This is a genomic window from Demequina sp. B12, assembly GCF_028823635.1.
Classification (GTDB): Bacteria; Actinomycetota; Actinomycetes; order Actinomycetales; family Demequinaceae; genus Demequina.
Window position 1 is genome coordinate 1 of sequence record NZ_JAPEHU010000001.1, and the last position, 56,235, is coordinate 56,235.

55 protein-coding genes and 1 tRNA gene (1 of these 56 only partly in view) are annotated in these 56,235 nt (G+C 64.3%); 25 read left to right on the forward strand and 31 right to left on the reverse strand.

Annotated elements, in window-relative coordinates; all coding sequences use genetic code 11:
• The 3 genes from ON058_RS00005 to ON058_RS00015 all read left to right on the forward strand — a co-directional run.
• A partial coding sequence (locus tag ON058_RS00005; RefSeq protein WP_274666984.1) for a site-specific integrase occupies positions 1-620 on the forward strand: 620 nt, incomplete at its 5' end.
• Between the two features lie 222 nt (positions 621-842).
• Positions 843-1,898 carry a replication initiator gene (locus ON058_RS00010; RefSeq protein WP_274666985.1) on the forward strand — a complete coding sequence of 352 codons (1,056 nt, stop codon included), beginning with the start codon at positions 843-845 and terminating at the stop codon, positions 1,896-1,898.
• Positions 1,899-2,023: 125 nt separating this feature from the next.
• Entirely contained in the window at positions 2,024-2,893 is an 870-nt protein-coding gene (locus ON058_RS00015) for a hypothetical protein (RefSeq protein WP_274666986.1), read from the forward strand.
• Positions 2,894-3,054: 161 nt separating this feature from the next.
• Here the strand turns inward: ON058_RS00015 and ON058_RS00020 are convergent, their stop codons facing one another.
• Positions 3,055-3,444, reverse strand: a complete 390-nt coding sequence (locus ON058_RS00020; protein ID WP_274666987.1) for a hypothetical protein — start codon at positions 3,442-3,444, stop codon at positions 3,055-3,057.
• 168 nt (positions 3,445-3,612) lie between these two features.
• Between ON058_RS00020 and ON058_RS00025 the strand changes: the two genes are divergently transcribed.
• The 3 genes from ON058_RS00025 (at position 3,613) to ON058_RS00035 (ending at position 6,554) form a co-directional block, all read left to right on the forward strand.
• Complete coding sequence (locus ON058_RS00025) at positions 3,613-3,960, forward strand: hypothetical protein (RefSeq protein ID WP_274666988.1); 348 nt, start codon at positions 3,613-3,615, stop codon at positions 3,958-3,960.
• An 80-nt stretch (positions 3,961-4,040) separates the two neighbouring features.
• The gene (locus ON058_RS00030) at positions 4,041-5,375 is read left to right on the forward strand and encodes a hypothetical protein (RefSeq protein ID WP_274666989.1); all 1,335 of its coding nucleotides are present in this window, start codon (positions 4,041-4,043) and stop codon (positions 5,373-5,375) included.
• A gap of 105 nt (positions 5,376-5,480) precedes the next feature.
• On the forward strand, positions 5,481-6,554 hold the full coding sequence (locus ON058_RS00035; RefSeq protein WP_274666990.1) for a tyrosine-type recombinase/integrase: 1,074 nt from the start codon (positions 5,481-5,483) through the stop codon (positions 6,552-6,554).
• Positions 6,555-6,795: 241 nt separating this feature from the next.
• Here ON058_RS00035 and ON058_RS00040 read toward each other — a convergent pair whose 3' ends face one another.
• The 3 genes from ON058_RS00040 to ON058_RS00050 form a co-directional block, all read right to left on the reverse strand.
• Positions 6,796-7,671: an ATP-dependent Clp protease proteolytic subunit gene (locus ON058_RS00040; protein ID WP_274666991.1), complete on the reverse strand. Its 876-nt coding sequence runs from the start codon at positions 7,669-7,671 to the stop codon at positions 6,796-6,798.
• Between the two features lie 323 nt (positions 7,672-7,994).
• The gene (locus ON058_RS00045) at positions 7,995-9,161 is read right to left on the reverse strand and encodes a DUF262 domain-containing protein (protein WP_274666992.1); all 1,167 of its coding nucleotides are present in this window, start codon (positions 9,159-9,161) and stop codon (positions 7,995-7,997) included.
• Entirely contained in the window at positions 9,158-10,333 is a 1,176-nt protein-coding gene (locus ON058_RS00050; RefSeq protein ID WP_274666993.1) for an adenine-specific methyltransferase EcoRI family protein, read from the reverse strand. The genes ON058_RS00045 and ON058_RS00050 overlap by 4 nt, the downstream gene beginning before the upstream one ends.
• A 439-nt stretch (positions 10,334-10,772) precedes the next feature.
• Between ON058_RS00050 and ON058_RS00055 the strand changes: the two genes are divergently transcribed.
• The 5 genes from ON058_RS00055 to ON058_RS00075 all read left to right on the forward strand — a co-directional run bounded on the left by ON058_RS00055 (position 10,773) and on the right by ON058_RS00075 (position 14,445).
• The gene (locus tag ON058_RS00055) at positions 10,773-11,072 is read left to right on the forward strand and encodes a hypothetical protein (protein ID WP_274666994.1); all 300 of its coding nucleotides are present in this window, start codon (positions 10,773-10,775) and stop codon (positions 11,070-11,072) included.
• Between the two features lie 72 nt (positions 11,073-11,144).
• Positions 11,145-12,209: a DUF932 domain-containing protein gene (locus tag ON058_RS00060; protein WP_274666995.1), complete on the forward strand. Its 1,065-nt coding sequence runs from the start codon at positions 11,145-11,147 to the stop codon at positions 12,207-12,209.
• Positions 12,210-12,289: 80 nt separating this feature from the next.
• Positions 12,290-12,832, forward strand: a complete 543-nt coding sequence (locus tag ON058_RS00065) for a DUF4192 family protein (RefSeq protein WP_274666996.1) — start codon at positions 12,290-12,292, stop codon at positions 12,830-12,832.
• Positions 12,833-12,844: 12 nt separating this feature from the next.
• Entirely contained in the window at positions 12,845-13,732 is an 888-nt protein-coding gene (locus ON058_RS00070) for a site-specific integrase (RefSeq protein ID WP_274666997.1), read from the forward strand.
• A 152-nt stretch (positions 13,733-13,884) separates the two neighbouring features.
• Entirely contained in the window at positions 13,885-14,445 is a 561-nt protein-coding gene (locus ON058_RS00075) for a hypothetical protein (protein WP_274666998.1), read from the forward strand.
• A gap of 208 nt (positions 14,446-14,653) precedes the next feature.
• On the opposite strand, the gene ON058_RS00080 is transcribed toward ON058_RS00075, so the two are convergent.
• The 3 genes from ON058_RS00080 to ON058_RS00090 form a co-directional block, all read right to left on the reverse strand.
• A complete protein-coding gene (locus ON058_RS00080) occupies positions 14,654-15,529 on the reverse strand; it encodes a hypothetical protein (protein ID WP_274666999.1) in 876 nt (291 codons plus the stop codon).
• Positions 15,530-16,179: 650 nt separating this feature from the next.
• A complete protein-coding gene (locus tag ON058_RS00085; protein WP_274667000.1) occupies positions 16,180-16,410 on the reverse strand; it encodes a hypothetical protein in 231 nt (76 codons plus the stop codon).
• Entirely contained in the window at positions 16,407-16,631 is a 225-nt protein-coding gene (locus ON058_RS00090; RefSeq protein ID WP_342452926.1) for a helix-turn-helix domain-containing protein, read from the reverse strand. The genes ON058_RS00085 and ON058_RS00090 overlap by 4 nt, the downstream gene beginning before the upstream one ends.
• A 108-nt stretch (positions 16,632-16,739) precedes the next feature.
• On the opposite strand from ON058_RS00090, the gene ON058_RS00095 reads away from it, so the two are divergent.
• Together ON058_RS00095 and ON058_RS00100 are read left to right on the forward strand one after the other, a co-directional pair.
• A complete protein-coding gene (locus ON058_RS00095) occupies positions 16,740-17,339 on the forward strand; it encodes a helix-turn-helix transcriptional regulator (protein ID WP_274667001.1) in 600 nt (199 codons plus the stop codon).
• Positions 17,340-17,448: 109 nt separating this feature from the next.
• Positions 17,449-18,489 carry a site-specific integrase gene (locus ON058_RS00100; RefSeq protein WP_274667002.1) on the forward strand — a complete coding sequence of 347 codons (1,041 nt, stop codon included), beginning with the start codon at positions 17,449-17,451 and terminating at the stop codon, positions 18,487-18,489.
• A 64-nt stretch (positions 18,490-18,553) separates the two neighbouring features.
• Here the strand turns inward: ON058_RS00100 and ON058_RS00105 are convergent.
• From ON058_RS00105 to tmk, 4 genes are all read right to left on the reverse strand, one after another.
• Positions 18,554-18,629: transfer RNA gene (locus ON058_RS00105), tRNA-Thr, on the reverse strand.
• A gap of 40 nt (positions 18,630-18,669) precedes the next feature.
• On the reverse strand, positions 18,670-20,211 hold the full coding sequence (locus ON058_RS00110; protein ID WP_274667003.1) for an alpha/beta hydrolase: 1,542 nt from the start codon (positions 20,209-20,211) through the stop codon (positions 18,670-18,672).
• Positions 20,212-20,221: 10 nt separating this feature from the next.
• Entirely contained in the window at positions 20,222-21,364 is a 1,143-nt protein-coding gene (locus tag ON058_RS00115; protein ID WP_274667004.1) for a DNA polymerase III subunit delta', read from the reverse strand.
• Positions 21,361-22,020 (reverse strand): dTMP kinase, encoded by a 660-nt coding sequence (tmk, locus tag ON058_RS00120; protein WP_274667005.1) that lies wholly within the window; start codon positions 22,018-22,020, stop codon positions 21,361-21,363. Before tmk ends, ON058_RS00115 begins: the two co-directional genes overlap by 4 nt.
• Before the next feature lie 116 nt (positions 22,021-22,136).
• Between tmk and ON058_RS00125 the strand changes: the two genes are divergently transcribed.
• A complete protein-coding gene (locus ON058_RS00125; RefSeq protein WP_274667006.1) occupies positions 22,137-22,796 on the forward strand; it encodes a hypothetical protein in 660 nt (219 codons plus the stop codon).
• 69 nt (positions 22,797-22,865) lie between these two features.
• Complete coding sequence (locus ON058_RS00130) at positions 22,866-23,498, forward strand: SGNH/GDSL hydrolase family protein (RefSeq protein WP_274667007.1); 633 nt, start codon at positions 22,866-22,868, stop codon at positions 23,496-23,498.
• Here the strand turns inward: ON058_RS00130 and ON058_RS00135 are convergent.
• The 6 genes from ON058_RS00135 to topA are packed head-to-tail and all read right to left on the reverse strand — an operon-like array spanning position 23,495 to position 31,502.
• On the reverse strand, positions 23,495-24,520 hold the full coding sequence (locus ON058_RS00135; protein WP_274667008.1) for a Gfo/Idh/MocA family protein: 1,026 nt from the start codon (positions 24,518-24,520) through the stop codon (positions 23,495-23,497). The two genes, ON058_RS00130 and ON058_RS00135, sit on opposite strands and share 4 nt — an antisense overlap.
• A 26-nt stretch (positions 24,521-24,546) precedes the next feature.
• Complete coding sequence (locus ON058_RS00140; RefSeq protein ID WP_274667009.1) at positions 24,547-26,064, reverse strand: hypothetical protein; 1,518 nt, start codon at positions 26,062-26,064, stop codon at positions 24,547-24,549.
• Positions 26,061-26,678 (reverse strand): sigma factor-like helix-turn-helix DNA-binding protein, encoded by a 618-nt coding sequence (locus tag ON058_RS00145; RefSeq protein ID WP_274667010.1) that lies wholly within the window; start codon positions 26,676-26,678, stop codon positions 26,061-26,063. The genes ON058_RS00140 and ON058_RS00145 overlap by 4 nt, the downstream gene beginning before the upstream one ends.
• Before the next feature lie 58 nt (positions 26,679-26,736).
• Positions 26,737-28,236, reverse strand: coding sequence for a hypothetical protein (locus tag ON058_RS00150; protein WP_274667011.1), 1,500 nt, complete (start codon positions 28,234-28,236; stop codon positions 26,737-26,739).
• Positions 28,233-28,793: a sigma-70 family RNA polymerase sigma factor gene (locus ON058_RS00155; RefSeq protein ID WP_274667012.1), complete on the reverse strand. Its 561-nt coding sequence runs from the start codon at positions 28,791-28,793 to the stop codon at positions 28,233-28,235. The genes ON058_RS00150 and ON058_RS00155 overlap by 4 nt, the downstream gene beginning before the upstream one ends.
• A gap of 42 nt (positions 28,794-28,835) precedes the next feature.
• Positions 28,836-31,502, reverse strand: coding sequence for a type I DNA topoisomerase (topA, locus tag ON058_RS00160; protein ID WP_274667013.1), 2,667 nt, complete (start codon positions 31,500-31,502; stop codon positions 28,836-28,838).
• A gap of 159 nt (positions 31,503-31,661) precedes the next feature.
• Between topA and ON058_RS00165 the strand changes: the two genes are divergently transcribed.
• Positions 31,662-32,474 (forward strand): inositol monophosphatase family protein, encoded by an 813-nt coding sequence (locus ON058_RS00165; RefSeq protein WP_274667014.1) that lies wholly within the window; start codon positions 31,662-31,664, stop codon positions 32,472-32,474.
• Between the two features lie 31 nt (positions 32,475-32,505).
• Here the strand turns inward: ON058_RS00165 and ON058_RS00170 are convergent, their stop codons facing one another.
• The 8 genes from ON058_RS00170 to ON058_RS00205 all read right to left on the reverse strand — a co-directional run bounded on the left by ON058_RS00170 (position 32,506) and on the right by ON058_RS00205 (position 42,754).
• On the reverse strand, positions 32,506-33,294 hold the full coding sequence (locus ON058_RS00170) for an anaerobic ribonucleoside-triphosphate reductase activating protein (RefSeq protein ID WP_274667015.1): 789 nt from the start codon (positions 33,292-33,294) through the stop codon (positions 32,506-32,508).
• Between the two features lie 247 nt (positions 33,295-33,541).
• Positions 33,542-34,156 carry a hypothetical protein gene (locus tag ON058_RS00175; RefSeq protein WP_274667016.1) on the reverse strand — a complete coding sequence of 205 codons (615 nt, stop codon included), beginning with the start codon at positions 34,154-34,156 and terminating at the stop codon, positions 33,542-33,544.
• A gap of 315 nt (positions 34,157-34,471) precedes the next feature.
• Entirely contained in the window at positions 34,472-36,007 is a 1,536-nt protein-coding gene (locus ON058_RS00180; RefSeq protein ID WP_274667017.1) for a methyltransferase, read from the reverse strand.
• A gap of 132 nt (positions 36,008-36,139) precedes the next feature.
• The gene (locus ON058_RS00185; protein WP_274667018.1) at positions 36,140-37,582 is read right to left on the reverse strand and encodes a M20/M25/M40 family metallo-hydrolase; all 1,443 of its coding nucleotides are present in this window, start codon (positions 37,580-37,582) and stop codon (positions 36,140-36,142) included.
• Positions 37,579-39,051 carry an MFS transporter gene (locus tag ON058_RS00190; protein ID WP_274667019.1) on the reverse strand — a complete coding sequence of 491 codons (1,473 nt, stop codon included), beginning with the start codon at positions 39,049-39,051 and terminating at the stop codon, positions 37,579-37,581. The genes ON058_RS00185 and ON058_RS00190 overlap by 4 nt, the downstream gene beginning before the upstream one ends.
• Before the next feature lie 140 nt (positions 39,052-39,191).
• A complete protein-coding gene (gene aroD, locus ON058_RS00195; protein WP_274667020.1) occupies positions 39,192-39,944 on the reverse strand; it encodes a type I 3-dehydroquinate dehydratase in 753 nt (250 codons plus the stop codon).
• Positions 39,941-40,414 (reverse strand): hypothetical protein, encoded by a 474-nt coding sequence (locus ON058_RS00200; protein WP_274667021.1) that lies wholly within the window; start codon positions 40,412-40,414, stop codon positions 39,941-39,943. The genes aroD and ON058_RS00200 overlap by 4 nt, the downstream gene beginning before the upstream one ends.
• A gap of 42 nt (positions 40,415-40,456) precedes the next feature.
• Positions 40,457-42,754 carry a sodium-translocating pyrophosphatase gene (locus ON058_RS00205; RefSeq protein ID WP_274667022.1) on the reverse strand — a complete coding sequence of 766 codons (2,298 nt, stop codon included), beginning with the start codon at positions 42,752-42,754 and terminating at the stop codon, positions 40,457-40,459.
• A 176-nt stretch (positions 42,755-42,930) separates the two neighbouring features.
• On the opposite strand from ON058_RS00205, the gene ON058_RS00210 reads away from it, so the two are divergent.
• Entirely contained in the window at positions 42,931-43,491 is a 561-nt protein-coding gene (locus tag ON058_RS00210) for a sigma-70 family RNA polymerase sigma factor (RefSeq protein WP_274667023.1), read from the forward strand.
• Complete coding sequence (locus tag ON058_RS00215; RefSeq protein WP_274667024.1) at positions 43,488-45,308, forward strand: hypothetical protein; 1,821 nt, start codon at positions 43,488-43,490, stop codon at positions 45,306-45,308. The genes ON058_RS00210 and ON058_RS00215 overlap by 4 nt, the downstream gene beginning before the upstream one ends.
• Here the strand turns inward: ON058_RS00215 and ON058_RS00220 are convergent.
• The 3 genes from ON058_RS00220 to ON058_RS00230 are packed head-to-tail and all read right to left on the reverse strand — an operon-like array spanning position 45,298 to position 46,188.
• Entirely contained in the window at positions 45,298-45,687 is a 390-nt protein-coding gene (locus tag ON058_RS00220) for a hypothetical protein (protein ID WP_274667025.1), read from the reverse strand. The two genes, ON058_RS00215 and ON058_RS00220, sit on opposite strands and share 11 nt — an antisense overlap.
• 10 nt (positions 45,688-45,697) lie before the next feature.
• Entirely contained in the window at positions 45,698-46,018 is a 321-nt protein-coding gene (locus tag ON058_RS00225) for a hypothetical protein (protein WP_274667026.1), read from the reverse strand.
• Positions 46,015-46,188: a DUF4244 domain-containing protein gene (locus ON058_RS00230; protein ID WP_274667027.1), complete on the reverse strand. Its 174-nt coding sequence runs from the start codon at positions 46,186-46,188 to the stop codon at positions 46,015-46,017. Before ON058_RS00230 ends, ON058_RS00225 begins: the two co-directional genes overlap by 4 nt.
• Positions 46,189-46,442: 254 nt before the next feature.
• On the opposite strand from ON058_RS00230, the gene ON058_RS00235 reads away from it, so the two are divergent.
• The 4 genes from ON058_RS00235 to ON058_RS00250 are packed head-to-tail and all read left to right on the forward strand — an operon-like array spanning position 46,443 to position 50,469.
• Complete coding sequence (locus ON058_RS00235; protein WP_274667028.1) at positions 46,443-48,041, forward strand: amidohydrolase family protein; 1,599 nt, start codon at positions 46,443-46,445, stop codon at positions 48,039-48,041.
• Entirely contained in the window at positions 48,038-48,769 is a 732-nt protein-coding gene (locus tag ON058_RS00240; RefSeq protein ID WP_274667029.1) for an IclR family transcriptional regulator, read from the forward strand. The genes ON058_RS00235 and ON058_RS00240 overlap by 4 nt, the downstream gene beginning before the upstream one ends.
• A 37-nt stretch (positions 48,770-48,806) precedes the next feature.
• Positions 48,807-49,193, forward strand: a complete 387-nt coding sequence (locus ON058_RS00245) for a RidA family protein (protein ID WP_274667030.1) — start codon at positions 48,807-48,809, stop codon at positions 49,191-49,193.
• 16 nt (positions 49,194-49,209) lie between these two features.
• Positions 49,210-50,469: an alanine racemase gene (locus tag ON058_RS00250; RefSeq protein ID WP_274667031.1), complete on the forward strand. Its 1,260-nt coding sequence runs from the start codon at positions 49,210-49,212 to the stop codon at positions 50,467-50,469.
• 25 nt (positions 50,470-50,494) lie between these two features.
• Here the strand turns inward: ON058_RS00250 and ON058_RS00255 are convergent, their stop codons facing one another.
• Both ON058_RS00255 and ON058_RS00260 read right to left on the reverse strand, forming a co-directional pair.
• Positions 50,495-51,460 (reverse strand): type II secretion system F family protein, encoded by a 966-nt coding sequence (locus tag ON058_RS00255; RefSeq protein ID WP_274667032.1) that lies wholly within the window; start codon positions 51,458-51,460, stop codon positions 50,495-50,497.
• Positions 51,450-52,469: a TadA family conjugal transfer-associated ATPase gene (locus tag ON058_RS00260; protein WP_274667033.1), complete on the reverse strand. Its 1,020-nt coding sequence runs from the start codon at positions 52,467-52,469 to the stop codon at positions 51,450-51,452. Before ON058_RS00260 ends, ON058_RS00255 begins: the two co-directional genes overlap by 11 nt.
• Positions 52,470-52,641: 172 nt before the next feature.
• Between ON058_RS00260 and ON058_RS00265 the strand changes: the two genes are divergently transcribed.
• Entirely contained in the window at positions 52,642-53,445 is an 804-nt protein-coding gene (locus tag ON058_RS00265; protein ID WP_274667034.1) for an HAD family phosphatase, read from the forward strand.
• 222 nt (positions 53,446-53,667) lie between these two features.
• Positions 53,668-54,591: a hypothetical protein gene (locus tag ON058_RS00270; RefSeq protein ID WP_274667035.1), complete on the forward strand. Its 924-nt coding sequence runs from the start codon at positions 53,668-53,670 to the stop codon at positions 54,589-54,591.
• 21 nt (positions 54,592-54,612) lie between these two features.
• Here the strand turns inward: ON058_RS00270 and ON058_RS00275 are convergent, their stop codons facing one another.
• Entirely contained in the window at positions 54,613-54,891 is a 279-nt protein-coding gene (locus tag ON058_RS00275) for a hypothetical protein (RefSeq protein ID WP_274667036.1), read from the reverse strand.
• A gap of 428 nt (positions 54,892-55,319) precedes the next feature.
• Between ON058_RS00275 and acs the strand changes: the two genes are divergently transcribed.
• A protein-coding gene (gene acs / locus ON058_RS00280) for an acetate--CoA ligase (protein WP_274667037.1) crosses the window boundary here: on the forward strand, positions 55,320-56,235 show its beginning. Its footprint extends 1,082 nt past the window's final position; only the first 916 of its 1,998 coding nucleotides appear in the window; the start codon lies at positions 55,320-55,322; the stop codon falls past the right edge of the window.

A 56,235-nucleotide genomic window follows, 5' to 3' on the forward strand; every position in this document is an offset into this window, starting at 1 on the left:
TGCGCGTGCCCGAGGCCCCCGGGCCGAGGGAAGGACAACCCCTCACCCCCGAAGAGGTCCAGCAGATCCATGCACAGTGGCGCACCCGCGACCCCGAGACAGCCGACGCGGCACTGCTACTGATCCTCACCGGACTGCGATGGAGCGAACTACGCGCACTACGCGCCAGAAACATCCGCACCACACCCGGCATCACCTGGCTCCACATCACCCACTCCCGAAAAGAGGGCCAAGATGACAAAGGCACCAAGAACACGAAGCCCCGTGACGTGCCACTGACCGATCAAGCCCTGACGATCGCCCTCAATGCCGCCCAAGGCAAGGAAGCCGACGACCTCCTCTTTCCCCACCTCTGGGCCAGCGGATTCAAGAAGAAACTCGAATGGGACGAGACCGCAACCGGACACACCCTGCACGACCTACGACACACCGCGATCAGCACATGGCTCGCCCACGGCATCGACCCCGTCACCGCACGCGACTGGGCAGGCCACTCCAGCATCGACGTCACCAACCGGTACGCCCACCACCTCGGCGTCAACCGCGACATCGCCGCCCTCGCCGTGCTCAACCATGCAGGCACACCACAGGCACCCTCACCAGACGGGAGCACCCAATGACACCCCACGAAAACACAAAAACCCCCGGAAAGCAGGGGTTTTGCTTGGAGCCGCCTAGGAGAATCGAACTCCTGACCTATTCATTACGAGTTGTTCGGACTGTAGCGCCACCGACCCTGCTGTCGCGAAATACTCAAAAAACTGGCTCCGGATCCGTGGTTCTCGGGCTTTCTTTCAACATCGCCGCGTCAGAGCACAGGCATTTCACAGGCACGGTGCGCCATGGCTGAGACACTCCCGCGCGGTTGTGGACGTCCGGTCTTCGTGAGCCGCGATGGCGGCAGGGTCAAGGTCAACTGTGGTTCCCGTGTCAACGCGCTGTGCCCCTATTGCGCGTCTATCTTCCGCAACGACTGGAAGGCTATTGGACGCGACGGAATCATCAACGCGCCCGAGGGGTCGGTGCTGTACTTCGTCACGCTCACTGCACCGGCCTTCGGACGAGTACACAAGGTTCCTGACAAGGGAGCACCACCGCGCCGTTGCCCGTGCGGCCTCACCCACACCGCTATTGCAGACGTGCACCTTCGTGGCGTTGCGCTCAACCCAAGCCGCTACGACTACACCGGGCAAGTGGCTTGGAACTACCACTGCGGCCCTCTGTGGTCCAACACCATGCGAGCACTACGTCGCGGCATGCCCACCGCAGAGTACTTCGGCGGCTGGGAGTTTCAAGAACGAGGAGCGCGCCATCTTCACGTGATGCTCAGAGTGCACCACAGCGACGTGATCCCGGACAGCGACATCCTCGACACGGCCCGCCGCGTCACCACTCGAGACAAGCACGGCAACATCTACCGATGGGGACACGATCTCGACATCAAACGCCTCACACGCCGCGACGGACTGCCCTCGGGAGCATTCGCCGACAACCGGCGCGCCCGGATCTTGGACTACCTCCTCAAAGCCGTCGGATACACAGTCAAAGACTCCGGCCACGATCCCACCTGGACCAGCCCCGCAAACGACGTCTCGATCCACTTTCGACTCCTCGACGCTGCAGCTGAAGACTTCCCGTGCGGCGCCTGCCCGCCGAGCAAGAAATGCCGCAACCTCATCCATAGCCGCTGGGGAGCACGTTCACGCATCGTCGTCACCTCACGAGCCTCGGCCGCCACATCACGTCCAGGCTGGTCACCACGAGGCATCACCCGCACGTCACAAACCGAGCACCGACGCAACTACCGCCGCCTCCAAGAGATGCGGAACATCAACCTCTACAAACCCCACTTCACTCTAGAGAGCCAAAGACGTCACATCCGTCCGTTACGATCCTGACCAACGCCGCTTGCGGTGCCACCAAGACCACTGTCCGCTCTGCCCCACTGCTGTCGGCTTCCCCGCCGAATCAGAAGGCAGACCCGAACTGCCCGATCCACGGCATCGAGCCCGAAGGAGAACTGATGGACGCGAACGCTGCGCTGGGTTTCAACCGTCAGAAGGTTGCTGCCGGAGCCATCGCTGCCACTGCCATGCTTGGCCTGTGCTCCTGCACCACCAGCCCCACCCCAGACCCGACTGTCTCACCCACCACGAGCGTCGAGCAGACGGTGGAGCCGACTCCGGACGTGTCTCCGACTGGCGAGCCGTGGGAGGAGCCTTCGGCGGACCCGGACACGCCTGAGGCCTCCAAGTACCCGGCGCTCGACGCCGAGGGCTACGAGTTCTCGGACGAGCCGCAGAACGCCGCTGAGGAGAAGTTGCAGGCCGACTATCCGGAGATGTGGGACGCGGGTGTTCGAGCCTTGTCAGACAAGATGGTTGATGGCTACAACTGGGGCGACGAGTCCTACCCGGCCCCCACCGTCATCTACATCGACGGCAAGCGCTACGAGGGCACGGAAACGGTGCCGCTGGGCTTCCGTGGCAAGTATGACTCGCCCGACGCTTACCCGACTGATACGTATGACGGCATGGTTGCGGGAACCCATGACCCATCTACCACTGTCGACAAACTCGGAAATGTTGGCCAGGGCGGCTACGTCATCAATATCATCGAGAACAACCCTGGTAAGGGCGGCGCGGTCATGACCATCGGTCTGGGTCGCTACTCGGGTATGCCGGAGACGGTGTCGGAGATGGAGTTCTCCTCATGGAGCGAGGCATGGGACTACCTCCAGGACAACAACTTCCAAGCCGAGGGTATGGACAGGCCACTAAACAAGGGCGAGTTGGGCAACATCACCGCCGTGGACAAGGGCAAGGGTCAGAAAACCAAGTTCATGGTCTTCAACGGCGCGACCGGCGAGTGGGACATCATCCTCGAAAACTAACCGAAGTCGCCGCTCAACCACAGCCCAGGTCTTCATCGGCCTGGGCTGTGGCGTCTCTAGGGTAATTCTTGGTCTAGTAACAGATTTCTCGGCGTAGCCGCCAAGGATCCCCGCCCATGACGTGGGCTGGCGACATGCCACCCGCGTTGACTCCAGCTCTTCTAAGGGCCGACTTGGGGTACGTCGGGACCGAAGTCGTTGGCAAACGCCTGGAGCGGCTCCTTCTTCCATCGCTGGACCGTTGTAAAAGAGACGCCTGCCAGTTCTGCGGTCGTGCGTTGGGGAATGAGGTTTCGGCCGTTGACTTCGTCGATCAGCACTCGGCGCAGCCATTCGGCGTCGTGGATGAGATGAGCGACCTGGCGTAGGGCTTCCTCGACGTACTTGCGGTCGCTGGAGTCGTTGCTCCGATAGTTCTCTGCAGGCAACGCCTTCAGGTACTTCAGCCGCTTCTCCATGTCTTCCGTCACCGCCTCCACAAGGTGTGGCGCTCCTTCAGCCTTGCTCCATTGGGCGTTCTCGGCGCTTTCGGTGCTGTCGCCCGTTGTCATGTGCTGCCTCCACTGCGGGTCGTTGTCCTCGTGACGCCTCAGGAGATTCCTGGCATCAGAAAATAGACTAGCACACTCTGACTTCACGTAATGTCATCCCGCGCGCTTGACAATGACATCTTCTAGAGCGACATTGGTGTCGAACACTTGAGCGAATGGAGGTCGATCATGGCCGCTTTTGAAGTCCTGACAGAGTCTGTACCGATGTGCATGGGAATGGGGGCGGAGTTTCAGCCCCGTCTTAAGGATGGACAGGCGAAGTTGTCTCCTCACGGGAAGGCGACCTACACCACCGGGGTCGTGGTGGCACGGGCTGATGGGGGTGCAGATCGTGGGCTCACCATTGCGGTCACTGAGCCTGCAGCCAAGCCCTTCGACATGGGTCAGCGGCTGCGGGCGGATGGTCGGTGCTGGATGACGCCGTATGTCGACGGTGCTGGACGCCAGGCGATCTCCTTCACCGTTGAACGACTCGTACCGCTCGAGGCGGGTGCGAAGAAGAGCAGCGACCAGTGACGCGGCCCGCGCCTGAGCATGGCTCCCACGCTCGCGCTCGCGATGGCCGTGCGAGTGTTGTGGCGCATCTCCTTGTCGCCATGGCTGCACTGATTCTGGCCGCGATTGCGCTGCGCTCGGGCTGGGGTGGGTGGCTGGCACTCGCGCCACTGGGCGTCGGTGTGGCACTGGTGGAGATCCATGTGGCCGCGATGATCCTGGGGTGGCGCTTCCCACTCGATTCATGGACTGCGTACCGGGCTTCATGGGCCACACCGGCTTCGGTGCGTCGAGTGGTGCGCCAGTGGGACCACGCCGTCGTATCTGCTGGCCTCCTCGGGCAAGGCCGTCGTGCCGTGCCGGTGTCGCTGGCCGTGCGAGTTCCCCGTGGAGTAGTGCTCCATGTGGTCACCCCTCAGCACTCCGCACTTGATCGACAACTCCATGATGCCGCACCGGAGTTGACCCGCGCCTTCGGATGCCCTGTCGAGGTTGGCAATGCTGAAGGCTCCACCACCGTCACGGTGGTGCACTTCGATCCCAACGCTGTGGCGCGCCGCCCTCACACACACTCCACCGAGCAGTCTCACGCCTCGGCCCCTGCACCCATGCCTTCGCGGATGATCCGGCTTGGACGTGATGGCACCGGAGCAGACCAGGAGTGGAACTTGACTGACCTTGTGCACATCGCGATTCAAGGCATCACTAGAGCGGGAAAGTCCTCAGCGCTGTACGTGATTCTCACCGCGCTGGCTAAGCGTCGCGACACCATCATCACCGGAGTTGACCCCACCGGAGTTCTCCTCGGACCGCTCTCACACACTCCAGGCAGCACCCACGACGCACTGCCTGGTGTGTTCCCTTCTCAGTTCCTCACTGGCACCGACGTCACAGGAGAGACCACCGCCAGATGGCTAGAAGCAGCATGCGCGGCAATGGACGCACGCATCTCGCAACTCATGCGCACCCGGGCAGACAAGTTCACCCCGGACAACCCTGACGCTCCAGTGCTGCTGGTGGTCATCGATGAACTCCCCGCCGTGCTCGCTCGGTCTCAAGGGCAAGACCGCGTTGATGGCTCACGCTCACGCACCCACGCCCGCATCATCGCCGCCCTAGGCCGGCTCCTCCGTGAAGGAGCGAAAGCCAACATCCAAGTGATGGTGACCGCTCAACGATTCGACGCCTCACTCCTCGGCGGCGACGTGCGCGCAAACTTCACGACCAGAATCTCTTTCCGAGTCGACAACGCCGACGCGGTACGCATGCTCCACCCCGACGCCGACGAGACCGTCATACGCGCTGTCACGTCCCTCCCGCCAGGACGCGCATTCATAGAGACCTCGGGCCACCCGCGCACTTTTACGCAGATCGACTACATGACCTATGAGGAGTACCGCGATGCAATAGCCACCGCACCACACCCGACCACCTAGCCGCTTCACCCACGGACCGCTCCACGCCAATGAATCAGTCCGTGGCCTTCTGTCGAATCATCCACGTCCGCATCAAGTGGACCCGAGGCCCCTTCAAGGATACGCATGGCCATCGAAAGCACCAGGGACGGCCGCTACCGCGCCAAGCCCTACTACCGCTCCGTCGCACTGCCCACGAAAATCTGCGTCACCCGCACTGAAGCCGAAGCCTGGTGCGCCACGCAGATCGCACTGGTCAAGTCAGGCGTAGAAACAGCAGCGGGACGGCGTCCACTACGCGAATACATCGCACCCTGGCTCACACACGTGCGCGCATCAAAATCGCTATCAACCGTGCAGACGTGTGAATCCCACGCCAAGCGCTTCCCTCAATGGCTCCTGGCGCTCCACGCCGACGAAATCACACCAGCCCACCTGCAACGCGTCCTGAACGAATGGACTCGAACCGATGGCACACCATCCACACGATCCACGCTCACCCGGCTACGAGCCGACCTCTCCAGCCTCTTCACCTACATCGTCAGCACACGCGCCATCAGCGCAAGCCCCGCCAAGGGCTTGCGCGTGCCCGAGGCCCGTGGGCCGAGGGTAGGAAACCCCCTCACACCTGAAGACGTCTCCGACCTCTATGCCCAATGGCACACCCGCAACCCGCAGGCTGCCAACGCCGCACTCCTGCTCATCCTCACCGGCCTGCGCTGGAGCGAACTGCGAGCACTGCGAGCCAAGAGCATCCGCACATCCCCAGACATCACGTGGCTACACATCACCCATTCCCATCAGGAATGCAAAGGCGAAAGGGAAACCAAAAACTCCAAGCCCCGCACCGTGCCGCTGACCGCTCAAGCCCTCGAGATCGTCCAGGAAGCGGCGGCAGACAAGCAGCCAGAAGACCTACTCTTCCCCCGCCTATGGGCCAGCGCATTCAAGAGAAAACTCGCGTGGGAGGACAACGCAGCAGGCCACACCCTGCACGACCTACGCCACACCGCAATCTCCACCTGGCTCGCGCGCGGCATCGACCCCGTCACAGTGCGGGACTGGGCAGGACACTCCAGCATCGACGTCACCAACCGCTACGCCCACCACCTGGGCGTCAATCGTGACATCGCCGCGCTCGCCGTGCTCAACTCCGCAGGCACACCACAGGCACCCACACCAGACAGGAGCACCCCGTGACACCCCACCAAAACACAAAGACCCCTGAATACCAGGGGTCTTGCGTGGAGCCGCCTAAGGGAATCGAACCCTTGACCTATTCATTAGGGGACGACGGCTTTCAGTGGTTTTCGATGGCTTCGCGCAACCCACGGAAACACGGATCTACCGGGCCGTTAGCAGTCCGATGGCACTCGGCAGTACTCAACCTGTTGCACTGAATACGCGGAGTTTACGCGGGCTAGCTGCGCCGCGACTGTGCCTACGCGGGCCCATCGGACGGCCCTGGCCCAAACACCTGCGATGCAATGGCACTCTCGTACACAGACATTGGGCCAGCTGGCCACGCACCGAGCTGAAAGTACCTAGTCCACAGCGCCCAGATGAGCTGCCACTCAGCCGACGAAGTTTCGGCAACCGTGACCGGCAGCCCGAGATTCCGAGCGGCCTGTGGCCCGATGGTTGCCCCGTGATAGTGGGCCTCATCGATCAGTGGCCCGCGAAGCTTGCCGACCACGGCAGTTCGGTCGTCGGCTGACATCTCGGAGCACTCAAGCGCTTCCTCGATGAGCGTGTAACTGCGTGCCATCGCGGAACGTGCTTGCTCGATCATCAACATGTTCACATCCGCGAGCAAGCCCGCATAGAGAGGGAACGTCTCGGGTGCGGCGGCAACACGCTTCTCAGCGTCCTCGAGAGCCTGCTCGATGTCCTTAGCGCCAACGAGCCGCCCCCCAATGGGAAACTGCGGATCGACGGGCCCAAGATCGCTCGAGGGGCTCATCAGGATCTCGTTCGCCCCCAGGCACATGATCGTGGCAGCAGACTTCGCCATGTCAGGGATGATGATCGTGAGTTTGCTACAGCGCGATTGCATGGCGCGAACCAGACGCACTGCGACCTCGCCGTCGCCTCCCGGGCTGGACAACATGAGGTGGAGTTCCTGCTCTGGGTCACTGCCCACCAACAGTTCCTCGAGAAGAGTCACGCCATGGTTGAAAACCTGGTCAATCATGACTATGAGTTGCGCGCCAGTGGCCTCCTGATAATCACGAATGATCTTCTGCCGGTCGTACCGCCCCGCGTGCTGAGCTGCGAATAGGTGCGTCTTGCTTGCGCCCCCTAGAACTTCACTCATGCCCCGAACCGACTAACCTTGCCGCCAAAGCTCGAAGGCTTGCCCGCACGCTGCTGCGCGGAGTACCTACGTGCGTCCTTTGCCGCAGCGATCTTCTCGCGCCACCGAGGATCGGTCCCAACTGGCGGCCTTAGCGCAGCCCTGTTGCTTTTGCGCGTCGACCCCATCACGCCACCTCCTTGTACTGGTGCGACACATCGCCGTCGGACCAGCCTAGTTCCTGGCACCACTAATACTGCGAAGGTGTGACATCGGATCGCCGACGGCGCGGTCGCCAGTTACCCTCGACCACCAACACAGCGCGCTGGAGGAGACCCCCATGTTCAGCGGTTGCCCTTCGCACGGTTGTGAGTCTTGCAGAGCATCTCGCAGTTCTCGAGTGTCGTCTCGCCACCCGTAGACCAGGCCGCGACGTGGTCAGCTTCCATCTCGGCAAGCTTGTAGAGCTTGGTCCTGTTCGCATTCACCCCAACCGCGCACAAGGGACAGTTGGAGGTCCCTTGAGAAACCGCAGCGTCCGTTTGTCGAGCAAACGCCTTCTGCTTAATTGCCCTATCGAATAGTCGGATGTTCAGAAGCCTTGGCTCGGTTTTGCCGCCAAGGACAAACTCATAGACCCCCCTCTTGTCACCAACCGATTCATCAGACAGCAGCGCTTGAACATCAGCGTCAACGTCCGAAGGACTGTACGAGACTCCGTGGTATCGCTCGTACAGTCGGCCCCAATCAAGTCCGCGCATCATCGGGTCAGGCGGCGCGGTGAAGACGGCGTCGACCCAATCGATGACCGTGCGGAAGTAGCGCTTCAGCTCAGCGATTTCTGGATCGGGGCGGTGTGCCGCCATGTAACCATCGATTGTCAGACCTTGCGCCTCTGCCACCCACGACAGTGCAACCTCAAGGACCTCCTGCCTTACCGGGGATCCCTTCACATACGCGGACCATTTCTGGTGCAGGGCGTTGCTTGAGTTTGAGAACTCGGCCTTTGCCGCTGACACGAATGGTCCCGAGTAGATTGCGTTGCGCAGCTCCTGGTCGTTTAGTGGGATACCAACAATGTTGATGGTCTTGAACCACTCCTTGATCTCAGTCTCGGTGCCACTACAGACATACACGAGCAGCTCGCTGTCAAGGAGGAGTTGGCGCTGGTCTACGGGAAGTGAAGAGAATGTCTGTTCCTTTCCATCACGCGAGATGGCAAACTTTCCCGTTACGAACCGCCCGATACTGGTTATTCGCTGCTGCCCATCCAACACCTCAAGCGCATTTCCCGTTTCCACGAAGTAGATCAGGCCAAGCGGGTACCCCTTGAGCAGCGACTCGACGACTGCGACATCCCGCTTTCCGTCGTTGTAGATGTAGTTTCTCTGGTACTCAGGCTGAATCACCAACTCGCCGTTCAGCCCATACAGACCTTTGCCTTCGAGCTCGCTGTAGAAGAACCCGTCGGTGATCTCAGCGACTGTGTAAGTTGTCCTGCGAGTCTTCACTGTGCGCGCCTCTGCTTAATGAACAGGCGCTTGTAGACCCCTCTAACGGGGTAACCCACGTCGAAGAACGTCCCGGGACCAAACGAGTCGACACGTATCGCGCCGCTGAGAGTCCCCGAGTTCGACTTCTTACGTACGCCATCCACGACCCGCTCCTTCTTGCCATACTTCTTCGTCCTCGGATAGTCACCTTCGCTACTACCGACGATCTCGAACTGCTCGGGGTTGTACTTGTCCAGGAAGGTAATCGGCACCCCCATCAACCCGTCATAGTCACCAGGAATGGCATCCGTGAAAGGAACCTCGATTGCGTCGAAGTTGTCGTACCGTTCGTAGCCTGCATCTCGGACCTCACGGTGCTTGCTGTACTTAAGGTTGTCGGCCATCGACATGAGCTGCAACGGCTCGTGGCGACGCCCGTGCTCGATGCTGGTGAACCACCTGACACCCTTCACGCGGATGTATCGGCTTCCGTCTTCGCCAATGCGCGTCCCCGCCGCGTTAAGCGGATAGCTCTCTGGCACCCTGAACTCGCGGTCGCCGCTCGAGATAGTTGGACCGAGCCACATCCTGTTGTCCCGAATAAGGGGGAACACTTCCTTGTACGTGATGGCATTCATGTTCCCAATCACCGAGAACTGAACATTACCTTCCGCAAGCCAAGAAACAAAGGCGCGGAAAAGCGAAAATGGCGGATTCGTGATGACGATGTCCGCTTCATCCCGAAGCGCAGTGACCTCCTCACTACGGAAGTCGCCATCGCCATCGAGATAATCCCATTCCAGATCATCGATGTCGACGCGACCGTCACCAGAGATGTCGTGCGGCAGGAGCGTGAAGACACGCCCTCGCTCCATCGACTTGTCGGGGTCATAGTCAGGGTCGTCGAGCTCGAACAGAGTAGGCGTGTAGAAAGATGCGCCAGCGTTGCTGTTGGGCGCATAGCTGGTCGAAATCAGTTTCTTGATGCCAAGGTCGGCGAAATGGAGCGCGAAGAACTTGGTGAAGTTTGACCACTCTGGGTCATCACATGGCAACAATACGGTCTTGTCGCGGAACACGTCTGGGTCGTACTCAAGGTAGGCATTTACCTCCCTCTCGATGTCGACCCACTGGGTGTAGAACTCGTTCTTCTGGGCCACCCTCGCGGCAGAAAGGTCGGTGTTCGCCATGTCGGGACTCTACCGAAGCGAGCCCTCGAGGTAACGGCACCACGCTCGCCGACAGCTACTCCCTGCACCAATGAACGCAACGTCCCCGCACGCGACCCTCGCAAGTCAGACCCACACTCCCGTCGTTCGCTGTGGTCCACGCGTCTGGTCGCGGGCAACTGTCCACATGGAACCACTAGACCTACCCAGACCAGTTCTGGGAGATCCGTCGATCCCGGTCGCGTTCGCCAAATCAACCTGGGCGTTTACTGATCCCACGGACCATTCTGGGCGCTAATTAGGCAAGAAAGGTAAAGGCGCTTTCGGTACAATAGAAGTGTCACTACGTAGGTGTGCCCGAAGCGCCGCCGTTGCCGTGAAGGCCGTAGGATGCCAATCGCATTCAAGCCCGGTTCGCCCTTTGGTGGCCGGGCTTTTTGCATGCCTGAAGGAGCAACACATGTCTTTGTCATGGAACGACGTAGCCGCCGTAGTCGCTCGGTGGACAGTCACCATGAGGTCCGAGCTCGAGTCGCTGGCTATCGACGCAGGTCAAGTTGTCGCCGCCGTGCGCCGCCGGTGGGACACCGACCCTGAGTTCAAAGCTGCGCTGATCCGTGAAGGCCTCAAGGGCCTGACGTTCGTGATTGTGCGTGGTCCGAGAGCCACGATCTTGTATGTGGCAAGCGCCGCCATCGGGTTGGTCGCGCTGCTGATTTCGACCCTGTCCGACGACGAGGGGTTCGTCCCCGCGTTCTAACCCGCTCCCTGGAAATCTGCCCCGTCTTCCCTGGTTGGGGGCGGGGCTTTGTCATGTCCGAAGGAGGACAGCATGTCCAATGAAACTCTTGCCGATCTGAACACCAACACGTTGATCGGTCACACCGATACGCGGGGCACCGCGTGGCACTACCGCGCCGAACTTCAAGGCGAGACCTCGAACCACTACCCCAACGAGATCCCCGTCGACGACGTCGCACGTCGCCTGTTCGACTGGGATGCCCAATCGCGTCCTGTCGCAGTTGAGAGGCCCGCTGACGTCTCCACGATGACGCACTTAAACGAGGGCGGTCGTCCGGTGCGATGGGAGACCGTTCCCGACCGCCAAGCCATCGTCCGCTCCGACAGGTCCGATGGCAACGTCATGGGGATCTTCACCAACTCGTACACCCCACACCCCTACCGGGAGTGGCTGTTGGAGACGGTGGCGAACCTGCTCGACGATGACCTATCCATCAGCTCTGCAGGCCTGCTACGTGACGGGGCCATCGCATGGGTCGAGGTTTCCGTGCCACGCACGTTCACGACCCTCGAAGGCGTGCAGTTCAGACCCAACTTACTGGCGACGACGACCTTCGACGGATCGCTAGCGACCACATACAAGCGCACGGTCACAGATGTCGTGTGCGACAACACCAGGGCAACTGCGCTGGGCGAGAAGAGCGAGCAGATCAAGGTGCGCCACTCCAAGCACTCCCGCCTGCGCCTGAGCACCGCGCGCGAGGCACTGAACTTAGTGTTCGCCACCGCAGAAGACTTCACCGCCGACATACGTGCCCTGTGCTCGACCCAGGTGTCTGACCGTCAGTGGGCGGACTTCCTCGACCTGTGGGCTCCCGTCTCCAACCCCGCAGGCGAGCGGATGAGTGGCAAGGCGCTCACGTTGGCTGAGCGCAAGCGCGACGCCATGGCCACCATGTGGGCCACGGATCCTCGTGTGGCTCCGTGGCGTGGCACCGCCCACGGAGTCCTCCAAGCCGCCAACACCTACGAACACCACGCCAGGCCTGTACGGGGAGCTTCCCGTGCCGAGCGCAACATGCTGCGCACTGTCACCGGCGACTTCGCCGCCGCCGACCATCACGCACGCGAACTCCTCAACCGAGTCCTCGCGTAACCCCACCCCAACGCATCGCCCCGTCGCATCGGCCCTCCGCTGTTGCGGCGGGGCTTTTCGTGCCGCTGAAAGGAACCATCATGACCACCACCCACACCTCGACCACGCATGCCCAGCAACGCGCATCGGCGGCATACGAGAACGCCCGCCCCGACCTCGCGGACTATCTACGCGCGTTGGAGCACGTCAAACGTGACGGCGAACCGTGCTCCGACCTCATCGGCAAAGCCGCCAAAGCCCTCACCGACATCAAGATCCGCGACTGCGTGGTCATACTCATGGGCTACGCCCCCGCCACCATCAACCCCGACGACCTCTCCGACGGCCCCACCGAAACCCAAGCCGAAGCCGCAATGTCACGCATCGTGTCACCAGATGCGGGGGTGAGGCCCGGCACGTCCGTGGCTCGCCACCGGGCGCTCATTGAGCTCATCGCGTCGCACGTACCCGCACATGCTCCAGCGGCGACACTGCTGGCCTTGATCGCGTGGTGGGACGACGACCTTGCGTCAGCCATTCACCACCTAGAGAACGCGTTCGAGGCCGACCCCGTGTACAACCTGGCACACCTCATCGCCGCCACCATCACCATCCAGCCCCGCCCGGGCTGGACCATGCGCTGAAAGGACTCGCCGATGTTCAACCGACCAACACGCACCGGCTCACTGTCGTTCTGGGACTACTTCACCGCGTACGCCGACCGCCAAGTGTGGGCACCACACACCGCACGCGCCGTCCATCTCGCCGCCCGCACCTTCCCGCACAAGCAGGCACCCCTTAGGTCAATCACGCCAGCCAACATCGAGACATGGATCAAAACCATGCACGATGACGGTCTCGCAGGATCAACGATCCGTACGCGGGTCGCCAACGTTCGGCCAGTGTTCGCCGCCGCCGTCCGCGACGGCCACGTCACCGACAACCCCTGTAGTGGTGTGCGACTACCGCGAATCACCAGGCGCGCCACGCGCGTCGCGCTGCCCAGTGAAGAGGTCGTGCAACGGCTCGTGCGGGGTGCACCCCAGCCCTACGACCTGCTGTTCGCTCTCGCCGCATACGCGGGGCTGAGACTTGGCGAAGCACGTGCCCTGACGTGGGGCGATGTCGACATCAACGCGCGCCAGGTTCACGTCCGCCACCAGCTCCAGCAAAAGCCCGGCGGCGGGTGGGAGACACTTCCACCCAAGTACGGCTCCTACCGCACCATCCCCCTCGCACCCGAACTCATCGGACCACTATTGGAGGCCGAACGGGAAGAAGCCAGGCTCGTCGTGGAAGGCCCCGCAGGAGGCCCAGTGCACCCGGGCAGCATCCAACGCGTCTGGAGCCGCCACAGGCGCTCAGGCGGCCTCCCAGAGGCCTTCCACATACATGACCTGCGCCACTGGTTCGCTTCACGCCTCATCGCCAAAGGCACCGATGTCCTCACCGTCCAGCGGCAGCTCGGTCACGCCAAGGCCTCCACCAGCCTCGACGTCTACGGGCACCTCTGGACCACCCCATTCACCACCACCAGGCAGTAACCCCACACCACCCGGCCCCGAACCTGATCGCTCAGGTTCGGGGCCGGTGCGATCTTTCGTGCGTTGACCTACAGTCCGTCACCGCCGACTCGGGCAGGTTGCCCACCACGCCTTGTAAAGTTACGCGCAAAGACAATGCTGAGGGGACCCCAGTGAGCGACGGAGCCGCACCGAATCAGGAGACGCCAACATCCGAGGAACCGAGCCCGTGGGCTCCGATCCTCTACTTCGCCGTTGCTGGACTCGTCAGTCTGGGACTTTGGTTTGCGCTCGGCTGGATCGTTGACCGCTTCACCAACAGTGCGTTCCCTTGGCACTGGGGTATCGCGATTCCTATCGTCGCAGCAGCCGCTGGCGTCTTGTCGACGGCTATCAAACTATCGCGCAAGGACAAGGACGATGCGGTCATGGGCTTTCTCCTGACGCTGGCGGTCCCAGTCTTCGGGGTCGCCCTCTTCGCCACCGGATTGCTCGACGCGATTCTCACTAACACAGATGTCGAGATCGGCCCCGTTGGGGTCTACTCCACGACTGACGCTGCACTTGATCTGGCACCGCCTATCTGCGAAGCCGTTGCGGAAGGCCGAAGTGACAGATTCATAGTTGAAACGCTTATTGAACTTGAAATCGATGGAGCCCCGGACTGGTTCATCGAGGAGGCAGCCACTAAAGCCATTGATTACCACTGTTGGTACCGCAATATTCTTCGCTAGCGCCGCAGCAGAGCCCGATGCGGGTGTGCTGCGTTTACCCAGCACACATCGCAACGTGGGCGACGTCGCGTAAAGGCAGGCACCGCACCTCCCGGCGGCGAGGAATCGTAAGTCGTACGCGTGCAAGAACAACACCCCCGCGTACCAATAGAGCCATAGTGCGTATGTATGTGTACGAGTTTCGGCGCACCCCGCAATGGTTGAATCCTCATGAGCCCTGAGGTGTCCTCCGAAGCCGCACCGCTCTTGCATCGCGCACACCCTCGCGCAGGCGCTCCGCCGCCCCAGCCGCTGCCTGAATCTGACCTGCGTAGGGCACGGTCCTCGTGATGATAAGACCAGAACCCTGATCTCTCACCAAGGAGTGCTCGAAGAGGGTCGCGAGGTGCTTCTGGACCGTGGGCTCAGCAAGTCCGAGCGCACTCGAGATGTCAGCCCTGGACGTCGCGGGGTGGTCCGTCACGAACTGGTAGACAACTCCAGCCCAACGACCGAGGCCCCAACGGTTCATGAAGGTTTCATGCACATAGAACGGAGACGCCAACGCACTGCCCTCAAACTCACTCGGCACACGGTCGAGGGCCAGCTCGAACCGCCGTGCGAGTCGCATTGGCCCCCGGTCCAACCCCGGGATACCCGGCGGCGTCACATCCCGCACAAGGCCCATGTCTTGCAGGACGACGAGGGCCCTCGACACGGAGTCCAGGCTCCCGAGCAGACCTCCAATGAGCAGATCACGAACTGATGCGTTGACGACAGATCGACCCGCCCGCTCCGCAGTCAGAATGAGTGCTTCCAGGACCGCCAGCAGCGTGGCCCGCCCCTTCGAACGTGACCTTTGCAACACCTCCGCCTGCGCCCACGCACGGAAGCGCCTGAGTTCCACCATGACAGGCCCGTCGGCTTGCTGGAACCGCTGGACGTACCCCCAAAGGTATTCCCAGAAGTAAGTGTGGTCGGACCAGGACCGGTCGCCCTGAGCGTCGAGGTAGACCCTTCCTATCCCAAAGGCCGGGCAGGTCAGTAGCGCGAGCACATCGTCGGCTGCCCAACCGGCTGCATGCGCAGCCGCAACTACGGTCACCAGACGGCTACTGCGAGTAGAGTCGCCGCGTACCTCTTGGCCTGACATCTCGCCTGTCTTCACGATGTGCCGTATTCGCCCACTGAGACCACGGCGCGGAAGGCCGTCCGTAGCAAGTCTGCCTTCGACTTCTTGGAGCGACGCGGGCCGCACGGGGGTCGAACGTGCCGACCTCCTCCGGTGAAGGACGCCTGGAGGGCGAATCGATCTGCCCCCCGTGGTCCGAGGATCGCCGCCAAGGTGTCGCCCTCTTTCTTCCCAAGCCTTGCGGCGCGAGAGACCTGCCACCACACAGAACACGTGGCTCCGACGTTGTCCATCTGCGGATCGGCCTCCGCTATGACACAGGACCGGCGAGTAGCCCGCAACCAGCAGTTCGAGATACAGCACCATCGCAGAGGCTTCGCACTGATCGTTGTCAAAGTCCACGCCGAGGACATCAGACCTCATCCGCACGAAGAACGGTTCGTCCCGGTCCACAAGCGCACCGATGTCGTCCCACGGCCCCTGAGTGTTGTCGACGCCGTCATACGCGGGGGCTCTCGGCCCCGACGAGATGAGCCGAGCAATGCGGTAAACACACGATGCGCTTTCTTCGGCGAGGGTCAGTAGTTCTGATTCACGCGTCGCTTGCGCGTCGCCGAGCGAACTCACGCTGTTCCCGACGTGCGCTCCTCGTTCCCGGCGTCGTCGCCGAAGATGAGGTTTTTCCGGTACCGGGCGCGGCAGTCCGTGTGCCACCAATGGGACTTCTGACCGGCGAGCGAGATCTTGTGCACCGGGTCCCCTTCGTTCATGTAGAGACCGCATCCAGGGCACCGCGCGTTGTAGTTCCAGCGGGCGATACCCTGCGGGTCGCGCCACGCCGGTTGCGGGGTCATCGAACGCCCCCCTTGAGATCAGCGGCGCGCTGAAAATCGATCCAGGCATCCACGTCGCTTGGCCGATACCTGAGGTGACGCCCCAGCCTGAAACCTCGAGGCCCTTGCCCCCTCGTCCGCCACACGTAGAGCGTGGCTACTGGTACACCGAGAAGGTCGGCCACCTCGTGCACGTCGAGCAGTGGGCCGCGATCCGCCCGTGCATCCGTCATTGTCATCATCTCTCCTTAACCTGCTTCACAGTGCAACAAAATGCACTGATTTTGTGTGGATCACGAGAGTAAGCATGAGTACCGCAACTACACAAGTCTGCGTGCTACTGTGTAGCCATGAGCGAACACAGGCAATCACCCCAGCGAACGTCCTTCAGTGAGTGGCACAAGCGGACGGGCTCCTACCTGGTCGCACTTCGTAGCCAGCGCGGCCTCAGCGCCCAGCAGGTCGCCGACCGAACTTGCGAACTCGGAGTAGAAGTCACCAGGAGCTCGATTGCGAACCTCGAATCTGGCAGGAAGACGTCGTTGTCCGTAGTCGAACTTGCAGTTCTCGCAGCGGCGCTCGAGGTCGCCCCCGTACGACTCCTCTTCGACGTCGAGGACGAACCCGTCGAGGTGCTTCCAGGCAACTTGGTGGCTGGAGTAGAAGCCGCGGACTGGTTCTCCGGGTTGGCAACACGACCAGGCTCGACTCGCTCCGACAACCTCGCAGGACCGCTTGCCCTATACCGCCGCCACAAGGAGATCTCGAGCAAGTTCACCGACCTCATGAGCAACAAAGCGACGCCCCTCAACAAGAAGTCGGACCTCGCGAAAGCTTGGGCAACCGCGCTACTCGCCACGCGAAGCGAGATGACCGCTTGCAAAGTAACGCCACCGCCACTTGATACGGAGACTCAGCATTGGCTTGACTACGTGAAGGCTGATGCCTAGGCCGCCGCTACCTGTCGGCTCATGGGGCGCGATCAATCTGCGCCACGTAGAAGGGCGGGGATGGCGAGCCCGCACCCGTTATCGCGGCGACACGGGGTACACCCGACAGGTGGAAGCCTGGGGGCCGAGCCGCGCCGCTGCTGAACGCGCGATCAGGGATCGCCTCACGACACTCGTGGCGCTCACCGGCACAACGATCACGTCGGAAACGCGTCTAGCCGAATTGGCGACGTTTTGGCTGAGGACGGAAGTCGCGGACTCCGACCGTGCAGCCAACACCAAGAAGCGCTACGCAGACATCGTCGCAAAACGCATCGTCCCCGGCATCGGCGGTCTTGCAGTGCGTGAAGCAACCGTGGCCCGGATGGCGGCCTACATCGATGGCGTGGCACACGAGTCGGCTACGACTGCGAACCTATGCAGGTCGGTCCTCGTGGGAATGTTCAACGTGGCAGTACGCCACGACGCCAAGCAGTCGAACCCCATACGAGAGATCGCCGCCATCCCGACGCCAGTCAAGGAAGTCCGAGCTCTCTCACAAGCAGATGTGACGGCGCTACGGAAAGACCTCGCGAGCGACAAGCAGGCACTTCGCGCTGACCTGCCCGCCGTCGTTGACGTCATGCTGGCCACCGGATGCCGAGTAGGTGAAGCGCTCGCCCTTCGCTGGCAAGACATCGACCTCGATGCCAAGACCGTGCGAATCACTGGCACCATCGTCCGCGACGAGAAACTCGGCCTCGTGCGCCAAGACAAGACGAAGGGGCGCAAGCCTCGCGCCCTGCGGCTCCCGTCGCCATTAGTGGCCCGGCTCATGGAGCGGTCGGTCGACGGACTTCCTGGCGGGCCGCTCGACCTGGTGTTTCCTACGGCGAATCTCACGCCACGCGAAGTCTCGACCGTGATGAAGCAGTGGCGAGACTTCCGCGCACGCCATCCTCGATGGGACTGGGTCACTACCCACGTGTTCCGCAAGTCTGTCGCGACGGCCATTGAGAACGCAGATGGGGTCGAAGCCGCCGCCAAGGTGTTGGGCCACTCGTCTCCCCGCACCACGGCGAAGCACTACGTCGAAGCCCCTGAGCTGAGCCACGACGCCGCCGAGACCCTGGCTGCGTTCGTGGCACCCCTAGACGAAAACGCGGGATAAGTGCGGGCTCGTGGACTAGTAACAGGAAAGCCCCGGTCCGAAGACCGGGGCCTACCTGCACTGATGGAGCCGCCTAGGAGAATCGAACTCCTGACCTATTCATTACGAGTGAATCGCTCTGCCGACTGAGCTAAGGCGGCGCGCGCCGCGCGAGGCGGTGCGAGTAGACATACTAGCGCGTCAGCACTGAGTTCCCGAATCGGGCATCTGACCGTCCACGAGGAATCCGTCCACGTTGTCGATGATGCACTGGTTGGAACGGCCATATGCCGTGTGACCTTCACCGTCATACGTCAGCAGCGATGCTCCCAGACGCTCGGACAACGACTCTGCCCACGCGTAAGGCGTGGCAGGGTCATTGGTGGTGCCGATCACGAGCATTTGCGGCGCCGAGGCTGCGTTGTCGAGGGAGGTCACGATCGTGTCTGCTTCCCAGGGCCACCCGTCACAGCCGGCAGAGTTTGCGAACCACCAGCCGAACGTGGGCGAAGCCTCATTCATCAAGGCACGGAAGTCTTCAACGTCGTCAAACGTCCAGGCGTCGTCCTGACCGGCATCAAGGCAACCGATCGCGGTGAACACCCATGTCGAGTTGGCCGAGTACTCCCCGGTCGCACCGTCGCGGTCAAGGTAGAAGTTCGCCAGTTGGTACATGATGCCGGCGGTGCCGGCTTCAACGAGTTCGGCCAGCGCGGAGTTCAGGAGCGTCCAGGACGCTTCGTCGTATAGCGTCACGACGATGCCGTACACCATGAGGTTGCCGTTGAGATCCCAGGCCTCGCCCGTGTAGAACGGGTCTGCCAGGGCATCGGCCATCAGGTCCGAAATCTGTTGACGCTTCTGTTCCACGTCGCCTTCGAGCGCGCAGTCCTGCTGACCGTCGCACCACACCAGGAAGTTCGTGAGGGCCTGCTCGAATCCTTCGGCCTGACCGATCGACTGTTCGTCTCCAGGCAACAGGAAGTCGACAGCACCGTCGAGCACCAGGCGTCCCACGTTCTCCGGGAACAGTTCGGCATAGGTGGCACCCAGCTGCGTGCCATACGAGAAGCCGATGTACTGGAGCTTCTCATCTCCCACGAGAGCACGGATCAGGTCCATGTCGCGAGCGGCCGATGCTGTGTCCACGTTCTCCACGACCGGCCCAGACGCATCGAAGCACTCCTGCGCGAACACTTCGTTACGTGCCACGCCCGCGTCCAGGTCTTCCTGCGACTCCAAGGGGTAGTCCGGCAGGTAGTAGTCGTCGATGACGGAGTCGGATCCACACATCACTGGAGTCGACTGACCCACCCCGCGCGGGTCGAAGCCGATCACGTCATATGCGGACAGGAGGTCGTCTCCCGCGCTGGTCACGAAGTACTCAGTGAAATCTAATCCTGAACCGCCCGGTCCGCCCGGGTTGATCAGCAGTGAGCCGATGCGGTTCGTGGTGCTCGCAGCAACGAGACGATTGATCTCGAGGTCCATGGTGTCACCCTCGGGGTCTGCCCAGTCCACCGGCACCTGAATGGTGGCGCACTCCAACCATCCGCAGGTTTCCCACTCGATCTGCTGGCTGTACACGTCCCCGTCAGCCTGGGGCGTTTCCGAGGTCGAGGCGGACGACGTGGGCGAGTCAGCCGGGTCCGGAGTGACTTGCTCCTTGTCGGGGGTGCACGCGGCAAGCACCAGGGCCGATGCTGCAATCACCGCAAGCACGGAACGCGAAGTTGAGACCATGGCGCTAACCCTACGCGGCAGTGCGGGGTCGGAGCGCGAGCGCCATCGCTTCAAGCGCGAGAAGAGGCGCCACGTTTCCCGCCAACCGTTCACGTGTCAGCGCTAAAGCGTCCAAGCACCGCATGGTGTCAGCGAGAGTGGTGCGCTCAGCGAGCTTCTCGATGTGACCGCGGTGTGACTCATTCACCAGCGGCACCTCCGCCCCCACCTGCACACAGGAGACATCCCTGTAGAGCGACAGCAAATCCACAATCGCGCGGTCAAAAACATCACGCTTGTGGCGCGTCGCACGCCGCTTCTGGTCTTCCTCCAACTGCTTCACCTGAGAACGCAACGCAGGAGGGAGACGCCCACCGTCATCGGCCCCCAACATGCGCAGCAGCTCGTTGCGTTCTTCCACGTTGCGTTCCTCAGTGGCAGCCGCCGCGTCTTCTTCCGCGACCTTCACCAAATCAGCGGCCGCCAACACGGCATCCCCCACGCCACGAATCTCCGTCGCGAGCGCCAACACTTGGGCACGGCGCGCCCGCGCATCAGCATCACGCGCCAAGCGACGTGCCACGCCTATGTGGCTTTGCGCCGCATACGCACACTCCCGCGCCACCACCGGATCGACGCCGTCACGGTCCACCAGTAGTTGCGCGACATCCTCAGGGTCCGGAACTCGCAGGCTCACGTGACGTGCACGCGAACGGATCGTCACCATCACGTCTTCCGCGGAAGGCGCACACAGCACCCACACCGTCCGCGCTGGCGGCTCCTCGATGGACTTCAGCAGCAAGTTCGAGGTGCGCTCCGTCATGCGGTCCGCATCCTCGACAAGCATGACGCGCCAACGGCCCTCACTCGGTGAGGTCTGGGCGGTCGCGATCAGGTCGCGCACCTCATCAATGCCGATCGTCACCTTCTCCGTGGCCAACACCGTCACGTCAGCGTGCGCCCCTGACAACGCCGTCACACAGGCATGACAGTCACCGCAACCGCCCTGCACGCACTGCAACGCAGCCGCAAAAGCCCGCCCCGCAACCGACCGCCCAGAACCGGGCGGGCCCGTCACCAACCACGCATGCGTCATCGCCTGCGACTGCTCGACCGCCTTACGTAACGGGGCCACGGCATCGGCCTGCCCCACCAGGTCGTCCCACACCGTCATGGCGTCCCCCACGGCTCCACACCCAAGCCGTCAACGGGCAAGCCCGGCATGCCGGCAGCCTCCAGTGCCGCGCTCACCGCAGCCCGCACATCGGCGGCAACCTCATCAATCGTCTGTGCGGCATCCACCACTACGTACCGCTCCGGCGCAAGCGACGCACGCGCCACGAAGGCCTCACGAATCAGCGACTTGTGCTCGCCCGTCTCCCGCTCCACACGGTCAAGCTCGCGATCCATCCGCCCCGCCGCCGGCTCCATGTCCAACAACACCGTCAGATCAGGCAACAGACCCTCGGTAGCCCACAACGAGATGCGCTCCACCTCATCACCCAAACCCCGGGCGCCCCCCTGATACACAATCGACGAATCCATGTAGCGGTCCTGCACCACCACGGCACCGCGCTCCAACGCCGGACGCACCTTGGTCGCAATGTGATGCGCACGGTCCGCGGCATACAACAACGCCTCCGCACGCGGCGCCACATGACCGCCATGCATGATCGCCTGGCGCAACTCCCTGCCAAGGTCCGTGCCGCCAGGTTCCCGCGTCACCACCACGTCGCTGCCCCCACCACGCAACGCGTCCGCAAGGCGGTCGATCTGCGTGGTCTTGCCCACACCATCGCCACCCTCAAACACCACAAAGAACCCAGCCATGCGACCAACCTACCCGCGCGCACCGACACCAGCGCCCCCCTCCCCCACACACCACCCACAGGAGGCCGCACCGACGTATCCTGAAGACACAGCGCCCATCACGTTTGGGGGTCATCATGAACGGCGAACCACGGCCCACCGCGGGGACCATCTTCCTTGGCCTCGCGGCAGCGCTCACCGCGGCCTACTGGGTTCTCACCACTCTCACCTTCCACCTGGTCCGCAGCGACCTCGACCCCTGCTGCACCACCCTTGAGACCTACACCACCGGCACGTGGGACTGGTGGGCACAAAGCGCGTTCGTGGTGTTCGGGCTGGGATGGATCGCCGCGGCGATCAGCCTGCACCGCACCCTCCTCGCTATCCGCGGCGCCGGACTGGCAGGACTCAGCGCTGGACTGCTCGGCGTCAGCCTCATCGGACTGGGCATCTTCCCCACCAACGCGGCCGACACCCCCATCGCCGCCACACTCCACGACATCTCCGGCTGGGCCCTGCCCGCAGCCGCATTCAGCCTCGCGCTCACCGGCGCATGGACGATGCGCGCCATCCCCAAGTGGCGCCCACTTGCCTGGACATCACTCGCACTAGGGCTCCTCAGCAGCGCACTGATCGCGGCCCTCACCATCGCACCCAACACCTTCGTCGACACCGCCGGCTGGTGGCAGCGCACCGCACTCATCGTGCTCCTGCCCACCTGGCTCACACTGCTCGGCCAACGGCTCGCACGCTCCCGCACCCCAGCCCCCACCCCACAGGCCCCAGCACATCTGTGAAACACGCCACACGCCTCTTCACCCCAGCACCACCACCAGCGCACAATAGTGACTGAGGGTAGGAAACGCATGGTGGCGAACGCATGGAAGATCATGACCGCGGTGGCAAGCGCCGCGGTCATCGGAGCATGCTCAGGCCCACCAGAACCACCCACCGCCGTGTTCCTTGGCGACTCCTTCACCGAAGGATTCGCCCTCCCGGAAGCGGATGCCACCCAACGCTGGACCACCGTCGTGGCCCAAACCCACGGCTGGGAAGAAATCAACGCCGGGTGCGCCGGAGCCGGCTACACCCGTGCGGGCCTCGTCTGCACCACGACGTTCCGCGAAGAACTCCCCGTCTTCATCGAAAGTGAACCCGACATCATCGTGCTGTCCGGCGGACTCAACGACCTCGACTCCAGCGCAGAACAGATCACCGCAGCCGTACGCGCCACCTACCTCTCCGTGCGCGACACCTACCCCCACGCCACCATCTACGCTGTTTCCGGCGTAGGGCCAGACGCCACCACAGCATCGGCCCTCACCACCGTCAACACGGCCGTCGCAGCCGCCGCAGACGAGATCGGCGCCACCTACATCGACCTAGGCGAACCACTCCACGACCGGCCAGAACTCCTCGCCGCAGACGGATACCACCCCAACGCCCAAGGCCACCACGTCATCGCGGAACTGACCTCCAACGTCATCACCGGCGACTAACGCTCGTTCGGATACACCAAGCCAATCTGCGCACGCACCTCATCCATCAGGCGCATGATCTCCAACGACCGCTCCCAATCATGCAGCGGCGACTCCACGTTCCCCGCAGCAATCTGACGAGCAACCTCAGCGACCTCAAACTGGAAACCGTTGTCCACACGCCCATCAAACGTGAACGTCGCACCATCAAGGCGCTGCACCGTAAACGTCGTAGGGCTATAGAACATGCCGTCCAGGCGGATCACACCCTCCGTACCCGCAATGTGCGCAGTATTCGCCGTCTGCGCCTCCATCGTGGTCGTCAAAATCGCCTGCGCACTCGGATACTCAAAGATCATCGACACCTGACCATCAACACCCGACTCACGCAACCGGCCCCGCGCCGTCACCTTCTGAGGCGAACCCAACATGTGGTGCGCAAACGACAACGGATACACACCCAAATCCAGCAGCGCCCCACCTGCCAACTCCGGACGCACCATCCGCTCCACATGCGTCAACGCCTGACCATGATCCGCCTGAACCGACACCAGCTCGCCGATAGCCCCGCGCGCAATCAAGTCCCGAATCGCATACATGTGCGGCAAATGCGGAGCCCACATGGCCTCCATCACAAACACACCCTTGGCCCGCGCCGCATCAAGAATCAGATGAGCCTGCGCCTCGTTCTGCGTAAACGCCTTCTCCACCAACACATGCTTGCCCGCATTGATCGCCAAGATGGCGGGCTCGTGATGGTTGTTGTGAGTGGTGGCCACATAGACCACCTCAATCTCAGGGTTCGCGAGCAGCTCCGCATAGGAGCCGTAAGCGTGCGCAATGCCCTTCTCGTCCGCGAACGCTTGCGCGCTCGCAAGGCTCGACGCGGACGCCACGGCCACCACCTCCGACCGCGTGTACTGCGTCACCGCATCCGCGAGCTTGCGCGCAATACCGCCCGCGCCCAAGATTCCCCACTTCAACGCGGGAGCCTCCATGGGGTCCGGTGCGGTCTGAATGTTGTCGAAGGCATCATTGCTCATGGAGCCAGCGTAACTGGGGCCGCGGCCTACTCGATGGTGACGTCGCCTAGCACCATTCGCATGCCCAAGGACCATGCGAGATCCCGGGGGAGGTTGGCACGCAGTTCGCTGGGGACTCCACTGTCGCTTTGCAGCCACGTGTCACCGATCACGGTGTACGTCTCGCCGGCGACGAGCCCATCGAGCTCGCGGCAGCTTCCGTAGTCCTGCATGTCCCAGTGGGCGCCACTGCTGCTGTGGGAGTAGTAGGCCTGGTGTCCGGCGACGACCACCCCGGTGGAGTCCACGTATTGGAGGTAGAGATCTTCGTAGCGGTCGACGGTCTCGTCGAAGTATGAGGACTCGACTGTGCCGGAGCCTGAAGTGCGGGCTGTGAGCGTGCTGTGCGCGATGGTCGAGGGAAACTCGGGGATGCCGTCGGTGTGGAAGGTGGTGTCGGCGGTCTCGAAGGGAAGGAGTGGCTGCTCGAAGGGACGGCTGCCCAGGTCCGCGCATTGCCGGTTTTCCGTGGTGATTCCCACCGTTCCGGGTTCGAGCGGGATTCCATACGCCTCGACGGCGTCGCGCAAGACGGCGGCGGTAGAGGCTTGTGGCCGGAGGCCGGACCGCGCTCGTTGCAGGAGTTCGAGTTCCATGTCCTCGACGGGTGTGAGTTCCACGGGAGTGGCGTTGTCGTCGGGAACTTCGGTGACGGTGGTTCCGTCGAAGCCGTTGGCGTCAACGAACGTTGCGAGGGGCACGCCGTCTTCGTCTTTGATTTGGACCAGGGTGTGGAGTTGAGCGGGACCGTCGACGTACTGGTGGCTGTCGCTGTTCCAGTCCGTGAGGCAGGTCTCCATGCTGGAGTGGCTGGTGCGGACGTGACGCGTGGTGTTGGTGGCGGCGTCGTACTCGAATGCGGGGGAGCCGGACAGGGAGAAGGCTCCGTCGTGGACGGCTGATCCGGCCCAACTGGAGGGGGCAGAGATTTCGCGTCCTTGGGCGACCATGATCGCGGCGGCGTCGACGGCGTAGAGCGCGTCGCCGGACCAGCGCACGTCGAATTCGACCAGCAGGACTTCCTCCCGCAGACCATGCTCCGCGATGCTTCCGTCGACGCTGACGTGTCCACGATCGACGGGGGTGACCTCAGGCTCTTCGCTGTACAGGCCGGAGATGAGGTAGGCCGTGGCGTCGACTTCGATGCCGAGGTCTTTGACGTCTTCGGAACTGAGGGTGACGCCTGGTTCTGCCCACGGCACGTACGGGTTGAGCGCGCCAAAGTCGCAGCCCATGCCCTCGAGCTCCGGCGGGAGGGGCGGGACCGCTGCGACGACACCATCAGCGACGGCCATCGCTCCGAGCGGCGGTTCTGGGGCGAGCATCCATCCTGCCGCTGCGAGGACCGCGACGGAAGCAACGGCACCGACCCCGGTCTGTATTGCGCGGCGTGTCCGTGCCGTTCGGGTCCGCGCAATCACGGTCGCGGTCTCGTCACGCTGGGCAGCAACTCGCGTTCCGGGTTCTTGTGCGACGCGCTCGAGGGCATCTCCAAGGTCGCTCATGTGTGACCCCCGATGCTGACGTACTCCACCGTGTCGACAGGAACACCCATGGCTTCAGCGATGGCGGCGCGGCCGTCTTCGAGGCTGGCTTCGACACGGTTGACGGTGGTGCGCAGGACGCGTGCGATCGCCCGGGCGCTCCGCTGGTCTGCGTGGTGGAGGACAAGCGCAACGCGAGTCATAGGCGGCAGCGTGCGGAGGGCCGATGCTTGCTCGGGAGGTTCTGGCGCTGACTCTTGGGAGGCAGGTGCGTTGGCAGGGGGAGCGTCGAGCGGAGCGGCTGGCGGCGGCGCGGTCTCGTGGGGTGGGAGCCAGGCGGCGAGGTCCGGTTCGTAAATGGGGGTGCTGGGCACACGCGCGGGTGCGGGGCTGGGGTGCGCTTCCCGCTGACGTCTGGCGTCGGTGGCGGCTTTCATCGCCATGGCGTGACGGGCGATGGCTTCTGCGCGGGCCACGGACCGGGGAACTCGCACACGGGTGGCGACACCGTCGAGGCCTGCGTTGAAGAGCTGGGCCGCGTGTTCGTCATCGTGGGCGAGTAGCCATGCGAAGGCTCCCAGCCGTGCGCCTGCATCGTTGGCAAGTGCGTCCAGCATGCGTGTGCGTCTGTCCATGGTCACCCCCTTGTGGTCCGCACCCTACCTGCCGTGTGAGGCAAAGACCAGGATGCCGCTAGTCGATTCGTACGTCGCCTAGGTCCATCCATACGGCAGGGTTGGCATGCGAGACGTCCCAGTAGGTGGTCCAGTCAGATTGTTCGATGAGCGCAGCAGGGTCGGTGGAGGCGGCGATGGCGCGGTAGGTGCCGGGCTCGAGTGTGTCCGTCTGTGTGCATCCAAACCAGTCGCGGAGTTCCCAGGTGGTCGATCCGCTGTCGTTGACGTAGGTGCCATAGGCCCAGCCCGCCGCGTCTCCGTCGGAGTCGACAAAGTACAGGGTGGCCTCCGTGGGCACCGGTTGGTTGCCGTCCGCGAGTACGTCTTGCGCGAGTCCATCGTCGGTCAAAACCGGCTGGAAGTCGTCGCGGCTGAACGATGCCGGAAGGTCGGGGATGTCGACGGCGACAGGGATGACGGGCTGGTCGAGCGGTTTGGCCATCTCGACTCCGCATAGCGGAACGCCGGACAGCCCGGACCCCACGCTGCTGAGTGGCTGGCCGGACGTGTCGAGTGCCGTGACCAGATCCAGGGTTGCCGAGGGGACGGGGGCGATGCGCTCACGCTCGGCACGAATGGCGGTCACCTCATCGTCGGTGACGAGGTCGATGCTGGCACCGTGTCCTGCGGCGACGGCTTGGGGGTAGGTGACGGTGAGTCCGTCGAGTCCGTTGGCGTCCACGTAGGTGGCGAGGGGAACGCCGTGTTCGTCTTTCACTTGGACCAGAGTGTGCATCACGGCGTCTGCTGGTGGAACGAGCGCCTGGGGGTTGGTCTCGTCGGTGGTGCGCAGGCAGTTCGCGGTGTTGATGGTGACCGTCTGGTACCGAGTGGTGGTGTGCGTGTCCGCGTTGTAGCCGCGCCCATCGGTGGCGGGCACGTCGCCCACGATCGGGGTCTGGAACCCATAGAAGTCGCTGACGACTCGGCCGTCTGCCACGAGGAACGCGACTGCGTCGACGGTGTAGTGAGCGTCGCCTGCCCAGGACACTGCAAACTGTGCTCCAAACGCGCCCTCGGCGGAGTCTCCACCGGTTCCAAAGGTCCAGTCGGCGTTCAGACTTTTACCGGGATCGAAGGCCTCCGCATCCCCTTCGGTACCCGGCATTCCCCACTGGTAGTAGGTCGCATCGACTTCGAGCCCCAGGTTGAGGACGTCTTCGGACGCGATAGTCACGCCGGGTTCGGTCCAGGGGACATAGGCCGGCGCGCCCGTACCCACACCCCAACACCCCATGCCTTCGAACCCGTCAGGAACGATGTCCGTCTGGCCGATGCGTGCGGACTTCAGTTCCGCAGCGGGTTCGGGGTGATGGGGCTGGGACAGCCAGGTGCCAGCACCTACCAGGCCGAGCGCAGCAACGACGGCGAGGGCTTGGAGTTGCACGCGGTGGCGCCGTCCGCGGGCGATGCGGCCATGCGCGGCGCGTGCCGCTGCTTGTGGGTCGAGCCGGGCACTCATGGCGGTGCCATGTTCCTGGGCTCGGCTGTGGAGCGAGTCAAAGAGGTCGTTCATCGTGCCTGCCCTCCCTTCACCGGAATGGATTCGGGTTCATCGATGGGGACCCCCAGGAGTGGCGCCAAGGCGGCGCGACCGTCTGCAAGGTACTTCTTGACGGTGCCGGGCGAGAGCTTCATGGCGGCCGCAACGTCATCGACGGTGAGGTCGTCGTAGTACCGCAACGCAACAGCGGTGCGGACTCGGGGTGCGAGCGTGGCCAATGCCCGCGAGACCTCGTCGCGAGCCTCGATCTCAGCCGTGGCATCGGCCATCACCGGGTTGCCAACCACGCGGGTCTTGAGCCTGCCCCAGGTGGTGTCCCGGCGCAGACCATCAATATGCATAGTGCGCATCGTGGCCCGCACATAGCCTTCGGCGGCACCAACATCGGTGAGCCTGCGGCGGCGCACAAACGTCTTGACGAGCGCCGCCTGCACCAGTTCCTCGCCTGCATGTTCGGACCCAGTCAGCGTCCATCCGTAGGACGCGAGGCGCACTCCGGCCACGCGCAACACTTCTGCCACCAGGTCCGCCGATGCCCGGTGCGGATCCGCGTCTATCCCCCTGCTCATACTTCTAGAACGGATAGCAGGACGTCTGGGGTGGGGGTGGTCTTACGACTTCTTCTTGGGCGCAGCCTTGCGAGTCGTGGTCTTCTTTGCCGCGGGCTTGCGGGTGGTGCGCTTCTTGGCGGGCCCCTTGGCGCGCTTGTCCGCGATGAGTTCGAATGCACGCTCCTCAGTCAAAGCATCGACGGCTTCCGACTTGGGGATGGTGGCGTTGACTTCACCGTCAGTGACGTACGGACCAAAGCGGCCGTCCTTCACCACCACGGGCTTGCCGGACACGGGATCGTTGCCGAACTCCTTCAGCGGTGCGGCAGCCTGACGGCCGCGCCCGCGCTTGGGCTGGGCATAGATCGCGAGCGCTTCCTCAAGCGTGATGGTGAGCAGCTGCTCTTCCGACTCGATGGTGCGGGAGTCGGTGCCCTTCTTGAGGTACGGACCGTAGCGACCGTTCTGCGCGGTGATGGGTTCGCCGGACTCAGGGTCCTCCCCCACCACGCGCGGCAGGCTCATGAGTCGCACCGCGTCCTCGAGGGTGACGGTGTCGAGTGACATGGTCTTGAACAGCGACGCGGTCGTGGGCTTGCCCTTGGCGTCTTCCGGCAACTGTTCGGTGACGTAGGGGCCAAAACGGCCAGCCTTCGCCACGATCGTGAAGCCGGACACGGGGTGCTCTCCCAGGATGCGTTCGTCGCCACCTTGGGTGGAGAACAGTTCCTCAGCCTTCGCGGCGGTCAGGTCGCCTGGCGGCAGGTCTTCGGGGATGGAGGCGGTCTGCTTTTCGTCCTCAACCACACGCTCGATGTACGGGCCGTACTTGCCGTTGTGGGCGGTGATGCCTTCACCAATGTTGAATGTGTTGACGGCGCGGGCATCGATCTCGCCCAGGTTGTCGAGCAGTTCTCGCAGGCCCTCCTGCGGCGCGTCTGCGCCACCAAAGTAGAACTCCTGCAGCCAGTCCTTCATGGACCGCTCGCCGGCGGCAATGCGGTCCAGGCCCGCTTCCATCTCGGCAGTGAACCCGTAGTCCACGAGCGTGGGGAAGTGCTGCTCCAGCAGCGCGATGATGTTGAACGCCAACCAGGTGGGCACCAGGACGCGCTTGTCGACCCGCACGTAGCCGCGGTCGATGATCACGTCCACCGTTGACGCATAGGTCGACGGACGGCCCAGCTTGCGGTCTTCCAGTTCCTTGATCATGGCGCCCTGAGTGAAGCGGGGCGGCGGGTTGGTGGTGTGGATCAGAGCGTCGAGGTCTGCCGCGTCCACCGCGTCGCCGGCTGCGACCTGCGGCAAACGCTCGTCGCCGTCGGCGGGCTGCTTGCCTTCTTCATCTTCGTAACGAGCCTTCTCCGTGGACTCAATGTAAAGCGCACGGAAGCCCGGGGAAGTCAGGATGGTGCCGGACTTGGTGAACTCGACCGCATGCCCGCCCGCGGAGGTTGCACCCACAGTGATGGTGGAGGTGGTACCCACGGCATCAGCCATCTGGGAGGCAAGGGTGCGCTTCCAGATCATCTCGTACATACGGAACTCGTCGCCGCCCAACTGGGAGCGCAACGACTGAGGCGTGCGGAAACGGTCACCGGCGGGGCGGATGGCCTCGTGCGCTTCCTGCGCATTCGTGTCACCGGAGGCGTAGACACGCGGCGAGGTAGGCACCGCGTCGGAGCCGAACAACTCGATGGCCTGCGAACGGGCCGCCTTGGTCGCTTCTGCGGACAGAGACGGGGAGTCGGAACGCATATAGGTGATGTAACCCTGCTGGTACAGGGCCTGCGCCACGCCCATCGCCTGCCGGGCACCCAGGCCCAGTTTGCGCGACGCCTCCTGGATCAGGGAGGACGTAATGAACGGCGCTGCAGGACGCTTCTTGTACGGCTTCGAGGTCACGTCGACGACGGAGAAGTCCGCATTCGCGAGGCCCGAGGCAAGCGCACCGGCCTCAGCGGCGGTCACGTGGTGAGCCTTGTCAGTGGTCAACACGCCACGGTCGTCAAAGTCCTTACCCGAGGCCACTCGCTTGCCGTCCACCTTGGCGAGGCGGCCCACAAACGACACCCCAGCATCGGCCCCTGCTGTCGCAGTAAAGCGCGCGGTGAGGTCCCAGTACTCAGCGGACTGGAAGGCCATCCGTTCGCGTTCACGGTCCACCACCAGTCGCAACGCCACCGACTGCACACGGCCAGCGGACGAACCCTGACCCACCTTGCGACGCATCACGTCAGACATATCCCAGCCGTACAACCGGTCCAGGATGCGACGGGTTTCCTGGGCTTCGACCATTTCCATGTCGACTTCCCGGGGCGCTGCCAGCGCGCGTTCGATGCCTTCGCGAGTGATTTCGTGGAACGCGAGGCGCTTCACCGGAACCTTGGGCTTGAGCACTTCCAGCAGGTGCCAGGCGATTGCCTCTCCCTCGCGGTCTTCATCGGTTGCGAGGTAGAGCTCGTCGGCTTCCTTGAGTTTGCGCTTGATATCCGCGACCGTCTTCTTGGCGCGGGGCGACACCTGGTAGTACGGGTCAAAGCCACTGTCGATGTCGACGCCGTACTTGCCGTACGGCCCCTTCTTCACCTCTGCGGACATGTCGCGAGGTTCAGGGATGTCACGGATGTGACCCACCGAGGACACGACCTCATAGTCGCTGCCAAGGTAGCCGCCGATCGTGCCCGCCTTGGTGGGCGACTCGACGATCACAAGCTTGCGGGTCATAGGGGAATCCTGCTTTCAGTGGCGGAGACTGGGTGCGGCCTGCCGTCGGGCCGGAACGCTCACAGAATACATAGGTACGGCTCCTTGTCTATTGGGACTTCGGGGCCGTGAGCATGTGAGGCCGGTTTGCGGCGACGGCTTCCATGACACGATGGAGCCATGACTGCTGATGCCGTTTCCGATGTCATGCGCCGGGTCGCGGACGAGTTGATCCGTCCTCGTTTCCGCACCTTGGCGGAGTCTCAGATCTCCACCAAGGAAGGCCCGAATGACTTGGTGACCATCGCAGATGTCGAAGCGGAACGCGCACTGACGCCATTGCTGCAAGAGATTGAAGACATCCCTGTGGTCGGCGAAGAAGCCACTGCGGACAACCCTGCGCTTCCGGAAGTCCTGGGGACAGCCGATGCTGCCTGGACAGTGGATCCCGTCGACGGCACCTGGAACTTTGCCCACGGCCGCGAAGACTACGCCGTCATGGTGAGTCACGTGGTAGGCGGCGACCTTCACGCGGGATGGATTTTGCACCCGGAGACCGGCAACCTGGTGGACGCCGTGGTGGGGGCCGATGCACGCCTCACCGGAGCGGACGGCGTGACACGAACGCTCGTGGCGCCCAGCGGTGGCGTCCGCAAACTCAGCCAGCTCCGCGGAATGGCCGTGACGCGCTTCATGCCTGACGACTTGCGGGCCAAGGTTGACGTACTCGTGCCGCAGTTGGGGACGCACACGGAGCCGCGCATGTGCGCCGGCTGGGACTACTGGGACCTGCTTCACGGGGACGTGGACTTCCTGCTGTGGTCGCGCGCCAAGCCGTGGGACCACGCGCCCGGCTCCGCGATCTGCACCGCCGCGGGGTTCGAAGCCCGCTACCTCGACACCGGCGAGCCATACCGCCCCGCACTGCCCGGACGTCCCTTCATGGTCGCCAGGCCCGGGGAATGGGACGTGATCGCTGCCGAGCTGCGCTGATCCGCGCTGAGGCCCGCTGTGCCGCTTGTGGCTAGCGGACGTGAAGGCGGTGAAGATCGCCGTGCGTCAACACATCCGTGATGCCACGTTCACCCAGCGCCTCCGCATACTCGGGGTTCGCCAACGCCGCACGAGCCTCCTGCAAGACCACCCGCGTCACCCCCTGTGACGTGAGAGTGTCCACGAGTCCAAGGATCCCGTCGCGGGTGTGAACCGTGGGGTCAACGGTGATGCGCACCTCATAGTCCGTGCCGGAGTCCTTCAAGATGTCGAGCGAACGCCACGCGTGCTCCCCCGCCATTGGCACACCAGTGATCGCGGCGTAGTCGTTAGGCGTGCCCTTGATATCGATCGCCACCCAGTCCACGAGCGGAAGCACCCGCTGCAGGCGGGCCGGGTACGGGCCGGCCGTGTGAAGTCCCGTCTTGTAGCCCATCTCCTTGGTGTGGGCCAGAGCGGACATCAGCATCGACTGACGGGTGGGCTCCCCACCGGAAAACACCACCCCATGGAGAAGTCCCTTGCGGTCCGCCATCCATGCCACGACATCGGCCCACTGCCATGCGGAATCCGATTGAGACGACTGCCAACTGGGGTTAAAGCAGTACGTGCAGCGCCACGAGCACCCCTGGAGGTACACCGTCGCCACCACGTGGCCGGGCCAGTCTGCCGTAGAGAACGGCACGAACTCCGCGACCTCAAGATCATGAGCATTCGCGCCCGCGGGAGGCTCCACCGCCGGGTAGAACGTTGAACCCGTAGACGCGGCAGACACGGGCATGGCGAGAGCGCGCAGGGCGCGGGCGCTGGGCGTAGGCATGGCGAACCTCCGGGAGTGCGGTTCAACCGCGGGGGTTTGTTGGGGACACCCACATGAAACTCCCTGGAAGGCCCGCCATCGCGGGACCCGGGTCCCGAAGACCATGAGACAAAAAACACGTGAGACGTTGCTCACGTCCGGGAACCCGGAATGCACGAAGGCCCGGAGCCACCCCCACGTGGGGGCCGCTCCGGGCCTGTGCGTCACTACAGATCGCGCCGCGCCATCGCCGGCGCCATCTGAAGTGTTAGGCGGTAGCAGTCTCCGCGGGAGCTGCCTTCTTCTTGTCACCTGCGATGACCCACAGGAGGCCAAGGCCGGTACCCACGAGGGTCACACCCAGGCCAGCGGCGATCGCTGCGGTGCCCAGACCCAGGTCCAGCACGTTCGCGGTGACCGAGCCGACGCCCAGTTCAGCAATCAGAGCGTGAGCGGTGGGGCTCCACACCTGTGCACGGGCAGGGCCCTCAAGGGGGTGCATGCGGTCAAAGTCGGCCCAGTACTTGCCGTCGGTCTCAACCTCGTACTCGCCGGCGGCGAAGGTCTCGCCGTTGTACTCGACGTCCTCTTCCAGGACGACCGTGGTGGTGCCGAAGAGCGTGTGGTAGGACACCAGGCCCATCTGGTACATGTACTCGGAACCAGTGTTCACGAGCGGGTCATTGGGGTCCATCTCCGAAGACTTGAGCTGGTAGTTCCAGTCGTTCTCCACGAGGTCCACGATGGCCTGAGCACCTTCAACGGTGCCGCGGTCCACGAGCTCGCCATCCTCGTTGTAGCTGAGGGTCACGTTCTGTTCCGACGAGAACGCCTGAAGCGAGTCTGCGCCAGCCTTGACCTGGAGCGCCGCGAAGGCACCCACACCAATGAATCAGACACCGACAACGGCAAGAACAACGGCCAAGAGACGCAGCCGAGCAATCATTGTTTTCTCCATTCCGGGGGTTGTGTATCCGGTTGTATGAAGGTTCACAGCGACTGAGTCGAAACGGTCGGGACCATGTGCCCACAGCATCGTTCACACAGCCATTTAGCAGGCACTTTAATAGATGCGTGCGCATGTAACAATCAGGTAAAGGTGGCCCATGTGGCGCTATTTGCACACCACTCACACAGGCGCGGGTGAATATTTCGCCAATACCGGACACGGCGCCCAGGGCCTCCCGCCCCGCGCCAGTCAGGCCCGGGTCAGGAACCCGTCACGCACCAGGTCTCGCACCGCCGGCACCAGCCCCGCCACCATCTCCCCAACCGGAACGTCCAACAAGGCAGCCAGCGCATGCGCAATCTGCCCAGCAGTGAGCTCACCGTCACACGCCCCCACCAGCCCCGCGAGCGCGGTGTCCGCCTTGATGGAACGCCCCAATCCCCCGCCCTGGCGGATCAGAATGTGCTCCGGCTCATGCTGCAGCGGACGGCCGTACGTCTCCTTGGTGACATCGCCCGCCACCACATATGCGGCGCTCAGCACTTCGTCGTCCGTGGCACTCGCCAACCAGTCGTGCGCCACGAGCACATCACGGAGATGCGGGCCCAACGGCGACTGCAAAGCCCCCTCGTGCTCCTCCAAGCGGCGCAGGGTGGGCTTGCCCTGCATCGGCCTGCGAAGCATCACCGCCCCAAAGCCGATGCCGCTCACCCCGGCCGCGTCAAACCCCGCCAGATATGCCTCATAGGCGGCATAGAACCGCGACTCGCCACGCTCCCGAGTCACCCCAGCATCACGCAGCCACGTCTCCGCATACTCTGCCGGGTCCAGGACATCGCGCTGAATCACCCACGCATCAAGCTCAACCTCGGACGCCTCCAGCCACTGCTCCCACCGCTCAGTCCAGTCATCCCGGATCAACCAGTTACCCAAGAACTGCGCCACCCCGCCAGGGTTCAGGTGCCTGCCCACCCCGGTCGCGAGCGCCGCCACCACGCCATCCCATTCCAAGCCGCCGTCGCGGTACTCGAACTGCGGCGTCCCAGGCGGACTAATCACGAACGGCGGGTTCGACACCACAAGGTCGAACTGCTCACCCGCGACGGGCTCGAGCAGGCTCCCCTCACGCACGTCCCACTCCCGCTGCCCAGGGCGGTTCAGCGCGTCATTGAACCGAGCAAACGCGAGCGCGCGCGTAGAGATGTCAGTGGCGACCACCTGATCTGCATGCATGGACGCATGCAAGGATTGGATGCCGCACCCCGTACCCAAATCCAACGCGCGAGCAACCGGAGCACGCATCGTGATCGAGGCGAGCGTGCTCGACGCTCCGCCCACACCCAGCACATGATCCTCGTTCACAGCCCGGCCGGTGACGGCCTCACCCTGGTCGTGAGCGACCCACCAGTTCACCTCACCCGCGTCCGTTGCGGCCGCTGTGGGGCGCACCTCGACGAGCGCGCGCACCTGATCGTCGTCCGCGGCACCTTGTGCGGTGAGCAGCCCCGCTTCAACCGCCGCATCCACTCCGAATGCCGGCAGCGCCGCCTGCGCCTGAGCGCGCGTCAGCGTGTCACCAAAGAGGAAGAGCCGGCTGAGCAAAGCATGCCGGTCATTACCAGCGTCCCGCGCCGCAACCCGGCCAGGCAACACCTGCTCGCGTCCGTAGGCACGCATGGCACGCTCACCCACCACGTCCTGCACGGCATCAACCGTCCAGGATTCAAGGTCGGCGCGGAGGGCAGCAACGTCGGAGGTTCTCAAGGTGGGAGGGCGGTGACTCACAGCGTTCAAGGGTAGTCGGCGGCCTGGCGTCACGCCCCGCGAGCCGCGCTGGCGCTTCTGCGTACCGTGCCTGACACACCACGCGCGCCGCACCCGGCGTGTTGCCGCGACTCGCCGGGCCGCACGCCGGGGCTATGTCAGGGACGGCTCGCTTGCGCCCCCGGCAGCGGTCAGTCCTCCAAGAGCGGCGCCGGTCAGCAGCGCGCGGTAGAAGTCCACACCAGGCTCAAGCGCCTCGATCTGGACGTTCTCGTTGGGCCCGTGGATGGCCTCACGCTGGCGCTTGTCCATCGCCAGCGGAGAGAACCGGTACACAGCAGGCGCAATGCGGGCCACGTGGCGTGCATCAGAAGCGGCCATCATCACGTACGGGACGGTCACCGCATCGGGATACGCCTCCCCGACGGCGTCCACGAGCGCTTCCCAACGGGGGTCCCCGATCGTGGGCGACACCGGCGACGGCTCTGAGCCTTCCACCACACTCACCGCGACGCGCTCATCACCGATGACAGACTCCAGGTGAGCCACGGTCGCGGCGACTGTGGAGCCCACCGCAATCCGGCAGTTCAGCACCGCGGTCGCACGCGTGGCCAACACGTTCTGGGCAGGCGATCCGTTCACCATGGTGATCGCCACCGTGGTGCGGACCATCGCTGCGAGCTCGGCACCCAGACGCGGCATCACGCGTGCGAGCGGGCCACGTAGTTTCCGCGCTCGGCCCAGGAGAGCCCGCTTGGGTCCGCGCAGGTGGGGCGCAACTCCTTCGAACATCTCCACGGAGAGGTCATGGAGCCCCACGGGGAACGGATTGCTTTCGACCGCGACGAGCGCCTTCGCCAGAATCCCCGGAGCGGACTGCCGCGGCGGCATGGACGCATGCCCGCCCTGCGACTCGACGCTCAGTTCTGCCGTGAGGACGCCCTTCTCGGATGCGCCGATCACGGCCATCGGGGCGGCCACACCGGGGAAGGCTTCGCTCGCCACAGCACCACCTTCGTCCAGCACCAGCCATGGCTCCACCCCTCGCTCTTCCAGGAGTGCCGTGGCGGCGACCGCAGACGCGCCGTGCTGCTCTTCGTCACCGCCAAAGAGCAACCACACGTCGCGTGCGGGCTCCCACCCTGCGGCGAGTAGTTCCTCAAGAGCCTCCATCAGCACCACGAGCGCGCCTTTGTCGTCCAAGGTGCCACGACCGTGCACGCGGCCGTCGGCGATCACGCCATCGAACGGCGGGTGCTCCCACCCTTCTGCCTTCCAGTCCTGGGGAACGGGCACCACGTCTTGATGTGCCATCAGCACCACAGGCCGCTCCGTCGCCGCACCAGGCAGTCGCATCAACAACCCTGCCCGGCCCACCATCTCGGTTTCAGCAGCGGCGAAGACCGCGGGATAGAACTCGCGCAACAGTGCGCGATGGCGCGCGAACGCTTCCTCTTCCGCCTCCGTCAGCGGCCGCGACGAGTCCGGCGCCACCGTGGGCACCCGGACAAGTGCAGCCAGGTGTTCCGCGACCCGCTGGGCCCGTTCGCTCACCTCGGTGGCGGCATCGGCCTGACGCTTCTTCCGAATGCTCATGACTTCCCTTCCAGTTCCACGCCCGCCTCCGCCACGAGCGCATCACCGCTCGAGGTAAACGCCACCTTAGGCACCACAAACAGGAACAGCGTGGCCACAATCGCGGTACCGCCACAGATGGCCCACACGGTGATGTAGCCGCTGAGCGAACCTGCGTCACTCTCGGAGCCGTCCAGGGCTGTGGTGGCGCCAGTCACCAGCGCGATCGCAAACGCTGACGACGCGAACGCACCGCCAATGGTCTTGGTGGTGTTCGTCAGCCCTGTCGCCACACCTGTGTGCTGAGGCGGGGCTGCCGCCGCCGCGGCAGCGGGCAGTGCAGCCACCAACGCACCCGACCCAAGCCCGGCAATCACCATGCACGTCACCACCGCAGCGACGCCGCCATGGAACGGGATCAGTGCCAGGTACCCCACGGCAACCAGGGCCGATGCGCCTATCAGGACCAGACGGGGCGTCAACTTGGCAGACACCCGCGCGAACAGCCCAGCTCCCACAAGCAACGAGAACACGTAGGCACCGATCACATACGACGCAGTCGCGCTGGTGAGACCGAGGCCGTATCCCACCTCGGTGGGGTCGGTACGGGCGAAGGTCGACAGTGGACCCTGCGCGCCCAACACGCTGACTCCGAACAACGCCGAGGTCACCACCACCGGCCACAACGAGGGGCTGCGCATCATGCTCATGTCGACCAAGGGGTGTTCTGCGCGCTGCTCGACTTTGACGAACACCCACAGCAACAGCACCCCGATCGCCACCATGCCCACGACCCACGTGGTGATGCCGTCCACACGCACCAACGACAGTCCGCCCATCATGGCCAGCAGCGCAATGGTCAGCACCGACGTGCCGAGCGTGTCGATGCTGCCGCCACCGCGCACACCGGTGTCAGGAACCTTGAACAGCACCACCACCAACGCGACCGTGACCATGACGGCGGGGATGAGCAGCGCACCCCACAGCGGCAGGAGCGCACCGGCTTGTCCTCCCAGGAGCGCACCACCGATGGCGCCCGCTTGAAGGGCCACCACGATGACGCCCGCGCCTTTGCGGGTGAGCGCCGCAGAGTTCGGTTGTTGACGCGCCCTGGAGAAGATGATCGCCACGTTGAGCGGCAGCCACACCACGTAGAACCCTTGCAGCGCCCACGCAGCAACGAACAGCGGGAAGGTGGGGGCAAACGCGATGAGGTAGCAGGCGATCATCGTGACGATCAGGGATCCGATGAGCACCTTTCGGTGTCCAATCATGTCTCCCAGCCGTGCCAGCACCGGCACCACAATGGCGCTGAGGAGCAGTTGCGCCGCCTCAAACCAGTTGATGTCGGCATCGTGGATGCCAAGGTTGCGGGCAATATCAGTGAACAGTGGCGTGTAGTAGCCCTGCAGCACTCCAGAGGTTGCTTCGACCACCACAAGAGCACCAACCACGCCTCCCGCGATGGCGGCGCGTGACGTCGTCATCATGGACAGGATTGTGACACTCGCGTGTATCCGCAACGTTTCGAACGCGCGGGCTGGGCGCGTCTGCGTACCGTGCCTGACACGCCACGCGCGCCGCACCCGGAGTGTTGCCGCGACTCGCCGGGCCGCACGCCGGGGCTATGTCAGGGACGGCTCGTGTGCGCTCCCGGCAGGACGGTGCCCATCGCAGCACGCAACGCATTGATCTCCACCTGACCAGGCGCAGAGGCCTGACCCACCATCGCGAAGGTCGCCACAGAGCCGAACACCCCTCCAGCAACGCGAGACACGACGCCCAACTCACCCATGGACATCGTGATGACAGGACCGCCGATGCTGCGGCTGGCACGCTCGGTGGCGTCCAGCAGAGTCACCGCATCCGCAGGGGTGTGGGGCATGACGGCGATCTTGGGGACGTCGGCGCCACGCTCAGCCATGTCTTCCAGCGTGGCAACAATCTCCTCGCGGGCGGGCGTACCGTCAAAGTGGTGACGGGACCCCACGACGTCGACGCCAGAGGCGTGAGCCGCCGCGACCACCGCGTCCGCCGTGGCCCGCGCCATTTCCACGTCGATGAGTGCGGGTCGCATCATCTCCACAACGGTGACAAGAACATCCTGGTAGTAGTCGTTGTCGACGTCCGCGAGGCCACCCTCGGCGGCGGTGCGTAGCGTCACCAGCACCGGAATGTCCCCCGCTGCCTCAGCCACGTCCTGGGCCACCGCCAGGCACCCTTCAAGCGGCACCCCGGCAGCGATCAGCGGATCGATCCGCCACTCGATCACATCCGGGCGCGCGGCCACGACCAGCGCGCAATGCTCGGCCACTTCCCCGGCAGAAGCACCCAGGACGGGAACGATCACCGCCGGGGACTCAGCGCTCCACGCGAGCGTCATGCCGCACTCTCCACGGCAATCTCCACGGAGTCCTGCATGGCACGGATCTGCGGCGCACGGTCGCTTTCGACCGCGGCGGGGCAGGTGCCCATGAGTTGCACCAAGTCCCGCGTCTCACCTTGTTCCACCAGGATGTACCGCACCACTTGGCAGTAGCCCTTGCGAGTGACGGGGTGCTTGACCTGGGCCTCCAGGTCGAAGGTTGCCCGGCCGCCAATCTGTGTCTGTTCCCGGCGGGTTTCCTTGAATCCGGGGAGCTTCGCGAAGGTCGCGGCGATCTGCTTGGCGGCGTCGTCGAGCGACTCGGTGGGCCGCAGCCGGGTCACCAGGACTTCCAGCTTGCCGCCGTCGGCGTGTTCGAACGTCATCGCAGGACCCAAGCCAGGCTTGGCCTCCCAGCCGTCGGGCACGTCGAGTGCCACGCTTGGAGGTCCAGCGAATACGGGGCCGGGGTAGGTGAACTGCGTCATGCGCCCATGATGCCGTACCGGTCCTTCACCACGGGTCAATGCTCACGGGCGTTCCGCTGCCACGGGCTCCGTTTCCGTCTCGTCCTCGATGCCGGCAGCGTGTGCTCGGTGGGAGGACATCGCTACGGTCACGATGGCAACCGCTGCGGCAATGCCCGCTACCGTCCACCGGATCACGGGGTTGGCGTCGTTGCCGTACGTCACGAGCACGACGGCCGGGGCGATGAGCAGGGCCACCAGGTTCATGACCTTGATCAGCGGGTTGATGGCGGGACCGGCGGTGTCTTTGAAGGGGTCACCGATGGTGTCGCCGATGACTGTCGCTTCGTGGGCCGGTGAGTTCTTGCCGCCGTGGTGGCCGTCTTCGACGATCTTCTTGGCGTTGTCCCAGGATCCGCCAGAGTTGGCCAGGAACACGGCCATCAGTACACCTGTGCCAATGGCTCCGGCCAGGAATCCGGCGAGCGCGCCCGGCCCCAAAGCGAATCCCACGAACACTGGAGCCATTGCGGCGAGCAGTCCCGGGGTGGCGAGTTCTCGCAGCGAGTCGCGGGTGCAGATGTCGACCACGCGGCCGTACTCGGGCCGGGTTTCGCCGGTCATGATGCCGGGAAGTTCGCGGAACTGGCGGCGAACCTCGAGGACGATGGCGCCGGCGGCTCGCGTGACGGCGTCAATGGCTAGTCCGGAGAACAAGAACACCGTGGCGCCGCCGATGATGATGCCCACGAGCGTGAGCGGGTTGATGACCTCGTAGGAGAAGTCCGCCATGGTCTCGCCGGCATCGGCCAGCGCCTGGGTGACGGCATCCGAGTACGAGCCGAACAGCGCGGTCGCTGCCAACACCGCGGTCGCAATCGCAATGCCTTTGGTGATGGCTTTGGTGGTGTTTCCTACGGCGTCCAGGTCGGTGAGGATTTGCGCGGCCTCCTCATCGACTTCCCCGCTCATCTCGGCAATGCCTTGGGCGTTGTCTGACACCGGCCCGAACGTGTCCATCGCCACGATCACGCCCACCGTGGTCAGCAGACCACACCCCGCGAGCGCGACCAGGAACAGCGCCATCGCGACCGAACCACCGGCCACGAAGAACAGCACCACCACGGCACCAGCAATCACAGTTGCGGTGTAGACCGCGGACTCCAGACCCACGCCGATGCCGGACAGCACCACCGTGGCCGCTCCAGTGCGGGAGGTGGCCGCCACGCGGCGGGTGGGTTTCTTGGCAGTGTCGGTGAAGAAACCGGTGAGCCACAGGATCAGCCCTGCCAGGCCGATGCCGACGAACACCGCCACCGTTGCCATGATGCGCGGGTCGCCGGACTCGTCGGCGATCGTGGACCCCGTGAACTCAGAGAACGAGGAGGGCAGGTACGCGAAGGCGGCGATGGCGGAGAGCACCGCGCCGATGGCGGCCGCGGTGTAGAAGCCACGGTTGATCGCTTTCAGCCCGGGCTCTCCCTTGCGCACCTTGGTAATGAACACCCCAACTGCAGCGACGAACGCTCCGACCGCGGTCACGATCAGGGGGAACACTAAGCCCTGCTCGCCCATGGCGGCCTTGCCCAGAATCAGTGCGGCCACCAGGGTCACGGCGTAGGACTCGAACAGGTCGGCAGCCATGCCGGCGCAGTCGCCCACGTTGTCGCCTACGTTGTCGGCGATTGTTGCCGCATTGCGGGGATCGTCTTCAGGAATGTGTTGCTCGACTTTGCCTACCAAGTCAGCCCCTACATCGGCCGCTTTGGTGAAGATGCCGCCGCCTACACGCATAAACATCGCAAGCAGTGCGGCCCCGAAGCCGAATCCCTCCAACACGGCGGCCGCGTCGCCACGGAAAATCAGCACCACCGATGCGGCACCCACAAGGCCCATTCCCACCACTGACATGCCCACGGCACCTCCGGTCCGGAACGCGATCCGGGCGCCTTCGGCACGGCCGTCAGGCTTGGTGGCGGCTGCCGCCACACGGACATTGGCGCGCACCGCGAGCCACATTCCCATGTAGCCAATGGCGGCGGAGAACCCGGCCCCTAACAGGAAGAACAGGGATCGCCCCACTCGCACGCCGGCATCACCGGGCAGGAGGAACAGCAGGCAGAACACCACCGCAGCGAACAACACCAGGGTGCGGAACTGTCTGCTCAGGTACGCGGACGCGCCCTCTTGAACAGCACCCGCGATGTCTCTCATGCGTTCAGTGCCATCGGCGGCTTTCAGCACTTGCTGTCGCAACACGTATGAGAAAACTAAGGCCGCCACGGCGATCGCGGCGATCACGCCCACGATGACCAGGTTGCTCTGGCCAACCTCAACGTCAGTACCCACTAATGTGCGCATTCGTCCTCCCTGACGAAGCTCACGGGCTTGCACCACGCTGTGCAACCCTCCTGGTTATGCCGTCACTCTAGGGGACGATGGGGAACGCGGCGAGGTATGACCCAACGTTTTCCCCACCTCGTGCGTCGACATTGCGAATCAACCAGTAGTGCTGATCATCGTGGCGGAGGAACCTGATGGCTCGTGGGAGAGACGCTCAGTGGCGAGACACCATGGAGCAGTTGGTGCGGGATCGAGAACGCGCCCTGCTGTCATATGCCTACCTGGTGTGCGGCAACCCTGTGCAAGCGCAGGACCTTGTTCAGGATGCGTTAGTGCGGACGTTTAGCCGCGAACGCCCTGGACTGACGGTCACCAAGGCTGAGGGCTATGTCCGGCGGGCCATTACTTCCACCTACATCGATGGCTACCGCCGCACCCAGCGTTGGCAGCGTGTCCAGCACCTGTTCCGTCCTGAGGAGACCACGCCTGACCGGTTTGGGGAAGTGGAAGCGGGGTCCGATGTGGCGACGGCGCTCGCGACGTTGCCGCCCCGGGTCCGCGCGTGTGTGGTGTTGAGGTTTTTTGATGACCTCACCGTCCCGCAGATCGCCCGCCAACTGGGGCTGGCCGACGGATCAGTGAAGCGCTACTTGAGTGATGGCCTAAGTCAGCTGGAGCTGGCATTGGGTCCCTTGGAAGACGCTCACGCAGACCAGGACGACTGGGCTGACGTGGTGGGAAGGAGTCAGTCATGAGGCTGTCAGATGCTTTGCGGTCCACCGCTGACCGTGCGCCTATTGATGGGGTGCAGGTCAATACGGCCGATGCCGCGGCCAGGGCGGTGCGTAGCCGCAGGCTTCATGCTGCGGCCAATGGCACGGTGGGCGTGGGCGCGGTCGCGGTCTTGGGTTTGGGCTTGTGGGGCGTGGCTCCCACGTCGTCGTCCATGTCTGATGAAGCGATGGCGACGGCGGACTCCGCACTGGACACGGCGGCGGAGGAAAGCTGGGATGCGACTGCGGGTGAGGAGTCCATGGACTTGTACTCCGCAGACGGTGACACCAGGTTGGCTGAGCAGTGGGTGTGCGGCAGCGACTTTGATCCTGCGGACGGCGCCTGGACGTATGGCGATACCTCCGGGGTGACGTTTGAGGCAGGGGCGATTGAGACTGACGGTGGCGAGTACACCGTGCCTGTCACCATCACCGCGTCCCAGCCGGTGGACCTGATCGCTGGCGCCGACTACATCATTACGTGGGACGGCCTGGTGGTGGGCAGCATGGTGCAGCCCTCGCCGTTGGCTTTCGGACCGGCCGATGAGCCGTACCTCCCAGACGGCAGCGTCTTTGAGCGTTTGGACCCTGCCACCGAGTTTTCGTCACTGGAGTCGTGGCAGCTCATCACCCCGGTGAACTGCTGGGATGGGGCTGCACTACCCGCCGGCACATATGAGGTTCACGTGGCTCAAACGCTGGCGTACCCCGACGATCAGGCCAACACGCTTGAGCCCAGTGTGGATGAGCCGTCGCCTGCAGAGACCATTGAGCCGATGGGCGAGGCCGCGGGCGAGGGAACGGATGCTGCGCTTCCGGCACCAAGTCTGGGCTGGGAGGTCTTCCGTGTGGCGGCAGACCCGGTGGAGCTCACCATTGAGGGTGAAAAAGTTGACGATCCCTTTGGCGAGTATCTGACCCCGGTTGAGCCGCTCCCCGGCCCCACGGAGGAGCCGGGCGTAGACCCGAGCGTGGATCCGGTCCCCTTGCCTGAACCTACGCACACCGCGTTGCCTGAGGGTGCTCTCACCCCGGAGATTGTGCGCGAGATGTATGCGGCGTCGGAGGCTGGCGCGTGGGATATGGCGTCTGGAACGTCCCGGTGGGTCATCAACAATCCTTCTGAGAACCAGTACGTCTCGTATGGCTGTGCGTGGGGCGATGACAGGTTTGCGACGTTCCCTGCGACCAGTTCCACCATGGAGTTGCTGGAGATCGACGTCAACGCGCCATCCACTGTTGCGGTGAGTTACGGGTTCATGGTGGACGGCAACCCGAGCGTGACGGCATCCGTCACCAATGTTTCGCCGTACGACCTGTATGACTTCTGGGGTGCGCAACCCACGCTGCATTTGGTGCGTAACGGTGTCGTGGTGGCCGAAGGCTGGTTGACCGATGTGGGCGGCCGTGGTTCAGGTGGAACGGCCGCGGGCATGCCGGAGATCACCATCTGGCCCGGCCCCGAAGGTTCGGTACTTGACGCCGGCGGCACTGTGAAGGGTCAGTATGTGTGGCGTGACGTGAGCCGGTGCGACTCCGCGGACTCGGGCGATGTGGAGCCAGGGTTCTACACCCTGCTGGCGTCCACTGCAGTGAGCGTGTCGAACACTCCGCCGATGGTGGCGTATGACATGCCCATGGAGGACGGCTTGGTCAGCCCCCTGGAGGACCTTGCCCGAACGTCGGAGGCGGTTAAGCCGCTACCGATCGACGGAGACGACGTTGCGTCACCCGAGGTGTACGACTGGGTAGAGCTGCAGATGTGGACATCATTGGGAACCATCACTGTCAGCCAGTAGGTCCTCGTGACGTGCCCGACCATTGGGGGCCGGCCTTCGCTTGCGCACTAGCGGAGGTGAGGCCGGCCCCCGCGGTCACGCTCACAGTCGCGACCGCACCCTCCACCACACAGCCCGTCACGACCACCCCATTCAGGCGTGCCGCCTCATGAGCCGCAGCGCACGCCACCCCCTGTGCGGGCTGCGCTAGTGCCCAGGCATCACGCGCCACCAACGCCGCTGCGAGCGCAGCATGATCGGCACCGGCCCGTGCGAGCGAGCGTGACGACAACCCCTGAGCGGCACCCACGATCACTGCCACAAGCGCCATCACCGCGACCAGCACCCCCACCATCGCGACCGCGGCAGCACCACGGTCATCAGCGCGCGGCCCGCTCATCGCACCGGCTTCATTGTTCAGTCCTTGCCGTGACCACAGCCGTGGCAGCGGGCAACCATGGCGCACCATCGAGCGTCACGGTTGCCCGCACCCACGGAGCGGTATGGGAAAAGGTCACCGAGGCATCGGCCCGTGCCTGTGCCACGGCGGCTTCAGCCGCACCTGTGCCCTCCACAGCCGCAGTCCTAGCCGCGAGCGCAGCAAGATCCTGCGCCGCCAGGCGATGACCGGCCCATCCCAACGCCGCGAACACCAGCCCCACCACCAACACCACGGCAGGAAGCACCAAGGCAAACTCGGCGGTCACGGACCCGCGCTCGCGGTCACTCATCCGAAGGCCGACTGGATGATGCCCAGCAAGAGACCGCGGACCTCGTCTGACTTGATGATGGCGATCAGCAAACCCGCGAAGGCAGCTGCTGCGACGGTGACGAGCGCGTACTCCGTGGTGGCCATGCCGTCGTCTTCGCGCATGGCAATGGCCCGGCGCACTTTGTTCATGGACAACTCCTGTTCATGGTGACTCCCTGGTGATGCTGATTCCTTGGTTGACGGGCGGACTTTCCGGCCGTGTCACCACTGTCGCCGCGGGTCTCAGCGTGGCGCTGGCCCCGCGGAGAATCTGTGGACATACTGGACATTCCGCTCGGCTTGGGGATGGGTGGAAACGGGTTTGGCTCATCGGCCCTCCGCGGGATACTGTTGCAGCGTGCGATGGACGCACAGGCTGTGCATATGTTGCAACAGGAGGCGTGATGGCTCACCGACGCATCGTTCTACGAGGCGGAACAGTCATCGACGGACTACGCCAAGGCACCCGCTCAGCAGACGTCGCCATCGAAGGCGAACGCATCACCAGCGTCGGCAACGTCGACGAACACTCCCGCGACACCGTCATCGACTGCACCGGCCGGCTCATCATGCCGGGCTTCATCGACGCCCACGCCCACCTCGAAGGCGCCATCTTCGACCCCCAGGTCCAACACGCCATGCTCCGCCAAGGCGTCACCTCCGTCATCACCGGGCAAGACGGCGTCTCCTACGCCCCCGGCAACACCGCCTGGGCCTCGCGCTACTTCGCCGCCATCAACGGCGACCACCCCACCCTCGCCACACCAGAAGAAGACGCCCCCGGCCTCCGCGTCCGCGACGTCCTCGCCAGCTACGACGGCACCACCGCAGTCAACGTGGGCTACCTCGTCCCCGTAGGAAACGTCCGCCACGCCGTCATGGGCATGGACACCGGCCGCGCCTCCGCCAAACAACTCAGCACCATGAAACGCATGGTCAAAGAAGGCCTCAGCGACGGCGCACTCGGCATGTCCACTGGACTGGACTACGTCCCCGGCCTCTACGCCGACGCAGAAGAAATCGCCCGCCTATGCGAACCCGTCGCCGCAGCAGGAGCCGTCTACGTCACCCACATGCGCGGCGGCTACGAAGCCAACTCGGAGTTCGGCGTCCGCGAAATCGCGCGCATCCTGGAACGCACCGGCGTCCGCGGACACATCTCCCACTTCCACGTCGAAGCCGCAGAAGGCCGCCGCCTCCTCAACACCCTCGCCACCGCAGGACACGACGTCACCTTCGACATGTACCCCTACACCCGGGGCTGCACCCTCCTAGCCATGGCACTGCTGCCACCCGAATACAGCGCCCTCGACGTCAACGAAGCCGTCGAACGCCTCAAGCGCCTACCCGAACGCCAACGACTCCAAAGCGAATGGTTCCCCCAAGTCGCCCAAAAAGCGAGCCTCGGCCCCGCCTGGCCGTCCATGATCACCATCGCCCACGCCCCCCACCTGGACTGGATGTGGACCGAAGGCCTCACCCTCGAAGAAGTCGCACGCCGCATCGGATCCACCGTCGTCGACACCGTGCTCGATCTCCTCATCGAACTCCGCCTCGAAGTCAGCGCAGTCATGGCCGTCCGCGACCAACGCCCCGACTCCGACCTCGCCAAGCTCTTCTCCCACGACGCGTTCATGGGTGGCTCCGACGGTATCGTCCTGGGCGGCTCACCCCACCCCCGCGCCTTCGGAGCCTTCGCCCGCTTCCTGTCCACCTTCGTGGGCCGCTCCTTCACGTGGGCCGGGGCCGCCATGCACCTCTCCGGACGCCCGGCACAACGCTTTGGACTCGGAGACCGCGGCGCCATCCGGCCCGGCTGGATCGCGGACATCGCCGTCGTCGACCCGTCCGCAGTCAGGGACGAAGCCACCTACGACAACCCCCGACGCACCGCCTGCGGCATCAACGATGTTCTGGTCGCAGGCGACCCCGTCCTCGCCGACGGCGAACTCACCGGCAGCCTCTCCGGACGCGGCCTGCGCAGAACAGGAGCAGCGCGATGACTCAAAGCGTCACCCGGGGCGCAGAGATCCTCACCCGCCTCGCAGACGGACCCCAGCCCATCACCACGCTCGCCGAGGACTTTGGAGTCCACCGCACCACCATGTACCGCGAACTCCGTTCCCTCGAAGAAGCGGGACTCCTACGCCGCGACGCCCGCGGCGACTACCGGCTCGGCGTGCGCCTCATATCCCTGGCCCAAGCAGCGCTCGACCAAATCGACCTGCGCGACACCGCCCGCCCCATCATCGACGCCCTGCACCACAAAGTAGGCGGCACCGTCCACCTCGCGGCACTCATCGACAACGCCATTGTGTACGTCGACAAACGCGAAGACCCCCGCGGCATCCGCCTCTACTCCCAAGTAGGACGCGCCGTCATCCCCTACTGCACCGCATCGGGCAAAGCAGTCCTATCCCGACTGGACCCCTTGTCACGCGACAAAATCCTCGAAGACGTCACGTGGAAGACCTACACCCCCACCACCATCACGTCACGCCGCAAACTCGACGAACAACTCACCACCATCGCCCAGCAGGGCTACGCCATCGACGACGGCGAGTTCGAGTCCTTTGTCCGCTGCCAAGCCGTCCCCATCATCGCGTCCCACGGCGTCGTCGGCGCGGTCTCCATGACCTCGCTACGCGACGTCGACGGAGCCGATGCCCTTGCCCGCCACCGTCCATCCCTCACCGCCGCTGCCACCCGCATCGCGCAAGCCCTGGGATAACCACTCACCCCTCGCACACACATCTAGGAGGAAACACATGGCTAAGAAAGCCGTCCTGATCGAAAACGCCCCCAAGCCTGCAGGCCCCTACAGCCACGGCGTCGTTGCTGGAGGATTCCTGTACACCGCAGGCTTTGGCCCGCAGGACCCCGCCACCGGCGAAGTCGTTCCCGGCGGTGTCTACGAGCAGACCCACCAGGTCCTCACCAACGTCGAAGCAGTGCTGGCCGCCCACGGCGCCACCCTCGACGACGTCGTGAAGGTCACCACCCACCTGGAGCGTCTGGACCGTGACTTCGCGGAGTACAACCGCGCCTACGGCGAGCGCTTCAACGAGCCCTACCCGGTGCGCACCACCGTGGGCTCCGATCTGGCCAACATCCTGGTCGAGATCGACGTGGTCGCCTACATCGGCGACAAGTAAGACGAGCAGCGGCACCATGACACTCGCTGACAGGGCACGCGTGCTAGGCGACGACAAGTCGCTACCCGCGTGGGCCGTGGGTCTCAACGTCGAGGACGTGCTCACACGGCTCCCCCGCGTCAACGAGTTCTGGACGCCGTTGCTGCTGGTCGACCGCCAGCGACTGACACACAACATCGGCTTCCTGGCCACCTGGGCGATCGAGCGGGGCTTGGAGCACATGCCTCACGGCAAGACGTCCATGTCGCCCGAGTTGTGGCGCGAGCAGATCGATGCCGGGGCGAGCGGGATCACGGTAGCTACGCCGTGGCAGGCCCGCATCGCCGTGGAGTCCGGCATCAGCACGGTCATGCTTGCCAATCAGGTTGCCGATCCGCACACCGCTCAGTGGCTGGCAGGTCACCAGGGCGAGTCGACCCAGGTGATGTCCTGGGTCGACTCGCCAACCAGCGTCGAGTTGCTTGGCGCGGCAGGGGTTGCCGCGTCCGGTGAGGTTCCCGTGCTGGTGGAGTTGGGACGTCCCGGCGGCCGCACCGGAACACGAACCATGGCCGATGCGCGCTCCCTGATACGCCTGGTGCATGACACCCCGGGCGTGAAACTCGCAGGGATTGCGGGCTACGAAGGTGCCATCACTCACGGGCGTGGGGCCGATGCCCTGGCAACCGTCCGTACCTATGTGACGGACCTAGTGGACTTGGCGATTGAGGCGCGCGTAGGCAACGAGGCGCTGATCGTCACCGCAGGAGGTTCTGCCTACCCCGACGCGGTGGCCGATGCGCTAGAACCGGCCGTCGCTGCGGGCATGCGGGGTGTGGTGCGCTGCGGCGCTTACGTTCTTCATGACGAAGGCCACTACCTCGACGTTTCTCCCTTTGACCACACCCGGTGGCAAGGCGGGCTGGTGCCTGCGGCACGCGCACTTGCCCGCGTGGTCTCGGCTCCTGAGCCGGGCCTGGTGCTCCTGGATGCAGGCAAACGCGATCTTCCCTACGACGAGGGCCTTCCCGTTCCCGTGGCGGCGTTCTCGACTCAGGGCGCTCGCGGTGACGGTGGTGGCGAGCTTCCGCTGCCGGACGCCCACGTGGATGCCATGAACGATCAACACACATTCGTACGGACGGGCAGTGCGGATCTCACCGTGGGCGATGTGGTCGTGTTGGGCCTTTCCCACCCGTGCACCATGGCCGACAAGTGGCGCCTCATCCCCGTCGTGGACTCCTTCGACGCTGGGCTTGAGGCCACCGTGGTGGACTTCATCGAGACCCGGTTCTGACTGACGTTCCGAACCACGTTCTGACCTACGGCACCTGGGAGAGGTCGGGCAGCTCAACGGACCCCACCACTGCCACGACCATGGGGACGATGCCCACCACCACAAACGCGGGCAACAAACACAAGGTCAACGGCAAGGACAGCGTCACCCCCAGTTGCGCCGCACGCGTCTGAGCATCCCGCCGCGCCGCCCGCACCGAGTCCTCCACCGCGGCACGCAACGCAGGCATCGCCGACGCACCGCAACGGTGAGGGGCCCGCAACGCTCGCTCCACCGCACGCGCCCCACCACCCTCATCTGCGTCGGCGGCACTTCCCGTCACCACCGGTTCCCAGGCCACCACCCAAGGAACGCCTCGTGACAGAGCCGCACCAGCATCGGCCAGTGCCACCTCCCCCACGACCTCCCCCACGCGGCGCAACGCACCGCCCGTGTCCAGACCAGCCGCAAGCGTCGCCTCCACCAAAGCCAGCACCAGCGGCTCCGACACCTCACCCCGGGCAGGCGTCGCAGCATCGAGCAACCGCCGAATCCACTTCCTGCCCATCCACGTCAGACCGCCACCGAGGGCCAACAACACCCACCCCATCGCCGTCGTGAACAGCAAGGTGAACGCCCGCGGATCCAGCAACGTCGCGAGCCCCACCCCAGCAAGCGGAAGCCACGCCAAAACACGAGCACTCATCCGCGGGCCCGCGAGCGCCACCTCGCACGCATCAATCGCGTCCTGACGGTCACGCTCCACCTCCATCACCCGCCGCAACACCCCCGCAAGCGGCACGCCGCCATCGCGCGCCAACCTTGCTGCCGCAGCAATCCCGCCCTCCACGACCGGCATTCCTGCGTCGTCAACCGCGATCCCTGACTCAGGCCACACCCGCTCCGGCGGCAAACCGGACTCCAACAACGCCACGGCATCGGCCAACTGGGCGGACTGCAAGGAAGCAGCCCCCGTCCGCACCCCACGCGCAGGCTTACGTTTACGCAGCATCGGCATCCTGCACCCCTCCAATCGCGGTCGACAACGCCGCCCAACCGTCCCCCTGACGCCACCCGCGCGGCGTCCACCCCAACGCCTCCACACAGCGCAGCCCCTCAGACCCCTGCTCGAACACCGCGATGCTCGCCAGCCGCCTCACGCCCGCAGCCCGTTCCACATGCAGCACTACGTCAAACGCGATCCGCGCCTGCAACTCCACGGTGCGCTGATCCATGCCCGCGAGCGCCCCCAAGGCGGTGAGCCGGGCGGGCACGTCCTCAGGAGAGTTCGCATGGAGCGTCGCGAAGCCACCGCGGTGGCCGGTGTTGAACACCGACAACACGTCCCGCACCTCGGGCCCACGACATTCGCCCAACACCACACGGTCAGGCCGCATCCGCATCGCTTCACGCACCAGCAGCGGCAAGCCAATCGCACCAGAACCTTCGATGTTGGCGCGACGTTCCACCAGCCGCACCACATGAGGATGGGTGGGCTGCAGTTCCCCCGCCTCCTCGATGATGAGGATTCGCTCCGCAGGGTCAACCTCCGACAGCAACGACGCCAGCAACGTGGTCTTCCCCGAACCCGTGGCACCTGTAACAAGCGCCGAACAGCGCCGCCGCACCAGCTCCCGCAGCAACGGCACCGACGCCCCACTGACCATGCCACCCGCCGCAAGATCGTCCAGACTCAACGCCCGGGTACGCACACGGCGTAAGGAGATCGCCGCACACTTCGGTGAGACCGGGGGAAGCGCGGCATGAAGCCGTGTTCCATCAGGCAGGCGCGCGTCCACCAGCGGGGAGGCGTCATCGAGCCGCCGCCCACCCGCACCCGCCATCGTCACCGCGAGCGCACGTACCTCCTGCTCACTGGGCAGGTTCACAGGCCACCGCTCCAAACCACGCCCACGATCCACCCATGCCACGCCAGGTTCCTGCACCAACACATCGGTCACTCCCGGAAGGCCCAGGACCTCCGCCAACGGGCCTGCCCACGCCGGTCTGTTGTCACTCATGAGGTGAGCCTGACGGGTTCCGGACGTCAGCATCGGGCCGGCGTACCGATCCCTGGAAAGCGCCCCCTGACCCGCAAGCCTGGGGACAACACGCCGCGACACGCCACCGCCAGGACCCCGGCCCTGGCCACTGTCAGAGTCCGCAGATAGGCTGTGCGGACTAGGAGGTGCCATGGCGCGCAAGAAGACCCACTACAGGTCTGCGGCATTCTTTGATCTCGACAAGACGATCATCGCGACAAGCTCATCGATGGCGTTCTCACGCCCGTTCTACGACGGTGGTCTCATCACCCGTAGCGACGCCGTGCGGACCGCCTATTCGCAGTTCTTGTTCCTGGTCGGTTCGGCGGACGAACGCCAAACCACCCGCCTGCGCGACGCACTGTCCGACCTCATCAAAGGATGGGAAGTCGCCAAGGTCAAGCGCATCGTCTCTGAAACCGTCCACGAACACATCGACCCCGTCGTGTACGCCGAGGCTCTCGACCTGATCCAACGCCACCAGGCCAACGGCCGCGACGTCGTCATCGTGTCGGCCTCTGTCCGCGACATCGTGGAACCCATCGCAGCACTCCTGGGCGCCGATGCCGTGATTGCCTCAGAACTCGAGGTCAAGAAGGGCTTCTACACAGGAGAAGTGACCTTCTACAACTACGGCGAAGCCAAAGCAGAAGCGATCCGCGAACTCGCCGAACAGCGCGGCTACGACCTCCACCGGTCCTACGCGTACTCCGACTCCATCACCGACGCCCCCATGCTCAACGTCGTCGGCCACGGTTTCACCGTCAACGCAGACCGCAACCTCCGCCGCGCCGCAATCGAGTACGGCTGGGGCAACCTTCGCTTCAAGAAACCCGTCGGCCTCCACTCCGGACCACCCACCAAGTCCATCCTCGTGGGCGTCCTCGCCGTCGCAGCAATCGTGGTCGGCGTCGCCATGCTCACCCGCCCGGCCCCCGACCGCGAAGACGAGTGACAAGACCCACACAACGTTTCCGCGTGGCGCATCGTCCCTATCTATAGAGGTAGAGGCGTGGCTCTGACACGGATCCGCGTCGGGGACACCCCTGTATCCACATCCTTCGCAAAGCGGATACACGATTGACACATAGTCCCCGTATCCTTGTGCCTCACACCACAGAAGTACGCGGGGCGCACGCATGCGCCGGGAAGTTGGGAAGCCATGCACAAGGGGCTCATGGTGGTTGGCGCAGTAGCGATCGCCGGAGCATCAGCCGCAGTGGGCTGGTTCGGAGTGAAATGGCTGTTCGCACCCGAGGACACCGCCGCATCAGGCGACCCGACCACCGCACCCGCAGGCCCCACCGTGCCACTCACCTTTGACCTCGCGCAGGTCGTCGCGGACGGACAGGAACTCTTCACTCCGCCCGCCTGTGGCGAAGAGTGGACTGCCCAGGTCACCCCAGGCAACCAGATCACCCCCATCGTCGAAGTCGAAAACAGTGCTTCCGGCGCCAGCGCACGCGTCGCCTTCACGTCCGAATCCGACGGCATCAGCGCATTCCTCGCCCAGTCCGGCGGCATCATCGTGACCCGCGACGACGTGGTGGTCACCCCCAACTGGGGCACCGAGTTTGTCCCCCAACTGTTCATCACCGCAGGAACCAGCCCCTCCACACCAGGGCCCGACCTCGACATGACCGGCGCCTCGCTGTGCGACATCGCCGACGAACTCAACTCCATCCTCAGCGAGTTCAACTGGGAAGACGCCACCCAGGAAGAGATCGACGCCCAGTACGCGATCGCGGCCGAGTTCGAAGCCGAGCACCAAGACCTGCCCGCAGGAAACTACAAGGTCTACGCGTGGAGCCCCATCATCATGGGCGAGCCCGCAGCATCGGCCCGCGTGCTCGCAGAAGAAGGCATCACCGACCTTGCGCTCCTGCAATACACAGCCGGCTACTCGCCGCTGGCCAGCGACGAACGCATCGCGCCGTACTGCGACGAAAACGACACCCCCGACGGCGGCACCGAACTCCTGTGCGACGTCCCGCAGGACGTGCTCATGGAAGTACTGGAACGCGACGTTCCCGAGTCCTACATCGTTGACGCAGAACCCACGATCGCGATCTCTGAGGCATACGAGTTCACCGTCGAATAAGCCGCACCGCTCGGCGTCACCTCAGCCCGTCTTGCGACGGAAGTCCTGATGGCCGTGCGCCTCTCCATTGCCGTGCAACGCATCGGCCGCAGGGTGCTTCCCCGTTGAACCGGGCCGCTCAGCCTGCCCGTCAAAGCCCACGAACCGCGCCATCACTTCCTGCGCGTCGCCATCCTTGACGGCGCCCAAGAACTCCTGCGCCTCCTGCTCCCGCATCAGCTTGGCGAGTTTGCCGTGGTGGAAGATCGCCACCTCACCATTGGTGCGGGTCCGGTAGTCATATCCTTCTGCTCCACTCATCCAGCCATCGTCACACGGTCCGGGCCTTCGCGCGCGGGGAAGCCAGACCTTGTGCCGCGACCGGTGGCTGACTGGGGCGCGCTGTGGCTGGCTATGGCGTTCCAAAGCGACTGAGATGCTCGCGCGACGATCCCGACACGCCGGCACCAACCACGGTGACCAGCAGAACTTCAGTCAGTTTGGGACACAGACGGGCCGATGCGGTGGCGGAGCGGCAGCGGCGGCGGAGCGGCAGCGGCGGCGGAGCGGCAGCGGCGGCGGCGCGGTGCCGATGCGGGGCCGCCCGACCCGCCTCATCCCGGCATCTCGATTTTCGCAACGCGTTTACTCACAGGACCACAGTCCTAAAACTGACCATCTACCAGGGAACCTAACAAACCCCTGGTCGACATTTTACGAAAGGTTCCTTACAAACTAGAGTGACCGGCATGGTCAACGATGCCCAGACTCTAGAGAACCTGTACACCGAGACGCGCTCTTTCCCGCCGTCTCCTGAGTTCGCTGCGCAAGCTAACGCTCGTGCAGAGATGTACACCCAAGCCGCGGCCGACCGCCTGGGCTTTTGGCGTGAACAAGCCGAACACCTCCACTGGGACACCCCCTTCACTGAGGTTCTTGACTGGTCCGATGCTCCCGTTGCGCGTTGGTTCGCGGACGGCACCATTAACGCGTGTGACAACGCGGTGGACCGCCATGTACGTGAGGGCCGCGGTGATCGCGTGGCCTTCTACTTTGAGGGAGAGCCGGGCGACACCCGCACCCTCACCTATGCAGACATGCAGCGCGAGGTTTCCAAGGCAGCGAATGCGCTGGAAGAACTCGGGCTGACCAAGGGCGACCGCGTCGCCATTTATCTTCCTCAGATCCCTGAGGCTGTTATCTCGATGCTGGCGTGTGCCCGCATCGGCGCTATCCACTCGGTGGTGTTTGGCGGTTTCTCCGCTGACAGCCTGCGTCAGCGCATCGACGATGCGCAGGCCAAGCTGGTCATCACTGCGGACGGCGGAAACCGTCGTGGCTCCCATCTGGCTCTCAAGCCGCTGGTGGATGCTGCGTTGGCCCCGTCGGAAGCTCACCCCACTGAGGCGGCCTCCGTGGAGCATGTGTTGACGGTGCAGCGCACCGGTCAGGACACTGCCTGGACTGACGGCCGTGACGTGTGGTGGCACGATGTCGTGGAACCGGCATCGGACCAGCACTCCCCCGTGATGGTGGAGGCTGAGCACCCGCTGTTCATTCTGTACACCTCGGGCACGACGGGCAGCCCCAAGGGCCTGTTCCACACCACCGGCGGTTACCTGACGGGCGCGAGCTACACGCACCGGGTTGTCTTCGACTTGAAGC

Coding starts and splice junctions, on each gene's coding strand:
- ON058_RS00010 (WP_274666985.1), top strand. CDS start 843: ATGGCTGAGACACTCCCGCGCGGTTGTGGACGTCCGGTCTTCGTGAGC.
- ON058_RS00015 (WP_274666986.1), top strand. CDS start 2,024: ATGGACGCGAACGCTGCGCTGGGTTTCAACCGTCAGAAGGTTGCTGCC.
- ON058_RS00020 (WP_274666987.1), bottom strand. CDS start 3,444: ATGACAACGGGCGACAGCACCGAAAGCGCCGAGAACGCCCAATGGAGC.
- ON058_RS00025 (WP_274666988.1), top strand. CDS start 3,613: ATGGCCGCTTTTGAAGTCCTGACAGAGTCTGTACCGATGTGCATGGGA.
- ON058_RS00030 (WP_274666989.1), top strand. CDS start 4,041: ATGGCTGCACTGATTCTGGCCGCGATTGCGCTGCGCTCGGGCTGGGGT.
- ON058_RS00035 (WP_274666990.1), top strand. CDS start 5,481: ATGGCCATCGAAAGCACCAGGGACGGCCGCTACCGCGCCAAGCCCTAC.
- ON058_RS00040 (WP_274666991.1), bottom strand. CDS start 7,671: ATGAGTGAAGTTCTAGGGGGCGCAAGCAAGACGCACCTATTCGCAGCT.
- ON058_RS00050 (WP_274666993.1), bottom strand. CDS start 10,333: ATGGCGAACACCGACCTTTCTGCCGCGAGGGTGGCCCAGAAGAACGAG.
- ON058_RS00055 (WP_274666994.1), top strand. CDS start 10,773: ATGTCTTTGTCATGGAACGACGTAGCCGCCGTAGTCGCTCGGTGGACA.
- ON058_RS00060 (WP_274666995.1), top strand. CDS start 11,145: ATGTCCAATGAAACTCTTGCCGATCTGAACACCAACACGTTGATCGGT.
- ON058_RS00065 (WP_274666996.1), top strand. CDS start 12,290: ATGACCACCACCCACACCTCGACCACGCATGCCCAGCAACGCGCATCG.
- ON058_RS00070 (WP_274666997.1), top strand. CDS start 12,845: ATGTTCAACCGACCAACACGCACCGGCTCACTGTCGTTCTGGGACTAC.
- ON058_RS00085 (WP_274667000.1), bottom strand. CDS start 16,410: ATGACCCCGCAACCGGCGTGGCGCGACCCGCAGGGTATCGCCCGCTGG.
- ON058_RS00090 (WP_342452926.1), bottom strand. CDS start 16,631: ATGATGACAATGACGGATGCACGGGCGGATCGCGGCCCACTGCTCGAC.
- ON058_RS00095 (WP_274667001.1), top strand. CDS start 16,740: ATGAGCGAACACAGGCAATCACCCCAGCGAACGTCCTTCAGTGAGTGG.
- ON058_RS00110 (WP_274667003.1), bottom strand. CDS start 20,211: ATGGTCTCAACTTCGCGTTCCGTGCTTGCGGTGATTGCAGCATCGGCC.
- ON058_RS00115 (WP_274667004.1), bottom strand. CDS start 21,364: ATGACGGTGTGGGACGACCTGGTGGGGCAGGCCGATGCCGTGGCCCCG.
- tmk (WP_274667005.1), bottom strand. CDS start 22,020: ATGGCTGGGTTCTTTGTGGTGTTTGAGGGTGGCGATGGTGTGGGCAAG.
- ON058_RS00125 (WP_274667006.1), top strand. CDS start 22,137: ATGAACGGCGAACCACGGCCCACCGCGGGGACCATCTTCCTTGGCCTC.
- ON058_RS00130 (WP_274667007.1), top strand. CDS start 22,866: ATGGTGGCGAACGCATGGAAGATCATGACCGCGGTGGCAAGCGCCGCG.
- ON058_RS00135 (WP_274667008.1), bottom strand. CDS start 24,520: ATGAGCAATGATGCCTTCGACAACATTCAGACCGCACCGGACCCCATG.
- ON058_RS00140 (WP_274667009.1), bottom strand. CDS start 26,064: ATGAGCGACCTTGGAGATGCCCTCGAGCGCGTCGCACAAGAACCCGGA.
- ON058_RS00145 (WP_274667010.1), bottom strand. CDS start 26,678: ATGGACAGACGCACACGCATGCTGGACGCACTTGCCAACGATGCAGGC.
- ON058_RS00150 (WP_274667011.1), bottom strand. CDS start 28,236: ATGAACGACCTCTTTGACTCGCTCCACAGCCGAGCCCAGGAACATGGC.
- ON058_RS00155 (WP_274667012.1), bottom strand. CDS start 28,793: ATGAGCAGGGGGATAGACGCGGATCCGCACCGGGCATCGGCGGACCTG.
- topA (WP_274667013.1), bottom strand. CDS start 31,502: ATGACCCGCAAGCTTGTGATCGTCGAGTCGCCCACCAAGGCGGGCACG.
- ON058_RS00165 (WP_274667014.1), top strand. CDS start 31,662: ATGACTGCTGATGCCGTTTCCGATGTCATGCGCCGGGTCGCGGACGAG.
- ON058_RS00170 (WP_274667015.1), bottom strand. CDS start 33,294: ATGCCTACGCCCAGCGCCCGCGCCCTGCGCGCTCTCGCCATGCCCGTG.
- ON058_RS00185 (WP_274667018.1), bottom strand. CDS start 37,582: ATGAGCATTCGGAAGAAGCGTCAGGCCGATGCCGCCACCGAGGTGAGC.
- ON058_RS00190 (WP_274667019.1), bottom strand. CDS start 39,051: ATGATGACGACGTCACGCGCCGCCATCGCGGGAGGCGTGGTTGGTGCT.
- aroD (WP_274667020.1), bottom strand. CDS start 39,944: ATGACGCTCGCGTGGAGCGCTGAGTCCCCGGCGGTGATCGTTCCCGTC.
- ON058_RS00200 (WP_274667021.1), bottom strand. CDS start 40,414: ATGACGCAGTTCACCTACCCCGGCCCCGTATTCGCTGGACCTCCAAGC.
- ON058_RS00205 (WP_274667022.1), bottom strand. CDS start 42,754: ATGCGCACATTAGTGGGTACTGACGTTGAGGTTGGCCAGAGCAACCTG.
- ON058_RS00210 (WP_274667023.1), top strand. CDS start 42,931: ATGGCTCGTGGGAGAGACGCTCAGTGGCGAGACACCATGGAGCAGTTG.
- ON058_RS00215 (WP_274667024.1), top strand. CDS start 43,488: ATGAGGCTGTCAGATGCTTTGCGGTCCACCGCTGACCGTGCGCCTATT.
- ON058_RS00220 (WP_274667025.1), bottom strand. CDS start 45,687: ATGAGCGGGCCGCGCGCTGATGACCGTGGTGCTGCCGCGGTCGCGATG.
- ON058_RS00225 (WP_274667026.1), bottom strand. CDS start 46,018: ATGAGTGACCGCGAGCGCGGGTCCGTGACCGCCGAGTTTGCCTTGGTG.
- ON058_RS00230 (WP_274667027.1), bottom strand. CDS start 46,188: ATGAACAAAGTGCGCCGGGCCATTGCCATGCGCGAAGACGACGGCATG.
- ON058_RS00235 (WP_274667028.1), top strand. CDS start 46,443: ATGGCTCACCGACGCATCGTTCTACGAGGCGGAACAGTCATCGACGGA.
- ON058_RS00240 (WP_274667029.1), top strand. CDS start 48,038: ATGACTCAAAGCGTCACCCGGGGCGCAGAGATCCTCACCCGCCTCGCA.
- ON058_RS00245 (WP_274667030.1), top strand. CDS start 48,807: ATGGCTAAGAAAGCCGTCCTGATCGAAAACGCCCCCAAGCCTGCAGGC.
- ON058_RS00250 (WP_274667031.1), top strand. CDS start 49,210: ATGACACTCGCTGACAGGGCACGCGTGCTAGGCGACGACAAGTCGCTA.
- ON058_RS00255 (WP_274667032.1), bottom strand. CDS start 51,460: ATGCTGCGTAAACGTAAGCCTGCGCGTGGGGTGCGGACGGGGGCTGCT.
- ON058_RS00260 (WP_274667033.1), bottom strand. CDS start 52,469: ATGAGTGACAACAGACCGGCGTGGGCAGGCCCGTTGGCGGAGGTCCTG.
- ON058_RS00265 (WP_274667034.1), top strand. CDS start 52,642: ATGGCGCGCAAGAAGACCCACTACAGGTCTGCGGCATTCTTTGATCTC.
- ON058_RS00270 (WP_274667035.1), top strand. CDS start 53,668: ATGGTGGTTGGCGCAGTAGCGATCGCCGGAGCATCAGCCGCAGTGGGC.
- ON058_RS00275 (WP_274667036.1), bottom strand. CDS start 54,891: ATGAGTGGAGCAGAAGGATATGACTACCGGACCCGCACCAATGGTGAG.